We start from the raw sequence: 54,751 nt of genomic DNA on the forward strand, positions 1-54,751 counted from the left end.
TTCCCGAGCCTTCAATCGCGCAAAAAATAGGCCCGTCTGCTTTATGGGAGAATAAGCAGACGGGCCTGACTTGAAACGACCGGCAGGTTTTCACCTGAAGGTCAACCAAGCAAAAAAGTTAGAAGCTCAACGAGGCTCCAAACGTTAGGCGCCGGTCGGGCAGCCCTTGGAAGCAAAGCAGCGCTCCTGAGTTGATGCACGATTGTGTGATCTTGGATTTGGTCAGATTCACACCTTCAACACCGATGTTCAGGAAATCGGTCACGTCATAATTGATGCTGGCATTGAGCTGGCCGCGTGCCTCGGTGACTACCGGGAAGCCGATAGTGCTGCCAAGGCTGGCGCCGCCGGCTGTATCAAGCGTCCGGAATTCATCGCGCCACGTGTAACGCGCCCGAGCCGACAGACCGTATTTTTCATAGAACAGCGTTACGTTGTACGCATGCGGTGAGAAATCCAGCAGGCCTTGAACGGCGGTAAATGGTCCTGTCAGGCCGCTGCTCGATTCAAGGATCTCTGTACCGCGGCTATCAGCATCCGATGTGTTGGTAAGCGTACCGCCACTGAATTCCTGATAAGTGTAGTTAGCAATCACACCAAAGCCTGATGCGAAGCCCAGCGTGTCTTCGAAGCCAGAGAGGTCATACTGGAATGCAACTTCGATACCCGACTGTTTGGTGGTTCCAGGATCGTTTACGATGGTCTGGATGGGCACGCACAGGCCGTTGCCGGGAACATTCGACAACACGTTGCGGTCCGGAAGCGGGTTGAAGATACCGCCGCCTTCGCACGGAGGCGTGATGTCCCGGAAGCCGTTTGCATCCAATGCAGCGGCCTCTTCTTGCGTTACGAACAGGTTGGTGCGTTCTTTGTGGAAGACGCCAACGCTGAACACCGCTGCTGGCGCAAAGTACCAGCTGAGCGAGGCGTCATATGAGCGCACTGTCTCTGGTGCCAGGTTTGGATTGCCGATGTTGACGGCGTTGTTTGGCCCGGTGGGGAAGTTTACCGAAAGAGACAGATCGTCAAAATCCGGTCGGTTGATATCTTCACCAAAGCTAGCGCGGAACACCAGATCATCGGTCAGGTCCGCGATCACGTTCACGCGAGGCAGGAACTGCGTATAGCTACCGCCGGCAGTCACCGGCGTCACCACACCCGCTGCAACATTATTGCCCAGCGAGTTGATCGAAGTATCCAACCAACGCGCGCCGACATTGCCGCGAACCCGGCCAAATTCGAAGTTCAGCTGGCCGTAAAGCGCGTGCGTCTTCTCCGTGATTTCGAAGAACGCAGCCGGATCAGAAACCGGGTCGCCGATTGAACCATTGGTGGTCGCAAGCGCAGCCTGCAGAATATCGAGCGTTCCATCCGGATCGTCGAATGCCAAGTCCGGATTTACGATAAGAAAGTTGCGGAATGCGAGCGCCCGGCCGTCAGCCGCATCAAAATTGCTGGGCCCGGGAACCAGCAATTGCGAGAACAAGGTCCCACTTGGGCTGTTTGCGATCGCGCCGGTACCGAATGTCGACCGGATCTGGTCAAAACGCGTGGACGCCCGGGTGTAGCGATAACCGGCATCGACCGAAGTGATGAAACCAAGGCTGTCGAACGTGTCGTAGGACAGGTCCACGCGGAACGCATCTTCGCGGTTTTCGGTTTCATTGCGGCTTGCGGTAATCGCATCCAGCACCGTGTTCGCTGGATCGAGCAGATCAGCGACGGTTGGCGCGAATGGCGATGCGAAATCGACACCAAAGGTCAGCGCGCCATTGCGAAGATCGTAGATAAACGGAACCGCATTGTCGTTGCTAGTACCATCGAGTGGTGTGAGCGGGTTCGGATTGATGAAGTTCAGCGTTGTGCTGAGGTTAGGATTGACCGTGTCCGATTCTGTGACCGACCCTTCCACACGGACCGTCAAATTGCCGGTTTTCCATTCTGTTCCCAAGCGATAGACCTGAGTGGTTGTCACACGCGCGCCCGTATCGCTCGAGAAACGAAGGTTCGGATCGTCGTCATCGCGCGCCAGATTCGGCTGGATCGTGCCGGTAAGAGCCGCTTCAATGCTGCCCAGGTTCACACCGCCCAGCGAACCAAAGTTGACCGTTTCGAACGAGTCAGGAACGTTGTTGAAGCGCAGCGCGCTAACGCCGGAAGCCTGGATCCGTGTACTATCCTGACGACGTTCCTGATCGTTGTAGATCATGTCGAAAAAGAAGTTCAGATCATCGGTTGGTGCGAATTCCAGGGTCCCCGAGAAGTTGATCGTTTCATATTCGAAGTTCTCAAGTTCCTGATTGAGGAACTGAATGCCGAGATAGTCATAGTTCGGTCCGGGAGCGCCAGCCGCAGTGACACCGCCATCGGTCGCTTCGATCAGCGTGTCACGGTCTACGCGAGGGCGGAATGAAGTCGCCTCTTGTTCGGCGTAGCTTGCTGCGAGCACAAGACCGATCCGGCCCGCGCCAACATCCCAATTGTCACCAAAGCTGGCTGAATACCTTGGGCTGATGCTGTCGGAAAGCTCGCTATATTCACCCTGCGCGCGTAACGAGAGCACGCGATCGCGCAGATCGAGCGGGCGAATCGTGCGCAGGTTCACTGTACCACCAACGGACCCCTCGGTTGTTGCGGCAGTTGGCGCCTTGGTGACTTCAACCGACGCAATAATGGCGGCGTTGATGTCTTCAAAACTGATACCACCACGGCCCGTACCCGAACCCACTGTACCAACACCGTTGATCTCAACGCGGTTTTCGTTCGTACCACGAATTTGAACGCCGGAACCCACACCCGCACGGCGGGTGATTTGAACGCCGGTTACGTTTTCAAGAACTTCCGCGAGGTTTTGGTCAGGCAGCTTACCAATATCTTCAGCCTGAATGACCTCAACAAGACTATCGGCGTCGCGCTTCTCATTGAGCGCGCTTTCCAGTGAGCTACGGATACCGGTGATGACAATAACATCATCGTCCGACGATTCGACCGCTTCGCCCTGATCCTGCGCGAAAGCAGTTCCCGGGACCGCAAGCGCCACCACAGAAGCGCCCGCCATAAGTTTCAAGAGACGGCGCGAATTAGCGCCAAAAGCAGTTTGAGACATTTTTACCCCTCCAACGAGACTATTTTTGACATTAGTTTTTGGGCTGGATAACGTGCAGCCCAGATATGTCAACCATTGAGCTATACCTTTGTGAATATTTCTGTCATACCAATTTGGTATTACGCTGTTGGGAAGGCATAAGCGAGGAAGCGAAAGTATGAAGAACAGGCTGGCGCTTTTCCTCCCGGGTATTTTCCTGCTGGGGTTCAATATCGGAACGGGCAGCGTCACGACCATGGCCACAGCTGGCGCCAACTACGGCATGGCCTTGCTTTGGACGGTGCTGATTTCCTGTGCCGCTACTTACCGGATGATTGCGACATACGGACGCTACACACTCGTGACCGGAGAAACCGCGCTGCAGGCCTTCCGGAGCCACATTCACCCAGCGATCGGTGCCTTTTTCATCGTTGCGCTGGGAATTGGCGTGTGCGCCAGCGTGATGGGTGTGATGGGGATCGTGGCAGAAATTGCCTATGAATGGTCCAAGACATTTATAGCGGGTGGAATTGATCCGCTCTATTGCGCCGCATTCTTTGCGGCCATCGCCTATTTCATTTTCTGGAGCGGAACGACGCAGCTCTTCGAAAGAGCACTAGCTGTAATTGTGGCCGTTATGGCTGGCGCCTTCGTCCTCAACTTTTTCATTCTAATGCCACCCGTTAGCAGCATTGCCGCGGGGCTAGTTCCGTCTGTTCCGGCCGTTTCCAAGAGCGAGACCGGTCCATTGCTGCTAATCGCATCGATGGTTGGCACAACGATTTTTTCCGGCCTGTTCATTATGCGCACCACGCTGGTCAAGGAAGCCGGCTGGACGATTGATCACGAAAAGCAGCAGCGCCGCGATGCGGCTTTTGCAGCGATCATGATGTTCATTATCAGCGCTTCGATTATGGCAGCCGCAGCTGGCAGCCTATTCGCCGAAGGTATAGGCCTGGAGCGCGCTTCTCAAATGATCGGTTTGCTTGAACCCCTGGCCGGAGTTCTGGCGGTTTCGATTTTCGCAATTGGCATCATTGCGGCGGGGGTATCTTCGCAGATTCCAAATCTATTGATGATTCCGTGGCTGCTTTGCGATTATCGCGGCACCCAACGCGATATGACAATTTGGCAGTATCGGTCGCTTGCCTTTCTGCTTTCACTTCTGGCACTGATCGTGCCGCTATTTGATGCCAGACCAGTTTTTGTGATGATCTTGAGTCAGGCATTCAATGTAGTGCTGCTGCCGGTAACCGTGGGCTGTATATTGTATCTCGGCAATCGCGCAGACCTGATGGGCAAACACAAGAATAGCCTGACGGACAATATTGGCCTCATCCTATTGTTCCTGTTTGCCCTCTTCACCGGATATATGGCGTGGCAAGGGCTGGTCGCGATGCTTGCAGGCTGAAGGAAGGACAAACGATGCGCGAATCCTGGAGATGGTTTGGCCCAAACGACCCCGTCACATTGGCCGATATCCGGCAGACGGGCGCAACTGGTATTGTGAGCGCGCTCCATGACATTGCAATCGGTGAGGTTTGGCCGAGAGAAGCGATCGCTGAACGCAAAGCGCTGATCGAACAGGAAAATGCCGAGAAGTCACCCCTTCATTGGACCGTGGTTGAGAGCATTCCGGTTCACGACGACATCAAACTCGCCGCACCAGGCCACGAGCGATACGTCAACAATTGGATCGAAACTCTGCGCAATCTTGCCGCTGAGGGAGTCAGAACGGTTTGCTACAATTTCATGCCGGTGATCGATTGGACGCGGACCGACCTGAAATATCAAATGCCAACGGGTGCGTTTGCCCTGCGGTTCGATCAAGACAGGTTTGCGGCGTTCGATCTGTTTGTTCTGAAACGCAAAAACGCGGCCGCGGACTATTCTGAATCGAAAGTCGCACGCGCGCGCGGTATCTTCGAGGCGATGGATCCTGAAGAGGAAGCCAACCTCACTCGAACAATAATTGCCGGGCTCCCCGGGAAAATGACCGACGCATATTCACTTGCTGATTTCCGGAAAGCCTTGGCCCGATATGAAGGTGTGACCCACACCGTGTTGCGACAAAACCTGGTCGCGTTTCTGACCAAAGTTTTGCCCCACGCTGAAAAGTTGGATGTTAAATTGGCAATCCATCCGGACGACCCGCCTTGGGATATGTTCGGCTTGCCCCGAATTGTTTGTACGCCCAGCGATCTCGACAAGTTGTTTACTGCCCTTCCCAGCCCCGCCAATGGCATTACGCTTTGTGTTGGAACCTATGGCAGCCGCCCTGACAATGATTTGCCGCAAATGGCCCGCAGCTATGCGGAACGAATTCATTTTGCGCATTTGCGCGGCGTGACGCGCGATCCGGAGGAACAGCGCTCGTTTTATGAGGCGAGTCATCTGGAAAGCGATGTCGACATGGTCAGCGTGATCCGGAACTTGCTAGTGAACGAGGATGCCACCGGACGTGAAATTCACATCCGTCCCGACCACGGTCATCTAATGATGAGTGATATCGGGAAGAATACCAACCCCGGCTATTCAGCCATAGGCCGGATGAAGGGGCTGGCTGAAATCCGCGGCGTAATCAAAGCGATGTCGGTAACGGGAATTCAATAGTGCGAAGCGCGGTTCATTTCGCGTTGACCCCTGCAAGTTTAGGCAATCAAGAGCGATTTCAAAGGACAGGACTTATGACTAAACGCAAGCACCGGAACCAGGCCCTAATTCTTGGTTTGGCGTTTAGCATCGCGACGCCAGCGATTGCGCATGGCCATGAAGAGGCTGCTCCATTGCCGGGAAGTGTCTTTGATCTGAGCCATTGGAAAATCACTCTTCCCTCCGACGACAATGGTGATGGCAAACCAGACGAGATCGGGGTCCGCGATCTGCAATCCTATACCCATCCAGACTTCTTCTTCGTCAACGACGACGGGCACCTGGTATTCGCAGCGCCCAACAAAGCGCCAACGACGGCGAATTCAACCAACACTCGCAGCGAATTGCGCCAGATGCTTCGCGGAACAAACACCCGGATCGGGACACATGATCCCGGCAACAATTTTGCCGTTGAAGCGCGCAAAGGTTCGGACAAGTTTGGTGCTGTGGGCGGAAAGCTGGAAGCTACGCTCAAAGTCGATCAAGTCTCGCTCAACGCCGGTGACCCGACCAAGCGCCCGGCATTTTCAGTAGTTGTCGGCCAGATCCACGCGGTAAAATACGACAACACAAGAAGCGGTTTCGGCTTTGGCAACGAACCGATCAAGATCTATTACAAGAAATTTCCCGGCCACAAAGCCGGCTCGGTTTTTTGGACTTACGAACGCAATCTCGCAAAGGACGATCCCAACCGAACCGATCTTGCAGTTCCGGTGTTCGGCTATGGCTGGGATAACACAGAGGACCCTGGCGAAAGCGGAATCGCGCTGGGCGAAGAGTTCAGCTACACGATCAATGTCCATCGCAATACGATGTATGTGACATTCCACAATGATCGCTTGGGCACGGTCAACCACACAAGAAGCCTGGTGCGTGGTGCCGATGAGCTTGACAACCCTTACTCCTATGGCGGGGATTCGCTCTACTTCAAATCCGGGGTCTATAACCAGTGCAGCACCCGAACCGGAGATTCGATGTGGTACGCCGGCTGCCCGGGTACCGGCGATTGGGAAACAGACAAGGCTGACGGAAACTACGCCCAAGCGACGTTCTCCCGGATTGTCTTGAGCGGATCGACACCACCGGAGTAACTGGCTTTGGAAAAGTGGTCCCGTCAGTTGCCCGTCAGTTGAACGCGAACTCACCTCCAATTGGCGATGCAATAGCTAAGTCGGGCCGCAATCCGTCGGCAAGGAACTTACCGCCCAGTCAGGCGTCAAAGCAGCGGACCTGTAGGTTTGAACGCTAAGCCGAAGCGCCATGCTCCGAAACTTCACAGCCGCCTGCTGTGCGGACTTGTGCCGAAGCCCTGCAACAAAAGACTAATGCTGGGGGTGGGTGGCGGAGAGACAGGGATTCGAACCCTGGGTACGGTTGCCCGCACAGTAGTTTTCGAGACTACCCCGTTCGACCACTCCGGCATCTCTCCGCATTGCATCAGGTGAAAAAGCCACCGATGGCTTGGTCTGGGAAGGCGCGGTTAGCGGATGGGTTTTCACTTGCCAACCCCCGATATGCGCACGCGCGCCATTGCTGCGCGGTGGACGCATCGGCGGCAGCGCTTGTTTTGCGGGTGCGAAGGGCTATATTCTTGATATTATGGAACGCACGCAGTTCTTTTCCGAGACCGCCGGTCGCACAATCGATGTCCCGCGCCATGCAGAGGCGCGGTTCGGCATTGGCGATGTTGTGCGCCACCGGATGTTCGATTTTCGCGGTGTGATTTTCGATGTCGATCCGGTCTTCGCCAATAGCGAGGAATGGTACCAGTCAATCCCCGAACATATTCGCCCGGATCGCGAACAACCCTATTACCATTTGCTGGCAGAGAACGATGAATCGTCTTACGTCGCCTATGTCAGCCAGCAAAACTTGCTGTCCGATGCCGAAGGCGGCCCTGTGGGCCATCCCAATATCGATGAATTGTTCGAACAGTTCACCGATGGCCGCTACAAAATGCGGCGCGCGCTGACGCATTAAGTCAGTCTTTGAGTTTCCATCCTGATTTGAGCACGCGGTAAGTTATTATCGCGAGCACCAGGTTGAATACGCCCAAACCGATGGCGCTTTGCACCACCGCCGCGTTGGTATCGCCAATATCGCTCTGCCCGAGGAAGCCGAAGCGGAAGCCGGAAATCACATAGAAGAACGGATTGAGGCGGCTGATCGTCTGGAATGCAGGCGCCAGATTGTCGATCACATAGAACGTACCCGACAGCAGCGATAGCGGCGCAACGATGAAGTTGCTGATGGCAGCGTTGTGATCAAATTTCTCTGCCCAGATTGAGGTCAGAAGGCCAAGCAATGCCAGCATGATCGAGCCCATCAGACCGAACCAGATTATCGCCCAAAGATGTGCGATGGACAAGGATACGCCGGGCCAAGCGACCATAGCCAAGCCAACAGCACCGCCGACCAATATGCCGCGCGTCACCGCCGCTGCAACGATCCCGCCCATCAGTTCGCCTTCTGACAATGGCGGCATCAGCAAGTCGATAATCGTCCCCTGGATCTTGCCCGCCAGCAGCGAAAAGCTGGAATTGGCGAAGGCATTTTGCATCATCGCCATCACAATCAGGCCGGGGGCAACGAATGTGGCAAAGGGCACGCCCAGCACTTCGCGCCCGGAACGCCCCAAGGCGACGGAGAAAATGACCAGAAAAAGCAGCGTGGTGACGGCAGGCGCCCAAATCGTCTGCGTCTGGACCTTTAAAAACCGGCGAACCTCCTTTATATAGAGGCTCCACAGTCCAATGCGGTTGATACCGGTGATGATCGGCTCTCCACGCAAAGGAAATGCATCGCTGCCGGCATGTTTCTGGTCTTGATTGGCCATAGGCTCGCGCCTAGTGCGATTGATTGAAACTGGCAAGCACCGGCCGCGCGAGCGCCGGTTGGACAGATAGTAATTGGAAATACACGAATGAGTTGGACTGATGAACGGATCGCCACACTTAAGAAGCTGTGGGAAGGCGGATCGACCGCCAGCCAGATTGCCGAAGAACTCGGCGGGGTAAGCCGCAATGCGGTAATCGGCAAGGCGCACCGTCTTGGTCTGAAGTCACGCCCGTCTCCGGTAAAGGCGAACGCCAAGAAGAAAGCTGCGGTCAAAAAGAAAGCCGCACCGAAGCCGGCGCCAATCCGCAAGCCAAAGGCAATTATGACGCCGAAAACGGCGGCGAATTCTCCGCCGCGTCCGCCGAGCAATGCGGTAGAGCAAGCCGCGCGTGCCGCAGGGGCAAACATACCCTCGCAGCCGATTCCGAACAAAAGCGCCGAAATCCCCAAGATCGTTTCGATCGGCCCCGGAGGGTTCCAACGCCAAGGGCCGGGCGACCAGCAGCCACCCATCCCGCCGGCCCCTCCGCGCCGGTTGGTGCCTGCAAAGCCCAGCCCCGAAATTGCCGACAAGACCAGCCTGCTCGATCTTTCGGACAAAGTTTGCCGCTGGCCCATGGGCCATCCGGGCGAGCCCGATTTCCATTTCTGCGGGGCCGACGTAAACCCCGGTTTCCCATATTGCGTAGAGCATTGCGGACGCGCGTTTCAGGCACAGCTGCCGCGCGGTGCACGCAGACCGCCCCCACCCTTGCCCTTTGGCGGGCCGCGGGTTCGCTAAGCGGGGCCAATCCTTGAAGATAACGAAACGGCTCGTCAGCGATGGCGGGCCGTTTTGCTTTCGGGCTATGATAGGCCTTGTGCGAGACAGGCCAATGCCGCAATCGTAGCGTCTATGCCTCTGCTGCGATCCCTGCCCTTTCTGCTAGTGACAATTCTGCTGGCCGCATGCGGCACAGCGGCGGACACAAAGCCCGGGCCGATTGTTCTGGCTGCGGCAAGCTTGCAAGGCGCGCTCGACGAGGCCGCGGATTCGTGGGCGGCACAGGGTCATGCACGGCCGGTTATTGCCTATGCCGGTACGCCGGTTCTGGCCCGCCAGATCGAAGCGGGGGCGCCAGCCGACATCCTCTTTGCCGCTGACGAGCAGTGGATGGATGTGCTGGAGCAGAAACAACTGATCCGGCCCGATACGCGCCGCTCGCTATACGGCAACCGCCTGGTGCTGATCAGTATATCCGATGGCAGCCGCATTCAGGTTACCGACCAGGCGGAAACTATCCTGCGCGCCATTGGCACGAGCAAACTGGCGATAGCCGATCCGGCCTCTGTTCCAGCCGGGCGATATGCAAAGCAGGTGCTGGACAATCTCGATCTGTGGGCGACTGTGGAACAGCAGGTCGTGCCAACCGACAATGTCCGCAGCGCAGCGCGGCTTGTTGAAATTGGCGAGGCAACGCTGGGCATCGTCTATGAAAGCGATCTGGTCGGTACCGGAAAGATCACCCAGATCGGCCGCTTTGCAGACGCGGTGCAACCGCCGATACGCTATCCCTTGGCCGTGGTTGCCTCTGCCCAGCATCCCGATGCGCAATCATTCGCGGATTTCCTTGCCAGCGCAGAAGCCGAGGCAATTTTCCTCCGCCACAAATTTACCCGCTTGCCCGAACTATGATGACCGCATCGGAATGGGCAATTGTCGCCCTGTCACTCAAAGTCAGTTTCGCCGCGATCATCTGCACTCTGCCTGTCGCTTACAGCCTCGCTTGGCTGCTCGCTCGCAGGCGGTTTCCGGGCATCATTTTTGTGGATGCGCTGGTACACTTGCCCTTGGTCCTGCCACCGGTTGTAACGGGCTGGCTGCTGCTGCTTACTTTCGGAAGAAACGGAGCCATCGGCGGATGGCTGGAGCAGACATTCGGCATCACATTGGTGTTCCAATGGACCGGCGCCGCGCTCGCCGCCGCGGTGATGGCATTGCCTCTGATGGTTCGTGCAATGCGGCTGTCGATCGAAGCGGTCGACCGGAAACTGGTCGATGCCGCGCGAACGCTAGGGGCCAACAAATGGAGGGCCTTCCTGTCGATCACACTCCCGCTCAGCTTGCCGGGCATTCTGGCGGGCGCGGTTCTTGGATTTGCCCGCTCGATCGGAGAATTCGGCGCGACAATTACTTTCGCGTCCAACATTCCGGGCCAGACGCGCACTCTCCCGCTGGCGATCTATTCCGAACTGCAAATTCCCGGCACTGACATCGCCGTGACGCGGCTGGCCGTGATCGCGGTTATACTCTCGCTCGGTGCGCTGATGATGAGCGAATGGCTGGTCCAGCGATCAACCGGTGGACGTGCGCATGTCCTTTGATATCGCGATCAACAAACGTCAGGGCGACTGCCAGATCGATGTGACGATCCGGTCAGACAGCAAGCTTGTTGCCATCACCGGCCCTTCCGGTGCGGGAAAAACCACCGCGCTTAACTGTATCGCCGGTTTGATCCGGCCCGATAGCGGGCACATCACCATCGGCGGGCGCTGCCTGTTTGATAGTGAAGAAAAGATCGATTTGCCGCCGGAATCACGCGGCTGCGGCTATGTGTTTCAGGACAGCCGCTTGTTCCCGCACAAGACCGTGCTTGCGAACCTGAATTATGGCGCTGGGCGCGCTGGAACGCAGACTGCGCCACTTTCGCTTGAGGAAGCCGTGTCATTGCTGGGTCTGGCGCATCTTCTCGAGCGAAAGCCCGACACGCTTTCGGGAGGAGAAATACGGCGTGTGGCCATTGGCCGCGCGCTCTTGTCCGGCCCGCGCTTCCTGCTGTTGGACGAGCCGGCTTCATCGCTGGATCCAGAGCGCGCAGAGCAAATTATCAGCGCTATCGAAGCGCTGCGCGATCGCCATGCGATTCCGATAATCTATGTCAGCCATGACGCGGCCGAGGTTGCGCGCCTCACCGATTTCGTCGTTTCGACCGGCGGATGAAACAGTTTACACGCACACTATAGCCTTGGCTCTCACCGGCGTTTAGGTGACGCTGCATGACCAAATCTTTCGTAAAACGCAGCGGCGCAGCAGCCGCACTTGTCACATTGTTTTCGGCGACGCCTGCCTTGGCCGAACTACCCGAACCAGTTCGCGCCATGATCGATGCCGCGATCGAAACCGGTGATCCGGGCAAGGTCGCGACGGTTATTGAACTCGCCAAAGCCACCAACCCCGACGATGCAGAGGAGCTCGATGGAATGGCCGCCTCTTTCGATGCCGAACAGCAAGCAGCCGCCGCGGCAGAGGAAGCTGCCAAAGAAGCCAAGATCCGCAGCGCCGGCTTGTTCGACAATTGGTCGGGCGAAGGGCAGATCGGCGCTTTCCGGTCGACCGGAAACAGCAGCAACACCGGCGTCACCGCCGGTCTGAAGCTGGAGCGTAAGGGCATCGATTGGCGGCACAAATTTACCGCGCTCGCCGATTTCCAGCGCACCAATGGGGTGACCACCCGCGAGCAATTCCTGCTTGCCTATGAACCGAATTTCCAGCTCAATGATCGTCTGTTTGTCTACGGGCTCGGCCAGTATGAGCGCGACCGTTTTCAGGGCTTCTCCTCGCGGATATCGACATCGGGAGGCATCGGATATCGCGTGATCGATACCGACAACACCCAACTGTCAGTCAAGGCCGGCCCGGCCTATCGCAGAACCAGTTTCATCAACGGTGGTAAAACCAGCAACATCGCAGCACTTGCCGCGCTTGATTTCGATTGGCGTGTGGCCGAACGGATCAAGCTGACCCAGGATGCCAGCGCATTCATCCAGTCGGGCAACAGCACTTATCTGTCGACCACCGGCCTAGAGGCAGGTTTGGGTGGAGGTCTCTCTGCGCGGATATCTTATGCGGTTGAGCATGACACCAATCCGCCTGCCGGTGCGGTGCAAACCGATACGTTGTCGCGCTTTACGTTGATCTACGGCTTTTAACCGGCCTCTGCCGCGCCGCCACGCAGCAGAAAGACAACATAGCCCTTGAAATCCGGATCGCGCGCGAGCGATGATGGCGGTGTCCAATCGCCCCCTTCGACCAGTGCCACGCGATACGGCATACGCAGCCGCTGCGTATGGGCGAGGTAATCGGCATAATCGGGAATAGTGGTGGTGACCTGGTAGGTCTGGATAACAATCTCATCCAGCGCCGCACGCATTGCCGCCAGATCCGCCTCTGACGCATTGGCGGGCCAGTCCATCAGGCCCGTCGCGGAGAGTTTGAGATCGCGGGGCAGCCGTGCGCGGATGTTGCTGAGAAATCCGGCATAGCCGCTCAGCCCCCCAGTGCTTGAATCGAAATCCACCTGAACGCCGGTCAATGTCCCCTGCGCATTCCAGCGCTGCGCCTGATCGAGCAGCTGCTCATAAGCGCCATCACCCCAATCGAGCCGTTCCGCGCGGACCACCAGCCATATCTCTTCCGCCTCTCCGGTTGGTACGCTGCGCCTAAGGGGGATGATCTGCGATGGATCGTTGCGCCGCAATTCGCCCCACAACAGATACACTGCCTTTGCCCGGTCCATTGCGGGCGGCGGTTTAACACCGGTCCAAAGATAGAATGCCGAATAGTCGCTGGCTGCCACGCGTTGCGGCGGGCCGTCTGACGGCTGCGAGCATGATGCAATCAGCAAAGCCGCCAGCAGCAGCGCCGCCCTACCAATAATATTCGAGCTCCTGCGCCCATTTGGTGCTGCTGTAATCGCGTTTGAGCCGTTGGAACCAGGCCTTGCGCTGATCGACATTGACCGACTTGCCGCCACACGAATTGTTCTGGCTGGGCGCGTAACAGCGGATCGCGCGGTACAAGGCATAGGCACGATCATCGCGCGACGCACCCCGGTCTCCAATGATCGAGATATAGATATCATGCCGCGCGGTCGGATCGCCCGGATAGGCATCGCTGCTGCCAAGATAATATCGCGTGTCGCCTTCCGCGCGATACGCGTTTTGCCCAAAGTTGAAATCATCAAAGCCGTTCAGCCGGTAAAACTCGCCCAGGCAAATGCGTGCCTGAACCGACCGCCCATTGCGCGCCAATGTCCGCACAGTTTGCCCAAGCGCAGGGCACGCGTAACCGTCGCTAACCGGCCCTTGCGTGAACAATTTCAGCGGCGGAGTTTCGGTCTCGTAGATGCTCCACAAACTATCGTCCTGATCATCCGGATCGAACTGGGAGGCGAACTGCAAGTCATCGAGATATCCTGCATATTCGCCATGCTGGAGCTGCTTGAGCAAGACGGTGAACAGCGCAAAGCTGCGCACCGAAGCCGGTTGATCGTCAGCGCGCACTTGCGCTTTTAGAATATCGGGGCCCGCCGAAGAGCCGAGCAAGATCCGGCGTATATAGGGATCGGTTATCGGCGAATTGGCTGCAAAGGCTTTGCCCAAAGTGCCGTTGGTTTCATAGACCCGCGCCAATGCTAGTTCGATCGACGGGCGCTGGTACATGCCATCTGCGCCCTTGATCAGATCGAGCCAAAAGCCTTCTTCATTGCGGTCTTTGAGCGCGTGCAACGCCAAGCCGCGTAAATATTGCCTGCTGAAATCAAGCGGCGTGTAGCTTTTCGCACGGGCGGCATCGGGAACCAGCTGCAAAACCGCGCGAGGATTGTCGGCAATATAGAATGCATGCGAAGCCTTGAGGAACGAATAAAGATCGGGATGGCCGGCAAAGGCATCTGCCTGGGCCTCCAGCTCTTCGGCTTTCAACACATCATCGTTGCTCATTTCCGCGTTTGGCCATTTGCGCATCCGCATCAGATTGTGCGTCGCGAGCAGCAAAGCATTGGATTGATCAACCGCCGGTTCGGTTTCCTCGTAAGTGATCAGATATTTGTCATCCAGCTCTTGCACCAAATCGGCGGTGCCATTGGTGACTTCATCGGTTGCAGCGATCATGCCGGCATAGGTTTGGCCGAGCCGTTTCCGGTCGCCTTGCAGCCACAGCGCCTTGCGGATCAGTCCTTTCGCAGAACCGGCGTAGCGCCCCAGCGGATATTGCGACAGATAGTCGCGAAAGCCCTGTTCCGCGCGAGCCGCCACATCTGTCGGGGCTTTGGATAGGTCGATACTGCCCCAGCGCCCGACACTGCCATCGATCGCTTCATTAAGCGCGGTCCGCGCGACCATATAGCGCGCCGTTTCCTTGACCCAATCATTGGCCGCATTGTCAGCCAGGTCTTGGTAAATGCCCGAAGCGCGATCCCATTGGTCGAGGTAAAAGCTGCCCGAACCTTCCAGATAGGACAGGAAGGCACGCTCGCTGCGCGATGCGCGGCCCAATTCGCTGTCCCACGGAAAGTACTCGCCAGTCGCAACTTGCGGCAATTGCGGGGCGCGGCCCTCACATGCGCCGGAAAGCCGCTTTCGTGCATTCTGCAGAAAGCCGCGGCGCTCCGATCCGATTGAACTATCCCGGCCGATCGCCGCGCGGAATTGCTCCGCCCCGCTTTCGACAGTCTGGCAGCGTGTGCCGAACATATCTGCCCAGCGCTCCTCGACAGGGGCCGGTAGCCAGGCCTGCCGCAGTTCTGGCCATTTGAAGAAATTACGGCCCTCGACAGCGGCGTATCCATCGCTCGGATAGGCACGCCCCGCACCATTTCCACCGACCTTGTCCTGGAGCAGCAGGAACAGGTTTACGCGCGTGTCATTGCCCGGACCAATGGCAATCTGGCTGCCGCAATTGGGATGCGGGTTATCGGGGCGGTATTCCGGCGAACAATATGCGCCGCCAGCAACGGTCGGGCTCGCCCAAAGAGCGCTGACCATTGCACCAAATACCAATACCGATTTCTTCATGTCGTATTCCCTCCCGCAATGACCCTCGGCAGGGTTGTGTCATATCAAAGCTGAATTTGGCAAGAACGGAACGCGGTCACGCTCTCGCAAACCAAATAGTATGGCGCGGGCCCTTATTGTTGGGGCGCGCGCGGACTTCGCGGACTTCGACATCGAAGCCGTTTTTCTCCAGCCGCCGGGTGAAGCGCGGATCCTTGGCGGCGGACCAAATCGACAACACTCCGCCCGGAGCCAGAGCCTCGCGATTTTGGCGCAAACCGCGCGGCGAATAGAGCTTGTCATTCTCCGCCCGGACCAAGCCATCGGGGCCATTATCGACATCGAGCAGAATAGCATCGAATTGCGCACGCATACCGTCGGCTGCCTCACCGATCGGATCGGCAACATCGGTGATTTCCAGCATAAGGCGCGGGTCGGACAGACAATCACCCGTGTGATGCGCCATCGGCCCTTTTGCCCATTCGATAATCTTAGGCACCAGTTCTGCCACCACAATCCGCGCATCGGGGCCCAAACGCGCAAGCGCTGCACGCAGGGTAAAGCCCATCCCGTATCCGCCGATCAGCATATTGGGGCCTGTGCTAACCGCCTCGGCACTCAAGCGGTCGATGGTCAGCTCGGCCAGCTGCTCTTCGGAATATTGCATCCGGGTGGACATCAACTCGTTGCGCTCAAGCGTGATCATATGATCGCGGCCATGCGCAATCAGTTCCAGCGTCGCGCCGTCCGGGACTTCGGCAGTATCGATCAATTTGCGTTCAAGCATGGACAGCCTCTGCCTGTCGGACGCGCAAAAGAAAAGGGGCCACGATTGCTCGCAGCCCCTTTCCGTTATTTTGAAGTGACGATTAGTCCTTCAGGAAGTCCGGAACGTGGGCTTCGCCACCGTCAGAACCGCCCCCAGAGCCGCCTTTGTCACCGCCACCGTCGCGGCGTGGTCCGCGATCACCACCGCGACCACGGCCACCGCCGCCGCCACGTGGACGACGATCTCCGCCACCGCGTGGTTTGTTCTCGCGTGGAGGACGTGTGTCTTCCAGCTCTTCACCGGTTTCCTGGTCAACAACGCGCATCGACAGGCGGACTTTGCCGCGCTGGTCGATTTCGAGGACTTTGACTTTGACTTCCTGGCCTTCGCTCAGTTCGTCAGAGACTTTCTCGACACGCTCGTTCTTGATCTCGGAAACGTGAACCAAGCCGTCCTTGCCGCCCATGAAGTTCACGAACGCACCGAAATCGACGAGGTTGACGACCTTACCGTTGTAGATTTTGCCGACTTCGGCTTCTTCCACAATGCCTTCGATCCACGCCTTGGCAGCCGCGATCTCGTCTGCATTCGAAGACGAGATTTTGATCGTGCCTTCATCGTCGATATCAACTTTGGCGCCAGTCTCAGCAACGATTTCGCGGATTACTTTACCGCCGGTACCGATAACGTCGCGGATCTTCGATTTGTCGATCTGCATCGTTTCGATACGCGGAGCGTGCTTGCTGACTTCTCCGCGCGAGGAGCCGAGGGCTTCGCCCATCTTGCCAAGGATATGCGTACGGCCGGCTTTCGCCTGCTCGAGCGCCTTGGTCATGATTTCCTGCGTGATGCCGGCAACCTTGATGTCCATCTGGAGGCTGGTGATGCCTTCTTCCGAACCGGCAACCTTGAAGTCCATGTCGCCGAGGTGATCTTCATCACCCAGAATGTCGGACAGAACCGCGAACTCTTCACCCTCAAGGATCAGACCCATCGCGATGCCCGAAACCGGACGCTTGAGCGGAACGCCCGCATCCATCATCGACAGCGCACCGCCGCAGACAGTCGCCATCGAAGACGAGCCATTGGACTCAGTGATGTCGGACAGAACGCGAATGGTGTATGGGAAGTCTTCTACCGTTGGCAGAACCGGGCGGAGCGCGCGGAATGCGAGCTTGCCGTGGCCGGTTTCCCGGCGGCTGGTGAAGCCGAAACGGCCCACTTCGCCGACCGAGTATGGCGGGAAGTTATAGTGCAGCATGAAGTTGCTGTAGCTCAGCCCTTCCAAGCCATCGATCATTTGCTCGGCATCTTTGGTGCCCAGCGTGGTGGTGCAGATCGCCTGCGTTTCACCGCGAGTGAACAGCGCCGAACCGTGTGTACGTGGCAGCAAGCCGACCATAGCTTCGATCGGGCGAACTTCGTCGAGCTTACGCCCGTCGATACGTGTGCCGTCTTTGATGATCGAGCCGCGAACGATGTCGCTTTCCAGCTTTTTCACCAGTTTCAGGCGGCCCATATATTCAGCCGGGTCGCTTTCAGCCAGATCGGCATAGTGATCGCGGGCCTTTTCACGGGCAGCGTTCACAGCGTCCTGACGGGCCGATTTGTCGGTGATCTTGTAGGCTGCTGCGATATCGTCACCGATAACGCCGCGCAGTTCTTCGAGAGTGGCTGACTTGTCTTCAACCTTGTCGAGCTCCCAAGGATCTTTCGCAGCCTGTTCGGCCAGATCGATGATCGCGCCGATAACTTTACGGCTTTCCTCGTGAGCGAACATCACTGCGCCAAGCATTTCTTCCTCGGACAGTTCCTTCGCTTCGGATTCGACCATCATCACGGCGTCTTGCGTTGCAGCGACCACGAGATCGAGACGGCCATCGTCGCCCAGCGCGTCTGCGACGGTCGGGTTGAGGATGTATTCGCCATCATTGCTGAAGCCGACGCGTGCTGCGCCGATTGGACCCATGAAGGGCAGACCGCTGATGGTCAGAGCAGCCGAAGCCGCGATCATCGCAACGATATCGGGCTCGGTTTCACCGTCGTACGACAGAACCTGAGCGATAACGTTGATCTCGTTGTAGAACCCCTCCGGGAACAGCGGGCGACACGGACGGTCGATCAGGCGGCTGGTCAGCGTTTCTTTTTCCGTCGCGCGGCCTTCACGTTTGAAGAAGCCACCCGGAATGCGGCCAGCAGCCGAGAATTTTTCCTGATAATGGACAGTCAGCGGGAAGAAGTCCTGGCCTTCCTTGACCGATTTGGCGGCGGTCACGGCGCACAGCACCACGGTTTCGCCATAGGTGGCCAGAACGGCGCCGTCTGCCTGACGGGCAATCTGACCGGTTTCGAGAGTGAGGGTTTTTCCGCCCCATTCAATCGATACGGTTTTCTTGTCGAACATGTATTTTCCTTATGATCCCGCCAGCCACATTGCTGCGCGGGGCCTTCTATTTCCGGGAGAACCGGCCCGGGCCGGTGTGGAGCATCTTTGGCTCCGAGAGGCTCTGCCACCGAATTGTGACAGTTGCCTGATAGTGAAAGGGCGGCCCCTCGCAGAGCCGCCCCGAAAACTCTTATTTACGCAGACCCAGTTTCTGGATCAGCTCGTTATAGCGCGCCACGTCGATCTTCTTGAGATAGGCGAGCAGGCTACGGCGTTTGTTGACCATAGTAAGCAGGCCGCGACGCGAATGGTTATCCTTGTGGTTGGCCTTGAAGTGGTCGGTCAGATTGCGAATGCGGGTCGTCAGGATGGCAACCTGCACTTCCGGCGAACCTGTGTCGCCTTCAGCAGTTGCATATTCCTTGATTACGTCCTGCTTTTCTTTCGCACTGATAGTCATAGTCTTTTACTCCGCGACATCGTGAAGATTGAACCCCCGGACGACTTTCGCCGAACCACCTACAAGCTCCACCAATGCAACCGGAATATTCCGGAGCATGGCACAATAGAGCCCGTCTGCTTGGGGCTGCCCTGTCAAGACGCGGCCCTGGCGGACCGCTGCTGCCTGTTCGGACGTGAGATCAAGAGCCGGGATGTCGTCCAGCCCTGCCTCCAAAGGCAGTATTACGTCTTCAAGTGGCGCGCCCTTACCGACTTCGTTCAATTTGTCCAGCGGAATCGCCTGTTTTTCGAGGAAGGGCCCGGCCTTTGTCCGCCTTAGATAGGTAACATGCCCGACCGTTCCAAGTGCCCGCGCAATATCCCGCGCCAGAGAGCGGATATAGGTGCCCTTGCTGACATGCGCCGTGAGCGTGATCGCGTCGGCGAGTTCGAGAGGTGCGCCGGGGTCATATGGATCAGGGCGGCCCGTAGTGGTTTGGAAGGTGCTCACCAATTCCTCCCCCACCGGGGGAGGGGGACCATCCGCAGGATGGTGGAGGGGCACGGTCCGCTGGTCCGAAGGTGCCCCTCCACCAGCTTCGCTGGTCCCCCTCCCCGTTCCGGGGAGGAACAGGCTATGGATGGTCACCCGCCGCGTCTTCAGTTCCACTTCCTCACCGGCGCGCGCCAGATCATATGACCGCTTGCCATCCACTTTCAGCGCCGAATATTTTGGCGGAACCTGATCAATTTCCCCGGTAAAATGTTCGAGTATCGCCGCGATCGCAGCCATAGGCCGGCGTTGGTTGCTGGATTGGACAACCGCCCCCTCGCTGTCGAGCGTGTCGGTTTCTTCGCCAAACTGGATTGTGAACTCGTAAATCTTGCTCGCATCGAGCATGCGCCCCGCCAGCTTGGTTGCCTCACCCAAGGCGATCGGCAGCACGCCCTCCGCCAGCGGATCCAGCGTTCCGCCATGGCCGACTTTGGTCTTGGCATAGCCACCTTCACGCAGATTGCGCTTCACCGCCGCGACGGCTTGTGTCGATCCCAGCTCGCGCGGCTTGTCGAGAATGATCCAGCCATTGGGGGCGGGCAGCTTGGTTTCGCTCATCGCGCCGCGCTAGGCTGTATTGGGCGCACTCTCAAGCCGAAGCTGCGGGCACGCGTAAGTGCGGCAAACTATTTTCCGGCGCGGCATTGAAGGAACACGGAATTCGGCTACCGCTATCCATGCCGGACCAATGTCCCAACGAACAATCCAAAGAAGAAAGTTGATACCCAGCGTGCAGGAAACCGGAACATTCGATCTGTTGGTTATCGGCGGCGGTATCAATGGCGCAGGCATTGCCCGCGATGCTGCGGGGCGCGGAGCGAAGGTGCTGCTGTGCGAGAAAGACGATCTTGCCAGCCATACCTCTTCCGCCAGCACCAAGCTGGTCCATGGCGGGCTGCGCTATCTGGAACATTACGAATTCCGTCTGGTGCGCGAAAGCCTGATCGAGCGAGAACGGCTGCTCAACATCGCGCCGCACATCATCTGGCCGCTGCGCTTTGTACTGCCGCATGACAAGGGCCTGCGCCCGGCCTGGCTGCTGCGGCTGGGGCTGTTTCTCTACGACCATATTGGCGGGCGCAAAGAATTGCCGGCGACCAGAACAGTTGATCTGCGGGCCAGCCCGCACGCTGACGTGTTAGAGCGCCGATTGGTCAAAGGCTTCGAATATTCGGATTGCTGGGTCGATGATGCGCGCTTGGTCGCACTCAATGCGATGGATGCGGATGCGCATGGCGCGGATATCAGAACCCGCACCGAATGCGTTGCCCTTGAAAGAGGGGACAAGGTTTGGACCGCGACGCTGCGCAATGCGAATAACCAAACCGAACACATCACCGCACGCGCAGTCGTCAACGCCGCAGGTCCGTGGGTCGACAATGTGCTGGGCCGCGCGATCCCGGGCAAAGAGCACCAGAACCTTCGCCTCGTGAAAGGCAGCCATCTGGTCTTCCCCAAATTGTTCGATCACGATCAGGCCTATATTTTCCAGAACAAGGACAACCGGATCGTTTTCGCAATCCCCTATGAGGGCGCATTCACTCTAGTCGGCACAACCGATCAGGCTTTCGATGGCGATGCCAATGTGATTGAAATCTCTGACGAAGAATCCGCCTATATCTGCGACGCGATCAACGAATATCTGGACAAGGATGTCACCCCGTCCGACGCGGTGTGGAGCTATGCCGGCGTCCGCCCGCTGTATGATGACAATTCGCGCAACAATTCGACCGTTACGCGTGACTATGTGTTCGAGCTGGACAGTCCCGGCGATGCACCGCCGATTTTGTCAATCTTTGGCGGCAAGATCACCACGTACCGCAAGCTGGCGGAACATGCGCTTCAAAAACTAGCGATGCCGTGGCTCGATCCGCAGCAGACGTGGACTGCGAGCAAAGCTCTGCCCGGCGGCGATTTGCCCGGGGCCAATTTCGCACGGTTCCTCGCCGCGATGGAAGAACAATACGCATGGATGGACAGCGGCGTATTGCGGCGGCTTTGCCGTGCATACGGATCGCGCGTCCCGCTGGTGACTGGCGATGCCCGGTCATGGGCGGACATGGGACAGGACTTTGGCGGCGGTCTGACCGAACGCGAAGCCGAATATCTGATCGCGCATGAATTCGCCCAATCCGCCGAAGACATATTGTGGCGGCGGAGTAAGTTGGGCCTGCATATGTCGGGCAAAGAGCGCGAGGGATTGCAACGCTGGTTCGCAAAGCGCGAAGCTGTCCCAACCCAATAACCGCCCGCATAGGCGGTCGGCAGAGTACCCTTCCGGCTATTTAGAGAAGAGTGGCGGTCCACTCGGCTATCGCGAGATATTTCTCCAACAGCCAGAATGCCGGAACACCAATCGTCCGCTCAAGAACGCGCAGATTGGGCGCGAACCAGGTGATCGCAACCAGTCCGAAAAACAGCAGCATCCCGTAAGGGCGCAGCTTGGCGTAATAGCCAACCCAGCAGCGCGGCAATGCCCCCTCTACAATATGCGATCCGTCAAAGGGCGGAATCGGCAGCATATTGAAAACCGCCAGAAAGACATTGATCAGGACGAAGTAATACAGGGCCGATGCAATCGGCGCGAACGCATTGGCCGCGTCGGCAATCATCGGCATTCCCGTGTCGCCAACAATCATCTGCGCCCCGACCGGCAAGGCAAATCCCAGCGCCAAGGCACCAAAGAGCGCCAGTGCAATGTTCATCCCCGGCCCTGCAGCGGCGACCGCCATCATCCCGAAGCGCGGATTGTTGAGCCGCTGCTTGATCACCGGAACGGGCTTCGCCCAGCCGAACACCGGCGCGCCCATCACCGCCAGCATCCCCGGCACCAGCAGTGTTCCCACAGGATCGACATGGCGGATCGGGTTGAAGCTGAGCCGGTTGCGTTCTTTTGCGGTCGGATCGCCCAGCATCAGCGCAACGCGCCCGTGTGCGACCTCGTGAAAGACAATGGCGATGACCAATGCCGGCGCGAGCAGCAGAATGAGTGTGAGCGTGTCCATCAGCTCAAGATAGGTATCGCGCCGTTACTGCGCCAGTGCCTCGCTGAAATGCTTGCGGCACAGCGCGACATAGCGGTCGTTCCCGCCGATTTCGGTCTGTTCGCCCGCTTTGACCGCTGCGCCGCTTTCATCGACGCGCAAATTCATGCTCGCTTTCTTGCCGCAGTGGCACACCGCCTTGAGTTCCACCAGCGAGTCCGCAATGCCCAGCAATGCGGCAGAGCCAGGAAACAGCTCTCCCTGAAAATCGGTTCTGAGGCCGTAGCACAGCACCGGAATGCCCGCCTCATCAGCCAGCCGCGCGCATTGCCAAACCTGCTGCTTGGAGAGAAATTGCGCCTCGTCTATCAGCACGCAATCGATCGGTTCCACCGCATGCGAGGCGCCAACCTGTTCCCACAAATCGGTGCCTTCCTCGTATCGATGCGCCTCTGCGCCCAGTCCGATCCGGCTTTCAATCGCCTTGTCTTCCGATCGATCATCGAGCTTTGCGGTCCACAACATGGTGTGCATTCCGCGCTCTCGATAGTTGAAATCGGCCTGCAAAAGCGTGGTTGATTTGCCCGCGTTCATTGACGCGTAATAGAAATACAGCTTAGCCATAGCGCGTGTCTAAACGCATAAAGCCGCCAGATGAAAGAGCGGTAAGCCAAGAGGGTGTGTAAATGAGCGAAGCAGCCGCCGCGAGCGAAACGCAACAGGGTATTCTGGGCTGGGTTGAGAGAACGGGCAACAAGCTGCCTGATCCGGTTTTCCTGTTTTTCTATCTTATCATCGCGCTGGTCGCGATATCGGTTGTTGCATCGCTGCTTGGTGTGTCGGCGCTCCACCCGACAGAGACCGACGAAGCAACCGGCGGCGCATTGCGGATCGAGGCGGTCAGCTTGCTCGCTGCGGAGAATATCCAACGGCTCTGGGTCGAAATGCCCAAGACTTTCACGCACTTCCATCCGCTTGGCTATGTTCTGGTTGTGATGCTCGGCGCGGGCGTGGCGGAGCGATCGGGCTTCTTTGCTGCGGGTATGGCCAAAGCGGTCAAAGCTGCTCCAAAAGCGCTGCTGACGCCGGTTGTCGCGCTGGTCGCCATGCTTGGCAACCACGCAGCAGATGCGGGCTACGTGGTGCTGATCCCGCTTGCGGGCATTCTCTTCGCAGCCGCCGGACGCCATCCGCTTGCCGGGATTGCTGCAGCTTTCGCGGGCGTTTCGGGCGGATTTTCTGCGAATATTTCCCCCGGGCAGCTCGATGCATTGCTGTTCGGGATTACCGAAGAGGCAGTCAGCGCCAGTTCGCTTGACCCTGCATGGACCGCCAATATTGCAGGCAATTGGTACTTTATCAGCGCCATGACATTCCTGTTCTTGCCGATCATCTGGTACGTGACCGACAAAGTCATCGAACCGCGCCTGGGCGAATGGACGGGCGGCGCCTCTGCCGGTGCGAGCGATGACGGGACAAGCCCCGATCCAACCGCCGAAACCGGCGAACTTGCCACCAAGGGTCTGCGCCACGCCGGTCTTGCGGCCTTGTTCGTGGTCGCGCTGTGGGTGCTGATGGTGTTTGCGCCGGGTACACCGCTGATCGATGAAGCCGCCTGTCTGACCGAGGAAGGCGCCCCGATCGTGGATTGTTCGATCCACAGCGAATTGCGCCCGCTTTACCAATCGCTGGTGGCGGCATTCTTCCTGCTGTTCCTCCTCGCGGGCTGGGCCTATGGCCGCGCGACCGGCGCGATCAAGAACCATCGCGATCTGGTCGCCATGATGACCGAATCGATGAAGGATATGGGCTACTATCTGGTGCTCGCCTTTGCCGCCGCGCATTTCGTGGCAATGTTCAACTGGTCGAACCTCGGTCTGATTTCGGCGGTGCACGGCGCGGCGGGGATCCAGTCAACCGGATTGCCATTGCCGCTGGTTCTTGGCCTGATGGTTCTGTTCGCTGCACTGCTCAACCTGTTCGTTGGCTCCGCCAGTGCGAAATGGGCTTTGCTGGCACCGATCCTTGTGCCCATGCTGATGCTGCTGGGAATCAGCCCCGAAGGCGCAACCGCGGCCTATCGCGTGGGTGACAGCGCGACCAATATCATCACCCCGCTGATGGTATATTTCCCGCTGATCCTGATTTTCGCGCAGCGCTGGAAAAAGGATTTCGGGCTGGGAAGCCTGACCGCGATGATGCTGCCCTATTCGGTATGGCTGCTGATCTCTGGCACGGTGCTGATCGTGGTCTGGTTCTATCTCGGCATTCCGCTGGGGCCCGATGCGCCGGTTGGTTACACGCTGCCCGGATCTGCCGGTTAGAGGTCTGCTCGCAGGCGATTTGCCAGCACCCGCCCGCCCGGTGTAGAATCTGAATTCGGCTCAAGGGAGCTTAACGCGCCGCGAGGTGGGGACCGAGCGGCAAGCGTAGCTCCCCACTCGCAATCCGGGTGAGCCGGGACAGGGGGGATTTATGATGCGAGCCGTTGCAGCAGCTATAATGCCGCTGATGCTGGCTGCCGCAGCGCCGGCAGCATCGACTTACACAATCGATACCGCGCATAGCGATGTCACCGCACGCGTTGCGGTGATGGGCGTATCGAGCAGGACCGCGCGCTTCCCGCACATTTCGGGCACGGTGCGGCTGCCGGGCGGACAAGCGGACCGGATGTCGCTTGATGTAGCCATCGACGCGCGGACACTGACCGCGGCGGATGAATCGATCCGCAAACGGCTCAAAGGTCAGCAATATTTCTGGGTGGAGAAATATCCCACCATTCGTTTCACCAGCACCAGCCTGACGCTGTCAGGAGCACGAAGCGGGATAATTTCGGGCAGGCTGACCGCGCGAGGCGTCACCAAACCCGTCAAGCTAACGGTGACATTTGACAAACCGCCCGCTTCGCTCAAGCCGGGCGAAACGCTGACCATTGACGGTCAAACGAAGATCAATCGCCGCCATTTCGGGATGACCGCGCATTCGGTCGTCGTTGGCAAACATGTCACGATCAAATTGAAAGCCCGGCTGAAACCGGCCTGACATTTTAGCTGTCCAGATCGCGGACCACTTTGGGATCGTTCAGCAATTGGTCGATCCGGCTGGCTTCATCAAAGCTTTCATCCGGCTGAAAATTCAGCTTCGGCGCAAATTTCAGCCCCAGCCGTTTTGCCACTTCGCGTTGAAAGAATGCGGTGTTGGTGCGCAGCGCCTTGAGCACCACCTCCTCATCCTCTCCCATCAGCGGTTTCACATAGACTTTGGCATTGCGCAGGTCGGGCGTCATGCGCACTTCGGTCACGCTAACGCTGGTTGCGCGCAGCACGTCATCATGCGCTTCCCCGCGCGCCAGCAATTCGGACAGGATATGGCGCACCCGCTCCCCCACTTTCAGGACGCGGACCGATTGCTGCTCTTTGGTCGACTGGTTTCTACTCATGATTCCTGGCTATCGAGCTCGTCCATCTTTGCAAGGATGCGCTTCATGCTCCTTATATTGCGCGCGGTGCCGCGGATTCCAAGGCGGCGTGTAATAAAATCGCCGGTCAGCTTGGAAGGCCCCGCCCCTTCGACATAATCGATGTGCAGCGCCTTCGTGCCGCCCGCAATACGTTCAGGGCCGCGCCCCTCATGATCGATTTGCAGCGCTTTGATCTGGGTCGGACCGGGCTGATCCAGGAAGAACATCGTATGGACGAACTTCTCCTCGCCAGCGTCGGGGCCGTGGGCAAAGGGGTTTTCGGCAATCGCCGCGGCGAGCTCGCTACGCGTCATCACCACAACTTCGCTATCGATGTCGAATTCTTCGCGGACGATCCACGCAATCTTTTCCGCCAGCCCTTCCGACGGCATGTCTTCATGCAAGAACAGCACGTTCCTGCTGGCTGCAACGGTCTCTATATCTTCGAACTCTTCGCGCTCCAATGCATAGCGCAGATCGACCATTTTCAACCGGTTGCTGCCGACATTGATGCTGCCGAGCAAAGCGACGAAGCGCGCGTTCATTCCGGATCCAGGCCGGGATTTGGCGTGGGGATACAGGTGGACGTGGCGCGCGCCAGAACGGTGCCGTCGCAGTCTTTCAATTCGGCGGCAAGGAATACCACACGCTTGCCCGCCTTGATCACGCTGCCGGTTGCGACAAGCGGCCCCTGCCGGACTGGCCGGAGCAGCGAGAAATTGACATCGAGCATCAGCGGCGAATGGCTGCCGCCGGTGGAGTGGGTATAGGCCCAGCCCATCGCTTCATCGAGAAACCCGGCGACCAGCCCGCCCTGAACGCTGCCGCGCGGCGTGATGAAACTTTCCGGCGCGGTGAAATTCATCGTGATGGTCTGCGTGTCCTGATCGAAAGACACAAATTCGGCGCCCATAAGTTGCGCATGCGGCCATGCTTTCGTTTTGAAACCGCTCACGAACCCTCTCCCGATTCCGGCGCGCCCGGAACCTCTGTGGGCATCGCGGTGGAGGTTGCCCGGGCAAGCAATTTGCCATCCTTATCGCGCAATTCGCCTTCGAGGAATGCGATCCTCCGGCCCAAACGCACCACGCGGCCGGTGGCCGTGATGGTTTCCAGCGGTACCATCCCGACAAAGCTCATATTGAGATCGAGATTGAGCGGCAGCAATTTGCCATCGGTTGCGGCGAGCAGCGCCGTGCCCATCACCTCGTCGAGAAACCCGCCAATCAACCCGCCCTGCACCGCACCGCGTGGCGATGCGAAGGAAGGCGGCGGGGTGTAGCGGACGGTGGCCGTCGCGGTTTCCTCGTCAAAGGACACGAACTCCGACCCCATTAGCTCTGCGGAGGGGGAGCGGCGTTTGGTGAAGATGGGCGGGTTGCTCGACATGATGGCCTGATCCTGCGTGGTGGCGAGTCCATAGACGGGCCTTGAACCCGCCAAACAATCGATCAGGACCGACTGCCCTCGCCGACCGAGTCAGGACCCACAATCACAATACCCGCTCTTTCTCCTCGATCTCGAAGACCTCAAGCTGATCGCCCGGTTGGACATCGTTGGTGTCTTCCAGAACCACGCCGCATTCGAGGCCGGTGCGGACTTCGTCGACATCGTCCTTGAAGCGCCGCAGCGAGGCGATGGTGGTCGCCGAAACGATGACATCGTCGCGCGTAAGGCGGGCATGGAGCCCTTTGCGGATCGCGCCTTCGTTGACGATGAGGCCCGCAGCCTTGTCGCGCTTGCCCGATTTGAACACTTCTTTGACCTCTGCGCGGCCAACAACATGTTCGATCTTTTCGGGGCCAAGCTCGCCGGCCATTTCCTTGCCGATTTCGTCGGTCAGGTGATAGATCACATCGAAATATTTCATTTCGACATTGTCGCGTTTCACCAGTTCGCGCGCTTTCGGATTGGGGCGCACGTTAAAGCCGATAATCGGCGCGTTGGAAGCCGCCGCCAGCGTCACGTCGCTCTCGGTAATCGCACCCACGCCTGCATGGAGCACGCGGACCTTGATATCGTCATTGCCGAGATTGTGCAGCGCGGTGGTGATCGCTTCCACGCTGCCCTGCACATCGGCTTTCACCAGAACGGGGAATTCGACAACGTCGCTCTTCAGATTGTTGAACATGGTGTCGAAGCTGGTCGGGGCGAGCGCGGTGCGCTTGGCGGTGGCGCGTTCCTTGCGGAAATCGGCCACTTCGCGCGCGCGCGCTTCGTTTTCGACCACGGTCAATTGGTCGCCAGCGCCGGGAACGCCGCTAAGGCCGAGAACTTCGACCGGCATTGATGGGCCCGCTTCCTTGATCTGCTTGCCTTGATCATCGACCACCGCACGGACTTTGCCGCTTTCGGTGCCGACCACAAACACATCGCCGCGTTTCAGCGTGCCGCGCGTTACCAGCACGGTCGCCACGGGGCCGCGGCCCTTGTCGAGCTGCGCCTCGATAACGGTTGCATCCGCCGGGCGATCAGGACGCGCTTTCAATTCAAGCAATTCCGCCTGAAGCGAGATTTTCTCGATCAGTTCGTCAAGACCGGTGCCCTTGGTGGCAGAGATTTCGACATCCTGCACTTCACCCGACAGCGCTTCCACGATCACTTCATGTTCAAGCAAACGTTCGCGCACTTTTTGTGCGTTGGCTTCGGGCTTGTCGATCTTGTTGATCGCGACGATCATCGGAACGTCCGCCGCCTTGGTGTGCTTAATCGCTTCGATCGTCTGCGGCATAATGCCATCATCCGCGGCGACAACCAGCACCACAATATCGGTCACATTGGCACCGCGCTGACGCATTTCGGTAAATGCGGCGTGGCCCGGCGTGTCGAGGAAAGTGATCTTCGACTTGTCCTTGGTGGTGATCTGGTAGCTGCCGATGTGCTGGGTAATGCCGCCGGCCTCGCCTTTGGTCACATTGGTGCCGCGCAGTGCGTCGAGCAGACTGGTTTTGCCGTGATCGACATGGCCCATGATCGTCACCACAGGCGGGCGCGGTTTCAGAGTTTCTTCGGGATCGAGATCTTCCTCTACCTTGATGTCCACATCATCCTCGGAAACACGCTGGATGGTGTGGCCGAATTCTTCGACCAGCAGTTCGGCGGTATCCTGATCAATCGTCTGGTTGACGGTGACCATCATATCCATGTTGAACAGGGCTTTGACCAGGTCAGCACCCTTTTCACCCATGCGTTTGGCCAGTTCGCCGACGGTGATCGCTTCTGGAACGATAACGTCGCGCACTTGCTTCTCGCGCGGTTTGGACGATCCGCCACCCTGTTCGCGGCGTTCTTTTTCACGCGCGCGTTTGAGCGCGGCGAGGCTGCGCGCGCGGCGGCCCTCATCCTCGTTGAGCGCCTTGGTAACGGTCAGCTTGCCGCTGCGACGCTTGTCTTTGCCGCCACCCTTTGCCGGACGCTTCTCTTCCTTCTTGGGCGGACGTTTGGGCTCTGGCCGGGCAACCGGCGTAAACTTGCGCGCAGCCGGTGTCGGCGTCGCCGGCGCGGAAGAGGGATTGGCCTCTGCATCAGCCGCTGTGGCGGCTTGCTGCGCCTCTTCTTCGGCCGCTTTCTTGGCGGCTGCTTCAGCCTCGGCTTCGGCTTTCTTGTTGTCTTCCTGCGCCTGTTTTTCTTTTTCTACAGCCTCTTTCTTCTGCTCCGCATCGCGGCGGTTGGCATCTTCTGCGAGGCGCAGGCGCTCTTCCTCGGCCTCGCGCTGGAGGCGGGCAACGCGTTCTTGCGGCGTCTCGCCGGGCGCCGCAGCGGGCTTCTTGGCCACAGGTTCTTCCGCTGGTGGCGGAGGCGGTGGTGGGGGTGGCGGAGGGGGCGGTGGAGGTGTCTCACCCGGCCTAACGAGCTTGCGCTTACGCTTCACCTCAACCGCGACCTTATTGGTCCGGCCATGGCTGAAAGTCTGTTTGACTTCACCGCCATCAACCGGCCGCTTCAAGCCCAGGGGCTTGCGGGTCCGTGCAGGTTTTTTATCTTCATCAGACATATAGCTCGTCTCTATCCTTCAAAACTCAATTCGTCACGGCAGAAGCGTTACGTGCCTCGCCGCCATTCATAACGGGCGCATCCGCCCTCAAGAAATGCAAAAGGCGCATCAGGACCGCTTGGACCCGCTCCGCCGCATTTTCATCGGCCAGCGCCATATGAACGACATTGTCGCGGCCCAATGCCACAGACAATGCCGCACGGTCCAGTGGCAACACCGTTCCGCGCTGACCTGTGCCTTCGGCGTCACGGCCCACCCGCCACGCCTGATCCAGTTTCTTGCTGCCATCCTCGCCCGCATCGGATGCATGAAGAAGCAGTGAAACCCGCCCGGATCGCGCATGCTCTGCAATCCGGTCTGAACCCAAGATAAGCTTTCCCGCGCGCATTTCGAGGCCGAGCCGGTCGGCCAGCAGCTTTACCAGCGCGGTTTCGACCAGCTGCGGCAGATTATCGGGCACACTCAGCTGTGCGCCTTTGAATGCCCGCGCCAAGGCGCCGCGCAGCTTTCCTGCCGCAATCGCTTCATCCAGTTGTGTCCGGCTCACACCCAGCCATGCACCGCGCCCCGGCGCACGGGCCAGCGGATCGGGAAGCACATCACCCTCTGGCGAAATAGCCAGCCGGATCAGCCCGTCTTTCGGCGCGGTTTCGCCGGACAGAATACAGCGCCTTTCGGGTGCGGAAGCCTTGTGCCCCCGCCCCGATGCAGCTTCAGAGATGTCGGACGCTACAGGCTCATGTGGTGGAGTCCGCATCGGCGGCCTCCTGTGTGTCGGGCTCGTCTTCGAACCAGTGTGCGCGGGCTGCCATGATGATTTCGTTGCCCTGCTCTTCAGTGAGCCCGTATTCGCCCAGCACACCGCCTTTGTCTTCGGTCCGCTTTGGCTGGACATCGGCACGCAGACGCGGCCCTTCGGCAGGGTTCTGACGGCGTTTCGGCGCTTCGCGCTTCTTCGCGATCAGTTCGTCTGTCGCAAGATCGGCCAAATCGTCGAGCGTTTTGATCCCCGCTTTGCCCAGCGTAACCAGCATAACTTCGGTCAGATGCGGGATTTCGGCAATCGCATCGTCAACACCCAATTCGCGGCGTTCCTCGCGAGCAGCCGATTCATGACGCTCGATGGCTTCGAGAGCACGGCTCTGCAGTTCTTCGGCAAGTTCGTCGTCGAAGCCTTCGATTGCGCCCAGCTCTTCCAGCTGGACATAGGCAACTTCTTCGAGTTCGGCGAAACCTTCGGCAACCAGAAGCTGCGACAGCGTTTCGTCGACATCAAGTTCCTCTTCGAACATCTTCGAACGTTCGGCGAATTCTTTCTGGCGCTTCTCGCTCGCTTCTTCTTCGGTCATGATGTCGATCTGGTGGCCGGTCAGCTGACTGGCGAGACGGACATTCTGGCCGCGGCGACCGATCGCCAGGCTCAGCTGATCGTCAGGAACGACAACTTCGATCCGCCCTTCGTCTTCATCAAGAACAACGCGGGCGACAGTGGCGGGCTGGAGCGCATTGACCACAAAAGTTGCGGTGTCTTCCGACCACGGAATAATGTCGATCTTCTCGCCCTGCAGCTCCTGCACGACAGCCTGAACGCGGCTACCTTTCATACCCACACAAGCGCCGACAGGGTCGATGCTGCTGTCATTGCTGATCACGCCAATCTTGGCGCGCGAGCCGGGATCGCGGGCCGCAGCCTTGATCTGGATAATGCCGTCGTAAATCTCGGGCACTTCCTGCGCGAACAGCTTGCGCATGAAATCGGGATGCGCGCGGCTGAGGAAAATCTGCGGACCGCGATTGTTGCGTTCCACCTTGGTGATGATCGCGCGGACACGCTCGCCAACACGCGCGGCTTCGCGCGGAATTTGCTGGTCACGGCGAATAACACCTTCGGCGCGGCCGAGATTGACAATCACATGGCCGAATTCGACCGATTTGATAACGCCGGTGATAACCTCGTCAGCGCGGTCCTTGAATTCTTCATACTGACGCTCGCGCTCGGCATCGCGAACCTTCTGGAAAATCACTTGCTTGGCGCTTTGCGCATCGATGCGGCCCAGATCAACCGGAGGCAGCGGATCGACGATGAAGTCGCCCAGCTTGGCATCTTCTTCCAGCTTCTGCGCCGCTTTCAGATCGACTTGTTTGAAATAGTCTTCGACTTCTTCAACCACTTCGACCACGCGCCACAGACGCAGATCGCCGGTTTGCGGGTCCAGCTTCGCGCGGATATCGTTCTCCGCACCATAGCGGTTGCGCGCGCTTTTCTGGATCGCTTCTTCCATCGCTTCGATGACGATCTCTTTGTCGATCATCTTCTCGGTTGCGACAGCATTCGCAATTGCAAGCAGCTCTGCCTTATTGGCGGAAATAGCACTGGCCATCAGTTGTCAGCCTTCTCTTCTTCGTCTTCTGATATTTCATCGGCACCGGCGGTGTCCAATGGTTGGGTTGCGGCAATCAGCGCATCGGTAAGGACGAGCTTTGCCGAATGGATCGAACCGAGCGGAAAAGATACCGTCCCGGCCCTGTTATCTTCAATTGTGACGGTCTCACCATCTATCCCGGCCAGCGTGCCGCGCACATTACGCGGACCGTCATAGCCTTTGGCCATCGAAACCTTCGCCTCATGCCCAGCCCAATCAGAAAAGTCCTTGGGCCGCGTCAGCGGGCGGTCGATGCCGGGCGAACTAACCTCGAGGTGGTAAGCACCCTCGATCAGCACATCGCCTTGCTCTTCCAGAGCATCGATCTGTTCTGACACAGCGCGCGAAAGCGCAGCGCATTGTTCGATCACCAGCTGACCCGTCGCCGGATCTTCCGCCATGATCTGCAGCGCCTGCGTCCCGTCGCCGGCTTCCGAGGGCATCATCTTCACGCGCACAAGATCGAAACCCAGAGCATTCGCTTCGGGTTCGATAATCTCGGTCAAGCGTGCCAGATCGGCCATTCGGTCTCCATTGCTCGATATTATGACAATAGCATTTCGTGCCGGCCCCTCTCGGCGCCAGCCCCACTTTGCAATCACAATGTCGGGATGAGATGCAGATAGGCGCGGATTCGCGCGATTGCAACTCTAAACTAGGCGCACTCTGTTAAAGCGCTGCCCGTAGCGCGCCCGGGGACGCAGCCGAGACTGCGTCATCCTATGGCTGCGTTGGCGCTGCACCGATCATCAATGACTCTCCAGCGGCGATTTCCTCCGCAGTCCAGCTGGTATAGTCAATCTCCCAGGTCAGCTCGGCCGCGGTAATGCTAAGCGGCACATTCATATGGCGCGCGGCGAAATGGTGGATTTCGGTCGGGTGATTGTCGAGCTGGTGGACAAACGGGAAGCTTGTGGGGCCGTTAGGGACATACCGCTCCAACCGGGGCCCATCGAGACAGGAATTTTCAAACGCGCGTCCGCTAACCGGCTTCCCCTCGGCATTGACCCGGAAAAGATAATGCCCCCCGATCGGGAAGCGTCCGGGCGTGACCGGTGGGGACAGAATATAGACCGACACCATGCCGTCCTCATCTGGCGGTAAAGTTACAAAATTGGCAGATCCGGAGCGGCAAAGCGGCAATTGCTGCCGCGCGCCTTCCTGCATGGCCGCGTCCCTAGCGGCGACTTGCCCGAGCAGGAAATCGGACAGCGGATGCTGTTTAGGATCGTCGTGCATCTTGGCGTAGACAACATTGCCGCCGTCGATTTCAAACACCACGAATTCGAACAGTTTTTCGTCTATCTTGGTGTAGAAAACGACGCGGACGTTCCCGTTATCGAGTTCCTCGGTCATATAAGTCAGAAATTCGGGGCGATTTTCCGCGCGCAGTTGCGCGTTGAGTTCGTCGCTGGCTTTCCACGCCGCCTGATCGTGGCGGAATATCTGTTCGCCCAAACGTTTTGCTTTCGCATTGGCCGCGATCTGCTCCGCACCGGCGCCTTCGGGCGATGCCGACAGGGCAGGCGCGGAAACGGCAAGGCCGATCATCACGGGAAGCAAGAGCAAGCGTTTCATATAATCCTCAAACCCAAAATAGCGGTTTCAAGAAGCCTTGTGGCAGCGCGCGTTTGCTGATGCAATGCCGCAGCAGGCCGCTGCACTTCCGGTCCCCGTTTCACCCAAACGGTGACTATTGGGCCGGTTCTTCCATCAAACCGTGCTTCTTTATGCAATGGCGCAGCTGGTCATAGCTGAGGCCAAGAGCCTTTGCTGTCTGGCGCTGGTTCCAGCGATGTTTGCCCAGGGCGTGTTCGACAATGTTGCGCTCATGCTCGTCCACCGCAGCGCGCAGATCATCGACGCCTTCCAGATCGGAGGCCAGAGAAGCCGCCGGTACAGCTGGTACCTGAGCGGCAACAGCAGGTGCCGATTTGCTCGACGGCTCGCCCACGGGCTTCCACGGCGACTCGAATGGATCGAACTGGACATGCGCAATCGGCTCGTTCCAGTCATCCCAGCGATAGATCGCCCGCTCCACCACATTGCGCAGCTCACGAACATTGCCAGGCCAAGGATGGCTGTCGAGCTGTTTGCGAACATGGTCGGCAAAGCCCGGCCACCCTTCCCAACCGATTTCAGCAGCCATCCGGCGGCCGAAATAGTCGGTCAACATATCGATATCGCCTTCGCGTACCCGCAAGGGCGGCAGCGTGATGACCTCAAAGCTCAGCCGGTCGAGCAAGTCCGACCGGAATGTCCCCTCCTCTGCCGCTTTGGGCAAATTTTCGTTGGTCGCGGCGACGATCCGCACATCCACATTGACCGGGCGGGAGGATCCGATGCGGGTGACCTCGCCATATTCCACCGCCCTCAGCAGCCGTTCTTGTGCAGCCATCGACAAAGTGCCCAGTTCGTCGAGAAATAGCGTGCCTTTGTCGGCTTCTTCAAACCTTCCCGCGCGCGCTTTGGTAGCACCGGTGAATGCTCCGGCTTCGTGGCCGAACAATTCGGCTTCGATCAGCGTTTCGGGCAGCGCCGCACAGTTCATCGTGACCAGCGGTTCTCCCCAGCGTTCGGACAGACGGTGGAGACGTTCTGCAATGAGCTCTTTCCCCGTCCCGCGCTCGCCCACGACGAGCACCGGACGCCGCATCGGAGCCGCGCGGCTGGCACGTTCGACCGCGTCGAGAAATGCGCCCGATTGACCGATAAATTGATTCTTTTGCTCCATTTGCCCAACCTATAGTGAAAATTCCCAATGGTTGGCAATAGCCCCCAAACTCGAAATTGGGCGCTATGGTTTATCTATCTGTAATAAATCGATAATTCGGGTTTGGCACACCTCTTGCTGAGTGATGAACAACACCAAACGGTGGCGAAACTTACTTCGGCACCTATTCAGGAAGGAACCACGCAATGTACGACCGCAGCTTTTTCCAGACCAAACTGGGTCAGGCCGCAATGGCAAGCATCGCTGCAATGTGCCTGTTCGTTGTGCTCAGCTCGCAAATGCAAATGAGCCCGACATTGGCAACCGTATCGCCGGTTGATGTTGTTGAGCTGGCATGATCAACCCTTCCAACAATACCCCCGAGGATCGGGACCCGTTGACACCGGAGCGCGATAGCAACGCTGCATCCGGGGCGGGTGCCCGTCCTCAAAATGTGATATCGCGGTTCGAAGCCGAGGTAGAACGCCTTCGCCAGAGCCCGACACCAACCCAAACTGCCTCTATGCAGGCGCAAACGTTTAACCTGTTCAACAGTGGAGCACCCTTGATGGGAATATTCAGCCGAACCCGTGACATCATCGCCGCCAATTTCAACGATATGCTGGATAATGCCGACGATCCGGCAAAAATGATCCGCATGATCATCCTCGAAATGGAGGAAACTCTGGTCGAAGTGCGCGCTAGCGCGGCACGAACGATCGCCGACCAGAAGGAAATGCACCGGCACACGGTGAAGCTGGACCGTCTGCAGGCCGATTGGGGCGAGAAAGCACAATTGGCACTGAGCAAGGATCGCGAAGATCTTGCCCGGGCTGCTTTGGTTGAGAAGAAGAAGGCGTCGGACATGTCCGATCAGCTGAAAGCAGAGATCGCTGTGCTGGACGACGCCCTTCGCGCTTACGAACAGGATATCGCCAAGCTGCAAAACCGCCTTCGCGAAGCCCGCAGCCGCCAGACAGCCATCGCTGCGCGTCTGGAAAGCGCCGAAAACCGCGCCAAGCTGCGCACGCTGATGAGCACCGAGCGGACCGACGAGGCACTTGCCCGTTTCGACCAGCTCGAACGCCGCGTCGACTACGCAGAAGGCCGCGCCGAAGCGCTGTCGATTGCCGATAATAGCGGCAAGCCAAGCCTGTCCGATGAAATCGCTGCTCTCGAAGGCGCCGATAAAGTCGATGAAGAATTAGAAGCCATGAAAGCCGCGATGAAGGGCGGCAAAGACGAGAAAAAGGATTAATCCCCCATGTTCCCCAGCGAGATCATAATTGTACCCATTGTTGTCCTCGGTCTCCCATGGCTCATCATGCACTATGTTACCAAATGGAAAACCGCCGCAACGATCACCACCGATGACGAGGATCTGCTTGGCGAATTGTACCAGCTGGCCAAGCGCCTGGACGAACGGATGGACACTGTCGAACGCCTCGTTGCGAGCGACAATCCTGATTATCAGCCAGCCCGCATCATGCATGACCGCGAGACAGACAATCAACAATTGCGCGAGCTCGACCGGATGCTCGCAGAGAAGAAGGAAGCCCACAAATGACCAGCGAACGCACAACCCTGTATCGCGACAAACAGAACGCGAAATTGATGGGCGTCTGCTCGGGAATTGCGGACTACACCGGCGTCAACGCCCTGTGGGTCCGGCTGGGTTTCCTGGTCTTGCTGTTCATGAGCGGAGGTGGAGCGTTGCCGTTCTATTTCCTCGCCGGGCTGCTGCTGAACAAGAAGCCGCCGCATCTCTACGTCGAACGCGAAGAGCAGAAATACTGGCAGGGCGTGCGCCAGAGCCCGCGCCGCAGCGCTCGCGAAATCCGCAGCCGGATGCGCGATATCGACCGCCGCCTGGCCGACATTGAAACCTATTATGTCACCAGCAATCCACGCCTGACCGCCGAAATTGAACGCCTGCGCTAAGCCATACGAGGGAGGACTAAACATGGGTGAATTGATCGGACTGGTCGCGGTAGCCGCGCCGTTCCTGATGGTCTTCGGGATCGTTTGGATAGGCAGCCAGAAAAAGCTCGAAGAGAAACGCATCGAAGCAACCGCAGAGATGAGTTCGGAAAAGGCAGCGCAATATGCCGCACATACGGCCGAACTTGAGCAACGCGTCCGCGTGCTCGAGCGAATCGTGACCGACCGCGGATATGATGTGGCAACACAGATCGAAGCGCTTCGCGACACTCGCGAAGTGGAAGGAAGCGACAGCGGCGTGCCGCTCGAGATCGCGAAAAAGGAGAAAGCATAATGGACTGGGGTGGACCGGGATTTGTTCTCGCGATCATCATGCTCTCGACCGGGGGCTGGCTGATCAACAACTGGATCCGCGCCAAGCACGGTTACGATCTGGAAGATGAATGGGGCGGCAAGACTGCTCCGAAAAAATCGAAAGAAGTTGCCGAGCTTCGCGCTGAAAATGCCGAACTGGTGCAGCTGCTCAAAGACCAGGGCAAGCGCATGGAAACGCTAGAGCGCATCGTGACCGACAAAGGCTACCGGCTCAATGAAGAGATCGAGGCTCTGCGCGATGTTCCCGACAAGAAGGCGCATGACGACAGCGGGGTTCCGCTCAACATTTCGAAGAAAGAACACATCTGATGCAAGGCGAAGACCTTATCCCCCATCTCCCGTGGATTATCGCAGCCGCGCTGGCACTGGGTGCTGCGGGCGTGTTTGGCTGGATCCACACGACCAGGCTGCGGATCAAGCATGGCTATCCGCTGGAGGGCATGTGGGGGCAATCGCTCAAACCGTCTTCCGACGGCCAGACCGCAGAACGGGTTACCTTGCTAACGCAAGAAAACGCAGAACTTCGGGCTGAACTGGGTTCGATGAAAGACCGGCTGGCCAATGTCGAACGCATTGTCACCGATAGCGGCTTCCAGCTTACCAACGAAATCGACCGGCTGCGCGACCAGCAGGAGGTCAACTGATGTTTGGTGCCGATACTTCTTTGGTTTTCGATGCGCTGCAAATGGTCGGTCTGGCGGGAGTAGCCGGCGGAGCGGCCGTATGGTTCGCCATGCGCCGCCGCAAGAGAGTGCAGCCATCGACCGGAAGCAGCAGCATCGAGCAACGCGTGCGCGTGCTCGAACGGATCGCAACCGATCGTTCGACCGATCTTGCCGACGAAATCGAAGCATTGCGCACAACCGACAAGCAAAAGGAACCCAACTGATGGACGCCGACCTTGTACTGATTTTCGGATTTATCCTGATCATCGCATCGATCGCGCTTGGCGTGGGCAGTTCGATCCATCGCCGCAGCAACGACCATGAAGAGCGCAAGCTGGAACTGCTCGCGCGCACCGAAGAAGCCAAGGCCGGTCGCGGCGCCGCAAGCGAAGCCTATCGCAAGCTCGAAGAGCGGGTGCGCGTACTGGAGCGTATTGCCACGGATCGCGGCACCGATCTGGCCCAGCAAATCGAACATCTGCGCGATCTCGACCAGATCGATGAAATGACCGCGCCGAAGGAGAAGCTTCAATGAACTGGGCGACCGCTATCGTTCTTATCGTCGCCATCGGCGCCATCGTGGGCGTATTCAGGGCGCGGTATCGGGCGCAGGCCGGGATTATTGCCGACGAGGACGGCAATGAGCGGTATATCGAGCGTTCTGACGCGAATGCACAACGCGAGGTCGAGGAACTGCGCGAGCGGATCAAGGTGCTTGAACGCATCGCAACCGATGCAAACACATCGGAAGCCAGAAAAATTGCCGCGATTTCGGACGAGATCGAAAGTTTGAGAGACAAGTAAGCAGAGGATGTTGGTGGATCATACGATGCCCCCCTGCCCCGAAAGAGGATTTGTGAAATGACCGAACAGATCATCATATCCAGCGCCACGATTATCGGGATGACGATTGTCGCGCTGATCGGCCTTCGCGGCTGGCAGGGATGGCTTGCTTTGAAGGAACAGGAGCTCGAACGGTCCGGTTCGCCGCGGCATGAAATTGATACCGGATCCGCTTCGGGCGCTGCTCGTATCGAAATTGCCGATCTCAAGGAACGCATCCGCAAGCTGGAAGCCATTGCCAGCGGGGTCGATCTTTAACCTGGAAGCGATCGCTGCTTTCGCCCGCATGACGAATTGGCTAATGGCCACGCCATGAGAACCCTGGATGACATCCGCGAAGAATATGAATTTCTCGAAGGCGATGAACGCTATCGCCTGCTGATCGAGCTGGGCCGCGAATTGGACGCCATGCCCGATGCCCTTAAAACCGATGCAACCTTGGTGCGCGGCTGTTCCGCCAGCGTCTGGGTGTATCCGACAGACGAAGCGGGCACGCTGCATTTTCTGGCCGATAGCAACGCCGCGATCACCAAAGGCATTGTCGCGCTGGTAATCTCCGCGGTGCAAGACAGGCCAGCGGATGAAGTCGCGCAAATGGATGTCGCAGCGGCGCTCGAACCGTTTGATCTCAAGAACCAGCTCAGTTCCAACCGCACCCAGGGTGTGCCCAATATGATTGCTCTGGTGAAAGAGCACGCAGCGCGGATTTCTGCGGCCTGATATGCGCCCGGTCTATCTCACAATCGGGATAGTCTCGGTCATTCTCGGGATAATCGGCGCTGCCTTGCCGATCATGCCCACCGTGCCCTTCCTGATATTGGCGGCGTTCTGCTTTGCGCGGAGCAATCCGGTGTGGGAGCAGAAACTGCTCGATCATCCCAAATGGGGCCCACAATTGCGCGATTGGCGCGAACGGCGCGCGATTTCGCGCAAGTCAAAGATCATTGCGATCAGCGCGATGGCGGTAGGCGCGGTGTTTACTTGGTTCTCGCTCGGCGCGCCCTATGTGTATATCTCGCTGGCGATCTTGGGCATCAGCGGAACTTGGATCGCGACGCGCAACGAATGATCAGGCGCCGGCGCTCTCACGAATTTCGGCAATCCCTGAATCGCGCTGCGCTTTCAATTCGGCTTTCAAATTTGCCGGATCGCGCGCCCATAGAAAGCCGAAGCTCACCCCGCCTTCCTTGCCGATTGTCGCGTGATGCAGCTTGTGCGCCTGCACCAGCCGCTTGGCATAGCCACGTTTGGGAACCCATTTGAAATAGCGCTGATGAACCAGCCCGTCATGCACCAGCGTGTAGATGATGCCATATCCCAAAATGCCCAAACCAATCCATGTCGCCGGGACCCAAGCCGCATCGCCCAGAACCCATTCGCTGCCCCAGACGAACATCGCAATGCTCATCGCCGCGCCGAAAAGGCCGAAAAGATCGTTCTTCTCCAGCGCATTGTCATGCGGTTCGTGATGGTCGCGGTGCCAACCCCAGCCGATGCCATGCATGATATATTTATGGCTTGCCCATGCGACCCATTCCATCGCCGCAATGGTGGCAAGGACAATCAGGATCGGAACGACAACAGCCATAGCGTGGTCGCTATAGACTAATCGCCCTTGGGAAAGAAGAACCGTGCGATCTCTTCGCCGATGCGCGCGGGGCGCAGCGTTTCGGCATCGATGCAACACCAGCTCGACTGGATTTCGGCGAGCACTTCCTCACCGCGTTGGATCACCGTGCTGTAGAACGCGCGCGCACCCTTGGTGCTTTCGAGCACGGTCCGGGCAATCACATCATCGTCAAGGAATGCCGGTTTGCGATAGGTGATCTCGTGCTTCAGCGCGACCCACGCGCGGCTGGCCACCGCATCAGCGGGCGCGATGCTGCGCCAATGCGACAGAACCGCGTCCTGAACCCAGCCGAGATAGCGGGCGTTGTTCACATGCCCCATGAAATCGATGTCCGTCGGAAGAATTTTGATGGGAAAGGAATAAGGCTTTGCTGACATGAGTGTCAGTTAGGCGCAGGAAGCTTACGATTCCATGACAATTCGCCGGGATCCCCCAGATTTTGCCGGTCCCGTTGCCAATTTGGCGCAATTGAGACTGCACCCGATCATCTGCCTGCGACATTTTGTTACCAAATAGCCCCCTTTCACAACAGGCCATTCCAACGCCGTTCATAAAAATAGGCGCATTTCTGAACGCCCCTCCTGCAGCCTCGACACAGAAAGGATCGAACAATGCAGACATCCACCAAGCTTATCGCCTCAGCTCTGGCGCTTCCCCTCGCTTTGAGCATGGCCCTGCCCGCCACGGCGCAGACGCGAGACGGATGGTCCGCGGATCGTCATACGGTGGCGGCGCGCAACCAGCGCTATTACAAACAAGCCTACACCAATCCGGGCATTGAGCGCCGGATTGACAGCCTGTCGCAAGAGATCAGGCAAGCGAGGCGCGCGGGCATTCTGACGCGCCAACAGGCCCAAAATATCCGCACGCAGCTGAACGCGGCCGAACGCAGCTACCGCGCGCTTGCTCGGAATGGCCTGTCGCGGCAGGACATTCGCAATACCAACCAACAGCTGGCACGCGTTCAGGTCCGGCTGGACAACCGGCGTTACGCCCATAATCGCGGCGACCGCCGCGGCAATGGCCGCTATGCCCGCAATGTGTATTGATGCCCAATCGGGACGCTTCCGATTATTGGGAGCGCGCAAGTTTTCCTAACTTGAGACGCAGGGGCGGCTGGCCTAGGCGAAAGCCATGACCAGCCGCCCCGATACCTCCCCCCAAACGCTGTATGAAAAAATCTGGAACGCGCATGTGGTCGAAACGCGCGATGACGGTACATCGCTGATCTTTATCGACCGGCATTTGGTCCATGAAGTTACCAGCCCGCAGGCATTCGAAGCGCTGCGATTGGCGGGCCGCAAAGTCCGCCGCCCCGATCTGACGCTGGCGGTTCCCGATCACAATTTGCCAACGACACCAAGGATCGATGCGGCGGGCAACAAAATCCCGATCACCGACCCTGAAAGCGCCGCGCAGCTCGAAGCGCTGGAGGCCAACGCCCCCGCTTTTGGCATTCGTTATATCGATGCGACCGCCGCCGAACAGGGCATTGTGCATGTGGTTGGCCCCGAACAGGGATTTTCACTGCCCGGCACAACCATTGTCTGCGGCGACTCACACACCGCCGCGCATGGCGGAGTAGGCGCGCTCGCTTTCGGAATTGGCACCAGCGAAGTCGAACATGTCCTCGCCACGCAAACGCTGCTGCTCAAACAGTCGAAATCAATGGAAATTGCCGTCACCGGCGCGCTGGGCCCGGGCGTCACTTCAAAAGATCTCGTGCTTCATATTATCGGTGTTCTGGGAACCGCCGGGGGCACCGGCCATGTCATCGAATATCGCGGCGAGGTGTTCGAGCAGATGAGCGTCGAAAGCCGTCTCACCGTGTGCAACATGTCGATCGAAGCTGGCGCGCGCGCCGGCCTGATTGCACCCGACGAAACGACTTTTGCCTATCTGAAAAACCGCCCCATGGCTCCGCAAGGCAGCGATTGGGACAAGGCAGTTGAATATTGGCGCAGCTTGCACACCGATCCGGGCGCCCGCTTCGATACATCGGTGCAAATCGATGCCGCCGATGTCCAGCCGACGGTGACATGGGGGACAAGCCCCGAAGATGTCGTGCCAATCGGCGGCAAAGTTCCTGCACCGTCAAGTTTCACCGACCCGTCGAAGCAAGACGCCGCGCAAAAGAGCCTTGATTATATGGGGCTGACCCCGGGGCAGAAGATGACCGATGTCGAGGTGCAAAACATCTTCATCGGCAGCTGCACCAACAGCCGGATCGAAGATTTGCGCGCCGCCGCCGATGTGCTGCGTGGCAAGCGCAAGGCAGATAATGTCAAATGGGCGATCGTTGTCCCGGGGTCTGGTCTGGTCAAACAAATGGCAGAAGAGGAGGGCCTCGATAAGGTCTTCATCGAAGCGGGTCTTGAATGGCGCGAACCGGGCTGCTCCGCTTGCCTCGGGATGAACCCTGACAAAGTGCCTTCCGGTGAACGCTGCGCCTCGACCAGCAATCGCAATTTTGTCGGCCGCCAAGGCCCCGGTTCGCGCACCCATCTGATGAGCCCCGCGATGGCCGCCGCTGCGGCGGTGACAGGACGGCTTACCGATATCCGCGAGATGGCCAAGTGAGGTCATTTGTGCGGCAAAGTTCACACTGCCCTCTTGCCACCATTCGCGCGGGGCACCATTGATAGATTATGACTAAGAAAACCCCCTCCTCCTTCTCTGGCAAAGCTGCGCTTGGCGCGGCGGCCATCGGATCAGCGGCGATTGCTGCTGCGCTTCTCTATGCATCCAAACGCAAAGAGAAGAAGGCCGAAACCCCCAAGACACCCAGCGGCGAACCGCCCGAAACCGATTGATGAAGCCCGTTTCTTCCGTCGAAGGCCGCGCTATTCCGTTCGGCGCCAAGAACGTCGATACCGACGTGATCATTCCTGCGGCGTGGCTCAAGACCATCAGCCGCGAAGGCCTTGGCAAAGGCGCGTTTGAAACGGTTCGCGCGCAGGACGGAAATATCTTCGACAATCCCGATTTCGCGGGTGCGCCGATCCTGATCGCCGGAGACAATTTTGGCTGCGGCTCAAGCCGCGAACATGCCGCATGGGCGCTGCTCGATCTGGGGATCACCGTCGTGATCGCGCCGAGTTTCTCCGACATTTTTGCAGGCAATGCGTTCAAGAACGGCATTCTTACGGTTGCATTGCCGCAAGAACAGATCGACCGGCTGATGGAAGTTTCCGAGACCGATCCGGTTACGGTTGATCTCGACACGCAGACGGTAACCACACCCTTTCAGGACCGCTTCACATTCGAAGTAGACCCCTTTCGCAAGCATTGCCTTAGCGAAGGGCTGGACGAAGTCGGCCTGACGCTGGAGCGCGACAGCGCGATCACGGATTATGAAACCCGGCGGGCGGCAAATATGCCCTGGCTGCAACCCAACACACATATCACGACGGAGAGAACTGCATGAAAGCCCTATTGTCCAAAGAAGTCGGCGGACCGGAAACTCTGGTGGTGGAAGACATCGCCGAACCCACCCCGGGCAAAGGCGAAGTGCTGGTCAAAATTGCCGCTTGCGCGATCAACTTTCCCGACACGCTGATCATCCGTGACATGTACCAGTTCAAACCGCCCCGTCCGTTTGCTCCAGGCGGCGAAATTTCGGGCACGATCGAGGCTCTGGGCGAAGGCGTTGACGGCTGGAAAGTGGGTGACCGCGTTCTTGCGGGTGTTGGCAATGGCGGCTTGCAAGAGAAAATGGTGGTCGCCGCCGCGCGATTGTTCAGAGTTCCCGATTTTGTCAAATTGCCTGAAGCATCGGCTTTGCTGATGACATACGGAACAACCATCCACGGCCTGAAAGACCGCGGCGATATCAAAGCAGGTGACACCATGCTTGTGCTCGGCGCGGCGGGCGGCGTTGGTTTGTCGGCTGTCGAGCTGGGCAAAGCCTATGGCGCGCGCGTGGTCGCCGCCGTTTCCAGCGAGGAAAAAGGCGAAGTTGCACGCCAAGCGGGGGCAGATGAAGTTGTCATCTATCCGCGTGCTCCATTCGACAAAGATGCCTCCAAAGCGCTTGCCGCAGCCTTCAAGGAAGCCGTTGGGCCGGATGGTGCGGATATCGTTTATGACATTGTCGGCGGTGACTATTCGGAGCCGGCCCTGCGTTCGATCGCATGGGAAGGGCGCTTTCTGGTAATCGGTTTCCCCGCCGGTATTGCGAAGATGCCGCTCAATCTCACCTTGCTCAAAAGCTGCGATATTCGCGGCGTGTTCTGGGGGGCCTTCACCGCCCGCGAACCGCGCAAGAACGAGGCCAATATCGCCGAGCTTTTCCGCCTTTGGAAAGATGGCAAGATCAACCCGCTGATCAGCGAAACCTATCCGCTGGAGCGCGCGCATGAAGCCATCGCCAAGCTGGAATCGCGCGGCGCGATCGGCAAACTTGTTGTCACAATGGACGACTAGAAACAGGCTTAGAAACTGGCGAACCCGCTTGCGGCTTGTCCCGCTCGTGCCTATTTCGGGTGTAGATACAAACACGAGGTGACAATGTCAGATTTCAAAGACCGGGAAAAAGGCGAAGAGGCCAAATTCGCATTCGACGAAGAAAACGCCTTCAAGATCGCCGCGCGCCGCAACCGGTTGCTGGGCCAATGGGCTGCCGAATTGATGGGGCTCGATGACGAAGAAACCAATGCCTATGCAACGTCGGTGGTGCAGGCCGATTTCGAAGAAGCCGGTGATGAAGATGTGATCCGCAAGCTTTTGGGCGATCTGACCACCGCAGAAGTTGATGTGGACGAAGCGGGCATCCGGTCAATGCTGGAAGAAAAAGCTGTCGAGGCCCGCCGCCAGTTGATGAGCGAATCCTGATCGCCCGGATGTCTTGCGGAGCAATCCCATGCCAATGACAGGTCCGGAAATCGAAAGCATGATCAAGGCCGCAATGCCTGATGCAGAGGTTGAAATGACCGATCTTGCAGGCGACGGAGATCATTGGGCGGCGAAAGTCACCGCGCCCGATTTCGTGGGCAAAACCCGCATTCAGCAGCACAAGATGGTCTATGAAGCGCTCGGCGGCCGTATGGGCGGAGTGCTCCATGCCTTGCAACTGACCACAGCCGTTCCCACCTCTTGATCAGATAGAAACACCCGGAAGCAACCTATGTCTGACACCCAAACCCGTATTGCCGATATTGTCACCACCAATGACGTGGTGCTGTTCATGAAAGGCACGCCGCTGTTTCCGCAATGCGGGTTTTCCAGCCGCGCAGTGGCCATTCTGGATCATTGCGGCGTCGCTTATGAAAGCGTCGATGTGCTGCAGGACATGGAAATCCGGCAGGGCATCAAGACCTATTCGGATTGGCCGACCATTCCCCAGCTCTACGTCAAAGGCGAATTCCTGGGCGGCAGCGACATCATGATGGAAATGTTCGAAGCCGGCGAGCTGAAACAGCTGATGGACGATAAAGACGTCGCCAAGGCGTAATTTTCTTTAGTTTTGTTTAGCCTCAGTCGCCGGGCGCGAGCCATCCGGCTCGCTTGGCTTCCTCGCATTAGCTCGGGCGGGTGGTCGCCCTAGCGGTCAGCTAGTCGCTGACCGGACTCTTTCCAGGCATGTCAGTATAGCGATGATCCGGTCCGCCAACGGACGGACCGCAAGTGCGACTGCACGCCCGCAGCGCAGCGACCGTCAGGGAGCGAAAGCGAGGATAGCCAAGCGGCACGGATGTGCCGCGCCCGGCACCTGAGGGAAAAAACATAACAAAAAACAAAAAACCCCGCCGTTTCGCAGCGGCGGGGTTTTTGATGTCGGGGAGGCGGGACCGGGAGACCAGGAGGTCCCGCCTTCACATCGAAGACCAGTTAGACATCATCCACTATGCAGGCGGCGTGCCAGTTTTGCCGATCGGCGCAATTCTGCGCCATCCGATGGTAAACCGATTTTAACCGCTGTCACCCGATGTAAATTTTCCCGACACGGACCGGCACGAGATTGGCCTTGGCAATAGAGGGCGAGTCCGGCACAGATATCGCGATGACCGATCAAACCGACCAACAGGATCCCCAAGGAATTCCTGCCGCCACCGTCGTCGTTTTCCGCCAATCTTCGGGCGATGCTGCCCCCGAATTGTTGATGGTGACACGATCCCGCTCGATGTCATTTGCCGGCGGTATGGCGGTGTTCCCCGGGGGGCGCGTTGATCCTGCCGATTATGATCTGGCGCGCAAGGCCGCATCGGCAATGCCCGAAGATGAAGCCGCCCACCGCATAGCCGCGATCCGCGAAACGCTGGAAGAAACGGGGCTGGCCATAGGAATTTCCGGCACCGTCACCGCCGAAACTGCGCGCGATGCCCGCGCCATGCTGCTCGAAACAAACGCGCTTGAACCGGTGCTGGAAGCATTCAACTGGTCGCTCGATTTTGCGCAGGTGCTGCCCTTTTCGCGGTGGTTTCCGAAGAATGAGAAGCTATCGCGCGTATTCGACACTCGCTTCTACCTTGCCAATCTCGGCACCGGCGCGGTCGATATTGCGGTCGACGAGACCGAAAATACCAAGCTTTACTGGATTTCAGCGCAAGGCGCGCTTGATGCGGCCGAAAAGGGCGAACTGTCGATCATTTACCCGACCCGCCGTAACCTTGAACGGCTCGCGCAGTTTTCCAGCTTTGACGAAACGGCAGAGCATTCGGCGAACATACCGGTCAAGACGATCACGCCATTCCTTGAAGAACGCGACGGGGTCCGGTGGCTGTGTATCCCTGACGATGCGGGCTATCCGGTTGCTGCCGAGCGATTGGATCAGGCGCAGCGGGGGTGATTGCCCCCGGCACCTGTTGGGCCGGAGGCAATCGATCCTGCTCAAGCTTTGGGCTTAGTTGTTCTTGTAGCCCGGTGGATCGTCAAACTTTGCCGAAGATCCTGCCCGGCGAACTGACCAGAAATATTCGCCAGAGGCGTTATCCGCATAATAGCCCCAAGTCTCTGGCGCAGTTTGGCCATTTTTCACATCGAGCGAAACATAGCACAGCCATTTCTTTGTCTTCCTTTGCACGCAAAGTCGCAGGTCGACGGCATAGCCATAATTGTTCGTCGCTTTAATCGACAATGTGTTGCGGCCCACCTTGTCCCAAGCCGTTTTGATATCGAGCCCGGTCTTCTTGGCCGGTTGCTTCGACGGTGACGAATTGCTTGACGGCCGCTGGTAGCCCGGAGGATCGTCAAACTTCACCGACCATGCGCCCGCGCGGCGGGTCGACCAGAAGTAATCGCCAGTGGCGTTGCAAACATAGTAACCCCATGATTTCGGGGCGGTTTCACCCGGCTTTACATTGGGCGAAACGTAGCAGGTCCATTTGCCCGTAGTCCGCTTGAGGCACAGCCGCATATCGATGGCATATTTGTAATTGTTGGTAGCCTTGATCGCCATACTACCCGGTTTCGAACAATTTTTATCCCAGGCTGTCTGGATATCGAGCGACGCGTTGGCTGCTGTGGGTAGTGTAAACGCCGCTATCGCGAGCATTGCTTTCTTCATCTGTGTCCTCCGCAAGTTTGGCTGTCCCGCTAGCGCGACTACGGTTTGCTAGCGCAATCTTACGACCCCTTGTGTGACGCCTATCACGCGGAAGGTTCAATAACAAATTCAGTGAATTGTTGGCGCGCCCGGCAGGACTCGAACCTGCTGCCTCAAGATTAGAAGTCTCGCGCTCTATCCAGATGAGCTACGGGCGCGCGCAGGGGCCGCATAGCCTGCTTTTCGCGGCGTGCAAATGCGGATAGGTTGATTTGCCATGAGCGAAACCAACAAACCCGAAGCCGCCGCGAAGCCGCAACTATCCTTCCGCCATTTCGATCTGGTGATGGCGGCTTTCGTCACCGTTCTGCTGCTGTCGAACATTATCGGTGCCGCCAAACTTTCCGCGCTGCCCATGCCGTTCTGGCCCGAGGGATGGTGGCCTGCACCGGATGGGATGTTTATCTTCGGTGCGGGCATTCTGTTTTTTCCGCTCAGCTACGTAATCGGCGACGTTCTGACTGAAGTGTACGGCTATGCACGGGCGCGGCGGGTGATCTGGGTAGGCTTTGCGGCGATGGTGTTCATGGCCTTCATGAGCTGGGCCGTGGTGGCGATGCCGCCAGCGGATAGCTGGAACGGGCAATCGGCCTATGAACAAGTGTTCGGACTGGTCCCGCGGATCGTCCTTGCTTCGATTATTGCCTTCTGGGCTGGGGAATTCGTCAATTCCTTCGTGATGGCGCGGATGAAGATATGGACGCAGGGCAAAGCGCTGTGGAGCCGGACCATCGGATCAACCTTTGTCGGGCAAGGGGTGGATAGTCTGCTGTTCTATCCGATAGCGTTCCTAGGCATCTGGGATACGCGCGATGTGATATTGGTGATGGTGACCAACTGGGCGCTCAAAGTCTTGTGGGAAGCGCTGCTAACCCCGGTCACCTATGCTGCGGTGGGCTGGCTGAAAAAACGTGAACAGGTCGAAATATTTGACACGGACACCGATTTTTCGCCTTTCGCGAAGTCGGCGTAAAAACACGCGGATCAGTCCGGATGCCGGAGCAGTTCCATCTCCTCGGCGTCCAGCGCGCGCATGACGGGTTCAAGGCCCAGCCGGTCTGCCAGTAAGGTCATGTCTTTCTCGCTCGGGATGCCGAACAATGCCCGATGGCTCTTCTCGATCGACAGCACCAAGCGGCTTTCATCAACCCTGAGATCGCTGACATTGAATGTAGCATTGGAGCGCGCGCCCAGGCGGCGGCACAGACGGATCGCAAGGCCCCAGGAAATGGCTTCTTCGATCTTTTCTTCGCTGGCGAGCCGGTAGAGCGAGTCGGGCATTTCGCAATGATTGCCGTTGGCAGAAACCGCCGCTGCCATCATCGCCCTGCCCGCGGCATCGACCGCAATCCAGCGCTTGTGCAGCGCCCAGTCCATCGCGATTTCCATACGCAGATTGGGCTCGATCTGCATCGAAGACAGCGCAAGCATCGTCGCGGAAAGGCGCAGCCGCTCTGACCCTTGCGACGAGGCAGGCACAGCCCCGACGGTCCAACCGGCTACGCGCGTTGCCAGCGTGGGCGGGCAACCCCGCGAATGGGCAAATTCGCCGACACCGGCCAGCAACGGATCGCGTTCCCGCGCATAGGGCTCAAGTTCGTCAAACAGCACCCCTTCGCGCAAACCCCATGACGAAAAGACGACCTTTTCCGGCTGCGAAAGCGACAACAGGCTGGAAAGCAAAAGACCTGCGATCGGCAGGTTTTCCGACCGCATCGACGATATACGCGGTGATGCATTGAGCTTTGCCGGATCCGCTTGAGCCACCATCTGCGCAAGCGAATGCGCCTCGTCCAACGGCAATTCAAAGCCGTGCGGATCGGTAAGCGGATAATTGCGGGCCTCCATCGCAACTACAGCCATCGCCCGCCACGTCCCGCCAACCAGATAGAGCGCTCCGTCGACATGTTCGACCCAACCGGCGGGCGAAAGCAGCGCTGTGAGCTTGTCGATTGTTTCAGCAGGTGTCGCGCCGCAATGTTCGGGCAGGCGCAAAGTACCCAGCGGAAGGCTGGTTCCCTTTCCAACCTCCTCCTCGCCAACCAGCACCAGTTCCAGACTGCCGCCGCCAAGGTCGGCCACCACGCCCTGTGCCCCCGGAAAAGCGCCCAATATGCCCATCGCACTGATCCGCGCTTCGTCTTCTCCAGGCAATATCCGCACGGCAAACCCAAGCGCATCAACCGCCTTGACGAAGTCTGGACCATTGGACGCGTCGCGAACCGCGGCGGTTGCGACCACATCAACTGTTTGCACTTTCAATTCGCGCAGCAGCAAGGCGTAGCGTTCCAGCCCGCGCATCGCCAGATCCACCGCCTCGTCCGCCAAGCGCCCGGTCTGGGCAATCTCGCGCCCCAGCTGCGCGGCGACTTTCTCGTTGAACAAGGTCATCGGCGCGCGCGGAGAGCCACCATAAACGACCAACCGGACCGTATTCGATCCGATGTCGATGATGGCACGTTCTACTCTATTTCCAGAGAAAGTTCCCTGACGGTCGGGCGTCCTCCCCGCAACTGCCATCAAGCATTGCCCCGCCGCAGAGCCAATTCCGGGACACCGCCCGATTCAAGCGCACCGCCGCGCCCCGAAAGCGAAGGATTGGTCATGAAATAGCGGTGACAGTTAAACGGCTTCTCGCCCGGTTCCATACGTGCATAACTCCCATCAGCTTGCTGTTCCCAGCTTTGCTCTGAATCGAGCAAATTGGCCAGTAGCACCTGTTGAAGAACCTGATCATGCACAGTGCGATTGCGGATAGGAACGAGGACTTCCACCCGGCGATTGAGATTGCGCGACATGGCATCGGCGGAAGATATGAACACTTTGGCCCGTTCGCTGGGCAGTTTGTACCCGCCGGCAAAGGCCCAGATACGGCTATGTTCGAGAAACCGGCCAATGATCGATTTCACCCTTATATTGTCCGAAAGCCCCGGCACACCGGCGCGCAGACAACTGATCCCGCGAACGACCAATTGAATTTCGACACCGGCCTGGCTGGCGGCATACAGCCGGTCAATCACGCCGATATCGGTCAGCGAATTCAGCTTGGCCCAAATCGCCGCGGGCCGCCCCTTACCTGCATTCTCGATCTCCTTGTCGATCAAGCCATAGAGAGATTCGCGCAAATCAATGGGCGAAATCGCCAGCGTTTCCAAAGTTCTTGGTTCGACATAGCCGCTGACGAAATTGAACAGCTTGGCCGCATCGCGGCCGAATTTCGGATCGGCGGTGAAGAAGCTGAGGTCGGTGTAAACCTTGGCATTGATCGGGTGATAGTTGCCCGTCCCGAAGTGACAATAGGTTCGCATCCCTTGCTCTTCGCGGCGCACCACCATCGATACTTTCGCATGGGTTTTCCAATCGACGAAGCCATAGATGACTTGCACACCGGCTCGCTCAAGCTGCGAGGCCCAGAGCAAATTCTGTTCCTCATCAAACCGTGCTTTCAACTCGACCACGGCGGTGACCGATTTTCCGTCTTCGGCGGCGGCAATCAGCGCGGCAATAACCGAGGACTGGTTGCCCGCGCGATACAGCGTCTGCTTGATTGCGACGACATCGGGATCGGCGGCCGCTTGCCGCAAAAAGTCGACCACCACTTCGAAGCTTTCATAAGGGTGGTGGATGACGATATCCTTCTCGCGAATGGCGGAGAAGCAATCGCCATCATGTTCCATCACTCTTTCGGGATAACGCGGGCTATAGCTGGTAAATTTCAGTTCTGGCCGGTCCTCGGCGAGAATATCCGATAGCCCCGCTATGCCGATCATTCCGTCGGTCTTGATAACCGTGCCGCCGCGCAGGCCCAACTGATCGAGCAGGATTTCTTCGGCCACCGGATCGAAATTCTCTTCCACTTCAAGCTGGATGACCTGCCCACGGCGGCGGCGCTGGATCGCGCTGCGGAAGGTCCGGACCAGATCTTCGGCTTCTTCCTCAATCTCGATATCGCTGTCGCGCAGCACGCGGAATGCGCCATCGCCTTTGATCGTAAAGCCGGGGAACAAATAGCGCGCAAAACGCGCGATCAGGCTTTCGATGCTGATATAGACCGCCTCTTCACCCGGCACGCGGACAAAGCGCGGCAATGCGGCAGGGATCAGGATCATCTCGGTCAAAGGCTCGTCATCATTCTCTCGCGTGAGCGAGAACAGCACACCGACACCTTCATTGGACACGAAGGGGAAGGGATGCGCCGGGTCCAGCGCCTGCGGCGTTACAACAGGGGCGATCTCTTCGAGGAAATAGCTTTTGAGCGCGTGATAGGTCTGGGCCGGAACGCGTTGGTCATCGGCAATCGAAATGCCCGCCTCGGCAAGCTCTTGGCGCAGGGACCGCCAGATTTCCTGCTGCTTGTGATTGATCCCGCGCACCGCTTCGCTAATTGCGGCAAGCTGTTGCGATGGGCTTTTGCCATCGATCGACAGCCGTTCAATTCCGCGCTGCGCCTGCCCGACCAGTCCGGCAACGCGGATCATCATGAACTCATCGAGATTGCTGCCCGAAATTGACAGGAATCGGAGCCGTTCGAGCAGCGGATAATTCTGGTTCACCGCCTCCGCCAGAACGCGCTCGTTAAAGGCAAGCCAGCTCAGCTCGCGATTGATGTACCGCTGCTCCGGGCTCTCGATCCCCGCGGGCGGAACGACTTCACCTTGTGCCGCAATTGAGGGGGAGTGTTTGGTCATAAATCTCTTCCGGCCTGTTGCCGGTGTCAAATGGGGTTGTGGCTTGCCCACGGTCGGGTTCTGCCCAGATTACCACGCAGCATATGACGGTTTCGTGTCATGAATGGTGACGAGAATCCAGACACTATTCCAATTCCCCAGCTAGATCAGCGATTTGGTTTCCGCGATTTGGGTGATCCCGCGCTTGCCGTTCTCATCACGGCCGAGTTGGACGATCACATCAATAACCGATGCGGCATAGGCAATCGTATCGGGCCGGGTGAGACCGATGCCCGTTTGCATGACCATTAGCGCCAATTGCTCCAGCGCGCCGCGCAAGCTGTTGGCGTGAATGGTGGAGAAACTGCCCGGATGGCCGGTGTTGATCGCGCGCAGGAAACTGACGCTTTCCTCGCCGCGCAATTCCCCCAGCACAATCCGGTCTGGCCGTAGGCGCAGCGCCGCTTGAAGCAACTCGTTGGCAGTGACCTTCGCTTCACCAAGTTCGCCCTTCACCGCGACCAGACCGACACCGTTCGCGCCGGGCAGCTTGAGTTCGGGCGTATCTTCGACCAGCACGACCCGCTCATGGCCGGGTATTTCGCTCAGCATCGCGTTGAGGAAAGTCGTTTTGCCCGTCGATGTCCCCCCGGAAATCAGCACCGTCCGTTTCTGGCAGATCGCGCTACGCAAAAAGGCAATCGGTTCCTTCTGCGGATCGGGCATTCGGGGCGCAGCGGGCGCCGAAAGCGGACCGGCATCATAGGCGTCCAGCGGCAGGTCGAGACGGCGATGGCGACGGATTGCCATGACCCAATGTTTGCGCGATGCAGGCGGGCCGCAGAACTGGATCCGCGCCCCGCTCTGTTCGCCTTGCGCAGGCAAGGTCGCGCCGAGCAAGGGATGCTCGCGATTGATCCCTTGATGGCTGACCCGCGCGACCTGTTCGGCAAGCCTTTGCACCAGACGGTCGTCAACTTGCGGCACTTCGATCCGCTGCATCCCGGGTGCATTGGCATCTTCGATCCAGACTTCACCCGGCCTATTGACCAGAATCTCCGTAATGCTGTCGCGATCCAGCCAGTCCCGAAAAGGTTCCAGATAGGCGTCGAGATAGACGCTGCGCTCCGCATCCAGCTGTGCCAATCCGTCATCGGCCTGAAGAGAATGGATGTCCGCGCTCATTTCTTCGGGCTTAGCTGCCGGTTACGGTCGAAAAATCCAAATCGCGCGCGGTGAATACGCGGATCGGTTCGCCCATGCGCACGCGGATTGTCGGGCCGATCTGGCTGTCTTGCTGCGCCGCCGCGGCCGCTGCCTGCCCTCCGCCGCCAAGGATAACCGAAGCACCACCAGTGCCGATCGCCGACAAACCGCCAATTACCGATAGCAGCATCGCCGATCCGAAACGCTGGAAGAAGTTGCTGCTGACTTTGCCTGCGAGCCCGGTAGTCCCGTCAAAGCCCACTGCGGGCGATTGCAGGTTTACCGAAACGCCATCGGGCCTGATCAACCGGGTCCAGATGACATAGGCTCTCTTTTGCCCGTTCTGCAGGCCCGATTGATATTGCCCGATCAGGCGCGAACTGCGCGGGACCAGCACATTCTTGCCATCAAAGCTGCGCACGTCCTGGCTCACCACCGCGCGGACGAAGCCGGGCACATTGGTATCAATCGCGGTTTCCAAGATCGCCGGGATCAATGTCCCCTGCGTTACTGTGGTCGCCGGATTGACCATCGCCGTGGCCTGAGCAGGGCCGCCGCCAACACCGCCGACGCGGCTGGCAAAATCATTCGCCGATCCGCCACCCGGGACCACTTGCTCGGGCGCTGCACCGATCGCAGCGGGCGGCACCGCGACGCTGCCAATCGGAGTTCCGATGCTGTCAAACACCAGCGATGGCGTGGCATAGGGGTTCGCAGCGGGGACCGGATTGACCGCAGGCGTGTTTGCATAGACCGGTGACGGGGCA

62 protein-coding genes and 2 tRNA genes (1 of these 64 running past the window's edge) are annotated in these 54,751 nt (G+C 58.4%); 35 read left to right on the forward strand and 29 right to left on the reverse strand.

Annotation, left to right across the window (positions count from 1 at the left end):
• Window positions 1-118: 118 nt before the first annotated feature.
• The gene (locus tag GRI41_RS08720; RefSeq protein ID WP_202388687.1) at window positions 119-3,058 is read right to left on the reverse strand and encodes a TonB-dependent receptor; all 2,940 of its coding nucleotides are present in this window, start codon (window positions 3,056-3,058) and stop codon (window positions 119-121) included.
• 205 nt (window positions 3,059-3,263) lie between these two features.
• Between GRI41_RS08720 and GRI41_RS08725 the strand changes: the two genes are divergently transcribed.
• The 3 genes from GRI41_RS08725 to GRI41_RS08735 all read left to right on the forward strand — a co-directional run bounded on the left by GRI41_RS08725 (window position 3,264) and on the right by GRI41_RS08735 (window position 6,828).
• Window positions 3,264-4,496 (forward strand): NRAMP family divalent metal transporter, encoded by a 1,233-nt coding sequence (locus GRI41_RS08725; protein WP_160604485.1) that lies wholly within the window; start codon window positions 3,264-3,266, stop codon window positions 4,494-4,496.
• Window positions 4,497-4,510: 14 nt separating this feature from the next.
• Window positions 4,511-5,698, forward strand: coding sequence for a mannonate dehydratase (uxuA, locus tag GRI41_RS08730; protein ID WP_160604486.1), 1,188 nt, complete (start codon window positions 4,511-4,513; stop codon window positions 5,696-5,698).
• A gap of 74 nt (window positions 5,699-5,772) precedes the next feature.
• The gene (locus GRI41_RS08735) at window positions 5,773-6,828 is read left to right on the forward strand and encodes a polysaccharide lyase family 7 protein (RefSeq protein ID WP_160604487.1); all 1,056 of its coding nucleotides are present in this window, start codon (window positions 5,773-5,775) and stop codon (window positions 6,826-6,828) included.
• A 248-nt stretch (window positions 6,829-7,076) separates the two neighbouring features.
• On the opposite strand, the gene GRI41_RS08740 is transcribed toward GRI41_RS08735, so the two are convergent.
• Window positions 7,077-7,166, reverse strand: a tRNA-Ser gene (locus tag GRI41_RS08740).
• A gap of 170 nt (window positions 7,167-7,336) precedes the next feature.
• On the opposite strand from GRI41_RS08740, the gene hspQ reads away from it, so the two are divergent.
• A complete protein-coding gene (gene hspQ, locus GRI41_RS08745) occupies window positions 7,337-7,717 on the forward strand; it encodes a heat shock protein HspQ (RefSeq protein WP_160604488.1) in 381 nt (126 codons plus the stop codon).
• A 1-nt stretch (window position 7,718) separates the two neighbouring features.
• On the opposite strand, the gene GRI41_RS08750 is transcribed toward hspQ, so the two are convergent.
• Window positions 7,719-8,573, reverse strand: a complete 855-nt coding sequence (locus GRI41_RS08750) for an ABC transporter permease (RefSeq protein WP_160604489.1) — start codon at window positions 8,571-8,573, stop codon at window positions 7,719-7,721.
• Window positions 8,574-8,660: 87 nt separating this feature from the next.
• Between GRI41_RS08750 and GRI41_RS08755 the strand changes: the two genes are divergently transcribed.
• From GRI41_RS08755 to GRI41_RS08775, 5 genes are all read left to right on the forward strand, one after another.
• Window positions 8,661-9,356, forward strand: a complete 696-nt coding sequence (locus tag GRI41_RS08755) for a GcrA family cell cycle regulator (RefSeq protein WP_160604490.1) — start codon at window positions 8,661-8,663, stop codon at window positions 9,354-9,356.
• Window positions 9,357-9,503: 147 nt separating this feature from the next.
• On the forward strand, window positions 9,504-10,250 hold the full coding sequence (gene modA, locus GRI41_RS08760) for a molybdate ABC transporter substrate-binding protein (RefSeq protein ID WP_328600535.1): 747 nt from the start codon (window positions 9,504-9,506) through the stop codon (window positions 10,248-10,250).
• Complete coding sequence (gene modB, locus GRI41_RS08765; protein ID WP_160604491.1) at window positions 10,247-10,939, forward strand: molybdate ABC transporter permease subunit; 693 nt, start codon at window positions 10,247-10,249, stop codon at window positions 10,937-10,939. Before modA ends, modB begins: the two co-directional genes overlap by 4 nt.
• The gene (locus tag GRI41_RS08770) at window positions 10,929-11,555 is read left to right on the forward strand and encodes an ATP-binding cassette domain-containing protein (RefSeq protein WP_160604492.1); all 627 of its coding nucleotides are present in this window, start codon (window positions 10,929-10,931) and stop codon (window positions 11,553-11,555) included. Before modB ends, GRI41_RS08770 begins: the two co-directional genes overlap by 11 nt.
• A gap of 56 nt (window positions 11,556-11,611) precedes the next feature.
• Entirely contained in the window at window positions 11,612-12,544 is a 933-nt protein-coding gene (locus GRI41_RS08775; protein ID WP_160604493.1) for a DUF481 domain-containing protein, read from the forward strand.
• On the opposite strand, the gene GRI41_RS08780 is transcribed toward GRI41_RS08775, so the two are convergent.
• The 6 genes from GRI41_RS08780 to truB form a co-directional block, all read right to left on the reverse strand.
• Window positions 12,541-13,239: a DUF3142 domain-containing protein gene (locus GRI41_RS08780; protein ID WP_235901107.1), complete on the reverse strand. Its 699-nt coding sequence runs from the start codon at window positions 13,237-13,239 to the stop codon at window positions 12,541-12,543. The genes GRI41_RS08775 and GRI41_RS08780 overlap by 4 nt on opposite strands.
• A 22-nt stretch (window positions 13,240-13,261) precedes the next feature.
• A complete protein-coding gene (locus GRI41_RS08785) occupies window positions 13,262-15,409 on the reverse strand; it encodes a hypothetical protein (protein ID WP_160604495.1) in 2,148 nt (715 codons plus the stop codon).
• 76 nt (window positions 15,410-15,485) lie between these two features.
• Window positions 15,486-16,175: a polyamine aminopropyltransferase gene (locus tag GRI41_RS08790; RefSeq protein ID WP_160604496.1), complete on the reverse strand. Its 690-nt coding sequence runs from the start codon at window positions 16,173-16,175 to the stop codon at window positions 15,486-15,488.
• Window positions 16,176-16,257: 82 nt separating this feature from the next.
• Window positions 16,258-18,561: a polyribonucleotide nucleotidyltransferase gene (gene pnp / locus GRI41_RS08795; RefSeq protein WP_160604497.1), complete on the reverse strand. Its 2,304-nt coding sequence runs from the start codon at window positions 18,559-18,561 to the stop codon at window positions 16,258-16,260.
• Window positions 18,562-18,733: 172 nt separating this feature from the next.
• Complete coding sequence (gene rpsO, locus GRI41_RS08800; protein ID WP_160604498.1) at window positions 18,734-19,003, reverse strand: 30S ribosomal protein S15; 270 nt, start codon at window positions 19,001-19,003, stop codon at window positions 18,734-18,736.
• A 6-nt stretch (window positions 19,004-19,009) separates the two neighbouring features.
• On the reverse strand, window positions 19,010-20,098 hold the full coding sequence (gene truB / locus GRI41_RS08805; protein ID WP_160604499.1) for a tRNA pseudouridine(55) synthase TruB: 1,089 nt from the start codon (window positions 20,096-20,098) through the stop codon (window positions 19,010-19,012).
• 130 nt (window positions 20,099-20,228) lie between these two features.
• Between truB and glpD the strand changes: the two genes are divergently transcribed.
• A complete protein-coding gene (gene glpD / locus GRI41_RS08810) occupies window positions 20,229-21,785 on the forward strand; it encodes a glycerol-3-phosphate dehydrogenase (protein ID WP_160604500.1) in 1,557 nt (518 codons plus the stop codon).
• 40 nt (window positions 21,786-21,825) lie between these two features.
• Here the strand turns inward: glpD and GRI41_RS08815 are convergent, their stop codons facing one another.
• Both GRI41_RS08815 and GRI41_RS08820 read right to left on the reverse strand, forming a co-directional pair.
• Window positions 21,826-22,545: a site-2 protease family protein gene (locus GRI41_RS08815; RefSeq protein ID WP_160604501.1), complete on the reverse strand. Its 720-nt coding sequence runs from the start codon at window positions 22,543-22,545 to the stop codon at window positions 21,826-21,828.
• 24 nt (window positions 22,546-22,569) lie between these two features.
• Entirely contained in the window at window positions 22,570-23,148 is a 579-nt protein-coding gene (locus tag GRI41_RS08820) for a thymidine kinase (protein WP_160604502.1), read from the reverse strand.
• Window positions 23,149-23,210: 62 nt separating this feature from the next.
• Here GRI41_RS08820 and GRI41_RS08825 point away from each other — a divergent pair, with 62 nt between their 5' ends.
• Window positions 23,211-24,848: an AbgT family transporter gene (locus GRI41_RS08825; RefSeq protein WP_160604503.1), complete on the forward strand. Its 1,638-nt coding sequence runs from the start codon at window positions 23,211-23,213 to the stop codon at window positions 24,846-24,848.
• Between the two features lie 151 nt (window positions 24,849-24,999).
• Window positions 25,000-25,566, forward strand: a complete 567-nt coding sequence (locus tag GRI41_RS08830) for a YceI family protein (protein ID WP_160604504.1) — start codon at window positions 25,000-25,002, stop codon at window positions 25,564-25,566.
• Between the two features lie 4 nt (window positions 25,567-25,570).
• Here GRI41_RS08830 and rbfA read toward each other — a convergent pair whose 3' ends face one another.
• The 10 genes from rbfA to pspF all read right to left on the reverse strand — a co-directional run bounded on the left by rbfA (window position 25,571) and on the right by pspF (window position 35,135).
• On the reverse strand, window positions 25,571-25,963 hold the full coding sequence (gene rbfA, locus GRI41_RS08835; RefSeq protein WP_160604505.1) for a 30S ribosome-binding factor RbfA: 393 nt from the start codon (window positions 25,961-25,963) through the stop codon (window positions 25,571-25,573).
• Window positions 25,960-26,529, reverse strand: coding sequence for a DUF1697 domain-containing protein (locus GRI41_RS08840; protein WP_160604506.1), 570 nt, complete (start codon window positions 26,527-26,529; stop codon window positions 25,960-25,962). Before GRI41_RS08840 ends, rbfA begins: the two co-directional genes overlap by 4 nt.
• Complete coding sequence (locus GRI41_RS08845) at window positions 26,526-26,939, reverse strand: PaaI family thioesterase (protein WP_328600536.1); 414 nt, start codon at window positions 26,937-26,939, stop codon at window positions 26,526-26,528. The genes GRI41_RS08840 and GRI41_RS08845 overlap by 4 nt, the downstream gene beginning before the upstream one ends.
• Window positions 26,936-27,373: a PaaI family thioesterase gene (locus tag GRI41_RS08850; protein WP_235901108.1), complete on the reverse strand. Its 438-nt coding sequence runs from the start codon at window positions 27,371-27,373 to the stop codon at window positions 26,936-26,938. The genes GRI41_RS08845 and GRI41_RS08850 overlap by 4 nt, the downstream gene beginning before the upstream one ends.
• A gap of 103 nt (window positions 27,374-27,476) precedes the next feature.
• A complete protein-coding gene (gene infB, locus GRI41_RS08855) occupies window positions 27,477-29,978 on the reverse strand; it encodes a translation initiation factor IF-2 (protein WP_160604507.1) in 2,502 nt (833 codons plus the stop codon).
• A gap of 25 nt (window positions 29,979-30,003) precedes the next feature.
• Window positions 30,004-30,735 (reverse strand): DUF448 domain-containing protein, encoded by a 732-nt coding sequence (locus GRI41_RS08860; RefSeq protein ID WP_160604508.1) that lies wholly within the window; start codon window positions 30,733-30,735, stop codon window positions 30,004-30,006.
• Window positions 30,716-32,359, reverse strand: coding sequence for a transcription termination factor NusA (nusA, locus tag GRI41_RS08865; protein WP_160604509.1), 1,644 nt, complete (start codon window positions 32,357-32,359; stop codon window positions 30,716-30,718). Before nusA ends, GRI41_RS08860 begins: the two co-directional genes overlap by 20 nt.
• Window positions 32,359-32,925 carry a ribosome maturation protein RimP gene (gene rimP / locus GRI41_RS08870; protein ID WP_160604510.1) on the reverse strand — a complete coding sequence of 189 codons (567 nt, stop codon included), beginning with the start codon at window positions 32,923-32,925 and terminating at the stop codon, window positions 32,359-32,361. The genes nusA and rimP overlap by 1 nt, the downstream gene beginning before the upstream one ends.
• A gap of 196 nt (window positions 32,926-33,121) precedes the next feature.
• Window positions 33,122-33,979, reverse strand: a complete 858-nt coding sequence (locus GRI41_RS08875) for a hypothetical protein (protein ID WP_160604511.1) — start codon at window positions 33,977-33,979, stop codon at window positions 33,122-33,124.
• A gap of 115 nt (window positions 33,980-34,094) precedes the next feature.
• Complete coding sequence (gene pspF, locus GRI41_RS08880; RefSeq protein ID WP_160604512.1) at window positions 34,095-35,135, reverse strand: phage shock protein operon transcriptional activator; 1,041 nt, start codon at window positions 35,133-35,135, stop codon at window positions 34,095-34,097.
• A gap of 185 nt (window positions 35,136-35,320) precedes the next feature.
• Between pspF and GRI41_RS14255 the strand changes: the two genes are divergently transcribed.
• From GRI41_RS14255 to GRI41_RS08935, 13 genes are all read left to right on the forward strand, one after another.
• Complete coding sequence (locus GRI41_RS14255) at window positions 35,321-35,473, forward strand: hypothetical protein (protein WP_202388689.1); 153 nt, start codon at window positions 35,321-35,323, stop codon at window positions 35,471-35,473.
• Window positions 35,474-35,571: 98 nt separating this feature from the next.
• Entirely contained in the window at window positions 35,572-36,372 is an 801-nt protein-coding gene (gene pspA, locus GRI41_RS08885; protein ID WP_407985544.1) for a phage shock protein PspA, read from the forward strand.
• Window positions 36,373-36,378: 6 nt separating this feature from the next.
• Window positions 36,379-36,681 (forward strand): envelope stress response membrane protein PspB, encoded by a 303-nt coding sequence (gene pspB, locus GRI41_RS08890; RefSeq protein ID WP_160604513.1) that lies wholly within the window; start codon window positions 36,379-36,381, stop codon window positions 36,679-36,681.
• Window positions 36,678-37,055, forward strand: coding sequence for an envelope stress response membrane protein PspC (gene pspC / locus GRI41_RS08895; protein WP_160604514.1), 378 nt, complete (start codon window positions 36,678-36,680; stop codon window positions 37,053-37,055). Before pspB ends, pspC begins: the two co-directional genes overlap by 4 nt.
• Before the next feature lie 22 nt (window positions 37,056-37,077).
• The gene (locus GRI41_RS08900; RefSeq protein ID WP_160604515.1) at window positions 37,078-37,389 is read left to right on the forward strand and encodes a hypothetical protein; all 312 of its coding nucleotides are present in this window, start codon (window positions 37,078-37,080) and stop codon (window positions 37,387-37,389) included.
• Window positions 37,389-37,739, forward strand: coding sequence for a hypothetical protein (locus tag GRI41_RS08905; RefSeq protein ID WP_160604516.1), 351 nt, complete (start codon window positions 37,389-37,391; stop codon window positions 37,737-37,739). The genes GRI41_RS08900 and GRI41_RS08905 overlap by 1 nt, the downstream gene beginning before the upstream one ends.
• Window positions 37,739-38,074 (forward strand): hypothetical protein, encoded by a 336-nt coding sequence (locus tag GRI41_RS08910; protein ID WP_160604517.1) that lies wholly within the window; start codon window positions 37,739-37,741, stop codon window positions 38,072-38,074. Before GRI41_RS08905 ends, GRI41_RS08910 begins: the two co-directional genes overlap by 1 nt.
• Window positions 38,074-38,319, forward strand: coding sequence for a hypothetical protein (locus GRI41_RS14260; RefSeq protein ID WP_202388782.1), 246 nt, complete (start codon window positions 38,074-38,076; stop codon window positions 38,317-38,319). The genes GRI41_RS08910 and GRI41_RS14260 overlap by 1 nt, the downstream gene beginning before the upstream one ends.
• Window positions 38,319-38,630, forward strand: a complete 312-nt coding sequence (locus GRI41_RS08915) for a hypothetical protein (RefSeq protein ID WP_235901110.1) — start codon at window positions 38,319-38,321, stop codon at window positions 38,628-38,630. The genes GRI41_RS14260 and GRI41_RS08915 overlap by 1 nt, the downstream gene beginning before the upstream one ends.
• The gene (locus GRI41_RS08920; protein WP_160604518.1) at window positions 38,627-38,899 is read left to right on the forward strand and encodes a hypothetical protein; all 273 of its coding nucleotides are present in this window, start codon (window positions 38,627-38,629) and stop codon (window positions 38,897-38,899) included. Before GRI41_RS08915 ends, GRI41_RS08920 begins: the two co-directional genes overlap by 4 nt.
• Window positions 38,900-38,956: 57 nt before the next feature.
• Window positions 38,957-39,196, forward strand: coding sequence for a hypothetical protein (locus GRI41_RS08925; RefSeq protein WP_160604519.1), 240 nt, complete (start codon window positions 38,957-38,959; stop codon window positions 39,194-39,196).
• 54 nt (window positions 39,197-39,250) lie between these two features.
• On the forward strand, window positions 39,251-39,658 hold the full coding sequence (locus tag GRI41_RS08930; protein ID WP_160604520.1) for a SufE family protein: 408 nt from the start codon (window positions 39,251-39,253) through the stop codon (window positions 39,656-39,658).
• A 1-nt stretch (window position 39,659) separates the two neighbouring features.
• Window positions 39,660-40,007 (forward strand): YbaN family protein, encoded by a 348-nt coding sequence (locus tag GRI41_RS08935; protein WP_160604521.1) that lies wholly within the window; start codon window positions 39,660-39,662, stop codon window positions 40,005-40,007.
• Here the strand turns inward: GRI41_RS08935 and GRI41_RS08940 are convergent, their stop codons facing one another.
• Together GRI41_RS08940 and GRI41_RS08945 are read right to left on the reverse strand one after the other, a co-directional pair.
• On the reverse strand, window positions 40,008-40,526 hold the full coding sequence (locus tag GRI41_RS08940) for a sterol desaturase family protein (RefSeq protein WP_160604522.1): 519 nt from the start codon (window positions 40,524-40,526) through the stop codon (window positions 40,008-40,010).
• 17 nt (window positions 40,527-40,543) lie between these two features.
• On the reverse strand, window positions 40,544-40,945 hold the full coding sequence (locus tag GRI41_RS08945) for an acyl-CoA thioesterase (RefSeq protein WP_160604523.1): 402 nt from the start codon (window positions 40,943-40,945) through the stop codon (window positions 40,544-40,546).
• A 291-nt stretch (window positions 40,946-41,236) separates the two neighbouring features.
• Between GRI41_RS08945 and GRI41_RS08950 the strand changes: the two genes are divergently transcribed.
• From GRI41_RS08950 to GRI41_RS08990, 9 genes are all read left to right on the forward strand, one after another.
• A complete protein-coding gene (locus GRI41_RS08950) occupies window positions 41,237-41,617 on the forward strand; it encodes a hypothetical protein (protein ID WP_160604524.1) in 381 nt (126 codons plus the stop codon).
• 85 nt (window positions 41,618-41,702) lie between these two features.
• Window positions 41,703-43,148: a 3-isopropylmalate dehydratase large subunit gene (gene leuC, locus GRI41_RS08955; RefSeq protein ID WP_160604525.1), complete on the forward strand. Its 1,446-nt coding sequence runs from the start codon at window positions 41,703-41,705 to the stop codon at window positions 43,146-43,148.
• Between the two features lie 68 nt (window positions 43,149-43,216).
• Window positions 43,217-43,381 carry an isopropylmalate isomerase gene (locus tag GRI41_RS08960; protein WP_160604526.1) on the forward strand — a complete coding sequence of 55 codons (165 nt, stop codon included), beginning with the start codon at window positions 43,217-43,219 and terminating at the stop codon, window positions 43,379-43,381.
• A complete protein-coding gene (gene leuD / locus GRI41_RS08965; protein ID WP_202388691.1) occupies window positions 43,381-43,995 on the forward strand; it encodes a 3-isopropylmalate dehydratase small subunit in 615 nt (204 codons plus the stop codon). Before GRI41_RS08960 ends, leuD begins: the two co-directional genes overlap by 1 nt.
• Window positions 43,992-44,993, forward strand: a complete 1,002-nt coding sequence (locus GRI41_RS08970; RefSeq protein ID WP_160604528.1) for an NADPH:quinone oxidoreductase family protein — start codon at window positions 43,992-43,994, stop codon at window positions 44,991-44,993. The genes leuD and GRI41_RS08970 overlap by 4 nt, the downstream gene beginning before the upstream one ends.
• An 84-nt stretch (window positions 44,994-45,077) precedes the next feature.
• On the forward strand, window positions 45,078-45,401 hold the full coding sequence (locus GRI41_RS08975) for a DUF1476 domain-containing protein (protein ID WP_160604529.1): 324 nt from the start codon (window positions 45,078-45,080) through the stop codon (window positions 45,399-45,401).
• Between the two features lie 28 nt (window positions 45,402-45,429).
• Window positions 45,430-45,666, forward strand: a complete 237-nt coding sequence (locus tag GRI41_RS08980) for a BolA/IbaG family iron-sulfur metabolism protein (RefSeq protein WP_160604530.1) — start codon at window positions 45,430-45,432, stop codon at window positions 45,664-45,666.
• Between the two features lie 27 nt (window positions 45,667-45,693).
• Window positions 45,694-46,020: a Grx4 family monothiol glutaredoxin gene (gene grxD / locus GRI41_RS08985; RefSeq protein ID WP_160604531.1), complete on the forward strand. Its 327-nt coding sequence runs from the start codon at window positions 45,694-45,696 to the stop codon at window positions 46,018-46,020.
• A 549-nt stretch (window positions 46,021-46,569) separates the two neighbouring features.
• On the forward strand, window positions 46,570-47,355 hold the full coding sequence (locus tag GRI41_RS08990) for an NUDIX hydrolase (RefSeq protein ID WP_160604532.1): 786 nt from the start codon (window positions 46,570-46,572) through the stop codon (window positions 47,353-47,355).
• Window positions 47,356-47,409: 54 nt separating this feature from the next.
• Here the strand turns inward: GRI41_RS08990 and GRI41_RS08995 are convergent, their stop codons facing one another.
• Both GRI41_RS08995 and GRI41_RS09000 read right to left on the reverse strand, forming a co-directional pair.
• Complete coding sequence (locus tag GRI41_RS08995) at window positions 47,410-48,072, reverse strand: hypothetical protein (RefSeq protein WP_160604533.1); 663 nt, start codon at window positions 48,070-48,072, stop codon at window positions 47,410-47,412.
• A 120-nt stretch (window positions 48,073-48,192) separates the two neighbouring features.
• Window positions 48,193-48,269: transfer RNA gene (locus tag GRI41_RS09000), tRNA-Arg, on the reverse strand.
• Between the two features lie 59 nt (window positions 48,270-48,328).
• Here GRI41_RS09000 and GRI41_RS09005 point away from each other — a divergent pair.
• Window positions 48,329-49,084, forward strand: a complete 756-nt coding sequence (locus tag GRI41_RS09005) for a queuosine precursor transporter (protein ID WP_160604534.1) — start codon at window positions 48,329-48,331, stop codon at window positions 49,082-49,084.
• A gap of 11 nt (window positions 49,085-49,095) precedes the next feature.
• On the opposite strand, the gene GRI41_RS09010 is transcribed toward GRI41_RS09005, so the two are convergent.
• The 4 genes from GRI41_RS09010 to GRI41_RS09025 form a co-directional block, all read right to left on the reverse strand.
• Window positions 49,096-50,631 (reverse strand): Ppx/GppA family phosphatase, encoded by a 1,536-nt coding sequence (locus GRI41_RS09010; RefSeq protein WP_160604535.1) that lies wholly within the window; start codon window positions 50,629-50,631, stop codon window positions 49,096-49,098.
• Complete coding sequence (locus GRI41_RS09015; protein ID WP_160604536.1) at window positions 50,631-52,799, reverse strand: RNA degradosome polyphosphate kinase; 2,169 nt, start codon at window positions 52,797-52,799, stop codon at window positions 50,631-50,633. The genes GRI41_RS09010 and GRI41_RS09015 overlap by 1 nt, the downstream gene beginning before the upstream one ends.
• Before the next feature lie 141 nt (window positions 52,800-52,940).
• A complete protein-coding gene (gene virB11, locus GRI41_RS09020; RefSeq protein ID WP_160604537.1) occupies window positions 52,941-53,963 on the reverse strand; it encodes a P-type DNA transfer ATPase VirB11 in 1,023 nt (340 codons plus the stop codon).
• Window positions 53,964-53,973: 10 nt separating this feature from the next.
• A protein-coding gene (locus tag GRI41_RS09025; protein WP_160604538.1) for a TrbI/VirB10 family protein crosses the window boundary here: on the reverse strand, window positions 53,974-54,751 show its 3' portion. 344 nt of this gene lie beyond the right edge of the window; only the last 778 of its 1,122 coding nucleotides appear in the window; its start codon lies off the right edge, out of view — the gene reads right to left on this strand; it ends in the stop codon at window positions 53,974-53,976.

This window comes from Pontixanthobacter aquaemixtae, from assembly GCF_009827395.1.
GTDB classification, from domain to species: domain Bacteria; phylum Pseudomonadota; class Alphaproteobacteria; order Sphingomonadales; family Sphingomonadaceae; genus Pontixanthobacter; species Pontixanthobacter aquaemixtae.

Bases quoted from the DNA above. Each gene is read 5' to 3' on its own strand.
- GRI41_RS08945 (WP_160604523.1), bottom strand. From the start codon at position 40,945: ATGTCAGCAAAGCCTTATTCCTTTCCCATCAAAATTCTTCCGACGGAC.
- rpsO (WP_160604498.1), bottom strand. From the start codon at position 19,003: ATGACTATCAGTGCGAAAGAAAAGCAGGACGTAATCAAGGAATATGCA.
- GRI41_RS08820 (WP_160604502.1), bottom strand. From the start codon at position 23,148: ATGGCTAAGCTGTATTTCTATTACGCGTCAATGAACGCGGGCAAATCA.
- GRI41_RS08860 (WP_160604508.1), bottom strand. From the start codon at position 30,735: ATGCGGACTCCACCACATGAGCCTGTAGCGTCCGACATCTCTGAAGCT.
- GRI41_RS08775 (WP_160604493.1), top strand. From the start codon at position 11,612: ATGACCAAATCTTTCGTAAAACGCAGCGGCGCAGCAGCCGCACTTGTC.
- GRI41_RS08770 (WP_160604492.1), top strand. From the start codon at position 10,929: ATGTCCTTTGATATCGCGATCAACAAACGTCAGGGCGACTGCCAGATC.
- nusA (WP_160604509.1), bottom strand. From the start codon at position 32,359: ATGGCCAGTGCTATTTCCGCCAATAAGGCAGAGCTGCTTGCAATTGCG.
- GRI41_RS08750 (WP_160604489.1), bottom strand. From the start codon at position 8,573: ATGGCCAATCAAGACCAGAAACATGCCGGCAGCGATGCATTTCCTTTG.
- GRI41_RS08980 (WP_160604530.1), top strand. From the start codon at position 45,430: ATGCCAATGACAGGTCCGGAAATCGAAAGCATGATCAAGGCCGCAATG.
- uxuA (WP_160604486.1), top strand. From the start codon at position 4,511: ATGCGCGAATCCTGGAGATGGTTTGGCCCAAACGACCCCGTCACATTG.
- rimP (WP_160604510.1), bottom strand. From the start codon at position 32,925: ATGGCCGATCTGGCACGCTTGACCGAGATTATCGAACCCGAAGCGAAT.
- GRI41_RS08975 (WP_160604529.1), top strand. From the start codon at position 45,078: ATGTCAGATTTCAAAGACCGGGAAAAAGGCGAAGAGGCCAAATTCGCA.
- GRI41_RS08905 (WP_160604516.1), top strand. From the start codon at position 37,389: ATGGACTGGGGTGGACCGGGATTTGTTCTCGCGATCATCATGCTCTCG.
- GRI41_RS08790 (WP_160604496.1), bottom strand. From the start codon at position 16,175: ATGCTTGAACGCAAATTGATCGATACTGCCGAAGTCCCGGACGGCGCG.
- truB (WP_160604499.1), bottom strand. From the start codon at position 20,098: ATGAGCGAAACCAAGCTGCCCGCCCCCAATGGCTGGATCATTCTCGAC.
- GRI41_RS08970 (WP_160604528.1), top strand. From the start codon at position 43,992: ATGAAAGCCCTATTGTCCAAAGAAGTCGGCGGACCGGAAACTCTGGTG.
- GRI41_RS08900 (WP_160604515.1), top strand. From the start codon at position 37,078: ATGGGTGAATTGATCGGACTGGTCGCGGTAGCCGCGCCGTTCCTGATG.
- GRI41_RS09005 (WP_160604534.1), top strand. From the start codon at position 48,329: ATGAGCGAAACCAACAAACCCGAAGCCGCCGCGAAGCCGCAACTATCC.
- GRI41_RS09010 (WP_160604535.1), bottom strand. From the start codon at position 50,631: ATGGCAGTTGCGGGGAGGACGCCCGACCGTCAGGGAACTTTCTCTGGA.
- GRI41_RS08825 (WP_160604503.1), top strand. From the start codon at position 23,211: ATGAGCGAAGCAGCCGCCGCGAGCGAAACGCAACAGGGTATTCTGGGC.
- virB11 (WP_160604537.1), bottom strand. From the start codon at position 53,963: ATGAGCGCGGACATCCATTCTCTTCAGGCCGATGACGGATTGGCACAG.
- grxD (WP_160604531.1), top strand. From the start codon at position 45,694: ATGTCTGACACCCAAACCCGTATTGCCGATATTGTCACCACCAATGAC.
- GRI41_RS08925 (WP_160604519.1), top strand. From the start codon at position 38,957: ATGACCGAACAGATCATCATATCCAGCGCCACGATTATCGGGATGACG.
- GRI41_RS08850 (WP_235901108.1), bottom strand. From the start codon at position 27,373: ATGTCGAGCAACCCGCCCATCTTCACCAAACGCCGCTCCCCCTCCGCA.
- pspC (WP_160604514.1), top strand. From the start codon at position 36,678: ATGACCAGCGAACGCACAACCCTGTATCGCGACAAACAGAACGCGAAA.
- leuC (WP_160604525.1), top strand. From the start codon at position 41,703: ATGACCAGCCGCCCCGATACCTCCCCCCAAACGCTGTATGAAAAAATC.
- GRI41_RS08875 (WP_160604511.1), bottom strand. From the start codon at position 33,979: ATGAAACGCTTGCTCTTGCTTCCCGTGATGATCGGCCTTGCCGTTTCC.
- GRI41_RS08960 (WP_160604526.1), top strand. From the start codon at position 43,217: ATGACTAAGAAAACCCCCTCCTCCTTCTCTGGCAAAGCTGCGCTTGGC.
- GRI41_RS14260 (WP_202388782.1), top strand. From the start codon at position 38,074: ATGTTTGGTGCCGATACTTCTTTGGTTTTCGATGCGCTGCAAATGGTC.
- GRI41_RS08840 (WP_160604506.1), bottom strand. From the start codon at position 26,529: ATGAACGCGCGCTTCGTCGCTTTGCTCGGCAGCATCAATGTCGGCAGC.
- infB (WP_160604507.1), bottom strand. From the start codon at position 29,978: ATGTCTGATGAAGATAAAAAACCTGCACGGACCCGCAAGCCCCTGGGC.
- GRI41_RS08915 (WP_235901110.1), top strand. From the start codon at position 38,319: ATGGACGCCGACCTTGTACTGATTTTCGGATTTATCCTGATCATCGCA.
- leuD (WP_202388691.1), top strand. From the start codon at position 43,381: ATGAAGCCCGTTTCTTCCGTCGAAGGCCGCGCTATTCCGTTCGGCGCC.
- pspF (WP_160604512.1), bottom strand. From the start codon at position 35,135: ATGGAGCAAAAGAATCAATTTATCGGTCAATCGGGCGCATTTCTCGAC.
- GRI41_RS08735 (WP_160604487.1), top strand. From the start codon at position 5,773: ATGACTAAACGCAAGCACCGGAACCAGGCCCTAATTCTTGGTTTGGCG.
- GRI41_RS14255 (WP_202388689.1), top strand. From the start codon at position 35,321: ATGTACGACCGCAGCTTTTTCCAGACCAAACTGGGTCAGGCCGCAATG.
- GRI41_RS08720 (WP_202388687.1), bottom strand. From the start codon at position 3,058: ATGGCGGGCGCTTCTGTGGTGGCGCTTGCGGTCCCGGGAACTGCTTTC.
- GRI41_RS08830 (WP_160604504.1), top strand. From the start codon at position 25,000: ATGATGCGAGCCGTTGCAGCAGCTATAATGCCGCTGATGCTGGCTGCC.
- hspQ (WP_160604488.1), top strand. From the start codon at position 7,337: ATGGAACGCACGCAGTTCTTTTCCGAGACCGCCGGTCGCACAATCGAT.
- GRI41_RS08935 (WP_160604521.1), top strand. From the start codon at position 39,660: ATGCGCCCGGTCTATCTCACAATCGGGATAGTCTCGGTCATTCTCGGG.
- GRI41_RS08995 (WP_160604533.1), bottom strand. From the start codon at position 48,072: ATGAAGAAAGCAATGCTCGCGATAGCGGCGTTTACACTACCCACAGCA.
- GRI41_RS08725 (WP_160604485.1), top strand. From the start codon at position 3,264: ATGAAGAACAGGCTGGCGCTTTTCCTCCCGGGTATTTTCCTGCTGGGG.
- glpD (WP_160604500.1), top strand. From the start codon at position 20,229: ATGTCCCAACGAACAATCCAAAGAAGAAAGTTGATACCCAGCGTGCAG.
- GRI41_RS08920 (WP_160604518.1), top strand. From the start codon at position 38,627: ATGAACTGGGCGACCGCTATCGTTCTTATCGTCGCCATCGGCGCCATC.
- GRI41_RS09015 (WP_160604536.1), bottom strand. From the start codon at position 52,799: ATGACCAAACACTCCCCCTCAATTGCGGCACAAGGTGAAGTCGTTCCG.
- pspB (WP_160604513.1), top strand. From the start codon at position 36,379: ATGTTCCCCAGCGAGATCATAATTGTACCCATTGTTGTCCTCGGTCTC.
- GRI41_RS08940 (WP_160604522.1), bottom strand. From the start codon at position 40,526: ATGGCTGTTGTCGTTCCGATCCTGATTGTCCTTGCCACCATTGCGGCG.
- GRI41_RS08755 (WP_160604490.1), top strand. From the start codon at position 8,661: ATGAGTTGGACTGATGAACGGATCGCCACACTTAAGAAGCTGTGGGAA.
- rbfA (WP_160604505.1), bottom strand. From the start codon at position 25,963: ATGAGTAGAAACCAGTCGACCAAAGAGCAGCAATCGGTCCGCGTCCTG.
- GRI41_RS08930 (WP_160604520.1), top strand. From the start codon at position 39,251: ATGAGAACCCTGGATGACATCCGCGAAGAATATGAATTTCTCGAAGGC.
- modB (WP_160604491.1), top strand. From the start codon at position 10,247: ATGATGACCGCATCGGAATGGGCAATTGTCGCCCTGTCACTCAAAGTC.
- GRI41_RS08990 (WP_160604532.1), top strand. From the start codon at position 46,570: ATGACCGATCAAACCGACCAACAGGATCCCCAAGGAATTCCTGCCGCC.
- GRI41_RS08950 (WP_160604524.1), top strand. From the start codon at position 41,237: ATGGCCCTGCCCGCCACGGCGCAGACGCGAGACGGATGGTCCGCGGAT.
- GRI41_RS08910 (WP_160604517.1), top strand. From the start codon at position 37,739: ATGCAAGGCGAAGACCTTATCCCCCATCTCCCGTGGATTATCGCAGCC.
- pnp (WP_160604497.1), bottom strand. From the start codon at position 18,561: ATGTTCGACAAGAAAACCGTATCGATTGAATGGGGCGGAAAAACCCTC.
- GRI41_RS08785 (WP_160604495.1), bottom strand. From the start codon at position 15,409: ATGAAGAAATCGGTATTGGTATTTGGTGCAATGGTCAGCGCTCTTTGG.
- GRI41_RS08815 (WP_160604501.1), bottom strand. From the start codon at position 22,545: ATGGACACGCTCACACTCATTCTGCTGCTCGCGCCGGCATTGGTCATC.